Source organism: Hydrogenophaga sp. GW101-3F08 (assembly GCF_059424585.1).
Map to the genome: position 1 here is coordinate 784177 of NZ_JBWKZP010000001.1, position 52397 is coordinate 836573.

Here is a 52397-nt window from a genome sequence, read left to right on the forward strand (position 1 = left end):
ATCGAAAAGACCAAGAACTCGGCCGCCGGCGTGCCGGTGCTGCTGGCCTTCACCTTCTTCATGGGCCTCATGCTCTCGCGCATGCTGGCCGCCGTGCTGGGCTTCAGCAACGGCTCCAGCCTGATCATGACGGCGTTCGGCGGCACGGCCGGCGTGTTCCTGGTCATGGCCAACCTCTCGACCGTGATCAAGCGCGACCTCTCCGGCATGGGCAAGTGGCTGTTTGTCGGCGCACTGGCCATCATGGTGGGCGCCATCATCAACGTCTTCGTGGGCAGCACGGCCGGCATGGCCGCCATCGCCACCCTGGCCATCGTGGTGTTCAGCATGTACCTGCTGTACGACCTCAAGCGCATCGTGGACGGCGGCGAAACCAACTACATCAGTGCCACGCTGGGCCTGTACCTGAGCCTGTTCAACATCTTCCAGAGCCTGCTGGCCCTGCTGGGCATTTTTGGCGGCGAGCGCGACTAAGCTTTCAGCGCTTCCCGGAAAAAGGACCTTCGGGTCCTTTTTCTTTGCCTGTTCGATGCCCGGCACGGTGTGGGGCCAGGGAGCGGGCATCAAGTTCGCGGAGAAAACGCCGAAAGAACCTTCAAACCCCACCCGAACCACCATGCGACACATCGCCCTCACCCTTGGCCTGCTGATCACCGCCAGCCTGCTGGCCGGCTGCGACGCGCTGGGCATCGAAACCGCGACCCAGGTGAACGCCCGCAAGGAAGCCGAAGCCCGGGCCATTGGCAGCGCCTGCCGCTACGCGGTGCGCGGCATCGAAGAGTGTTTTGCCAGCAACCCGAAGGCCGGCAAGGCCGCGGTGTTTGCCGGCTGGAAGGACATGGACCAGTACATGCGCGACAACGCGGTCGTCGGCATGCCGAACACGCCCGGCCCCTCGCGCGCCGAGCCCGAAGTGATCGACGAGATCGAGGCCCCGTCCAACAAGGCGTCCACCCGCTCGCGCAACTCCTGAAACGCCGCTCGGCGTTTCAACCCGCGGGCGTCGTGTCGGCAGAGTCCAGTTCGAACACCGCCATGCTCTCCACGTGCGCGGTGTGCGGGAACATGTTCACCACGCCCGCGGCCAGGCAACGGTAGCCGGCCTGGTGCACCATCAACCCGGCGTCGCGCGCCAGCGTGGCCGGGTTGCAACTCACATAGACGATGCGCCGCGGGGGCGTCCAGCCACCCCGCAGTTCGGGCTGCTGGTGCAGGTCGGCCAGCGCCTTGGCGAGCGCGAATGCGCCTTCGCGCGGCGGATCGACCAGCCACTTGTCGGCCACACCGTCGGCCACCAGCTGGGCCGGCGTCATCTCGAACAGGTTGCGCGCCACGAAGCGGGTAGGCGCCAGCGGGGTGGTTCGCCCGGCCTGGTTGCCGGCCAGGTTTTCGCGTGAACGCGCCACCAGGGTCTCGCTGCCTTCGATACCCAGCACCTCGCCCGCCTGGGTGGCAATGGGCAGGGTGAAATTGCCCAGGCCACAGAACCAGTCGATCACGCGCTCAGGTTTCCGCGCCTCCAGCAGGCGCAGTGCACGCGTCACCAGCACGCGGTTGATGTGTGGGTTGACCTGGGTGAAATCGGTGGGCTTGAACGGCATGGTGATGCCGAAGTCGGGCAGCGCATACGACAACAGCGGCCCCCCCTCGTCCAGCAGCTTCACGGTGTCGGGCCCCTTGGCCTGCAACCACCACTGCACACCGTGTTGCGCGCCAAAAGCGCGCAGCCGGGCCGTATCGTCTTCGGACAGAGGCTCCAGGTGGCGCAGCACCAGCGCCGTGACCTCGTCGCCACAGGCCAGCTCGATCTGCGGACAGGTTTCGCGCGCGTCCATGCCGAAGATCAGCTCGCGCAGCGGCATCATCATCGCGCTCACGTGGGGGGGCAACACCGGGCAGACCTGCATGTCGGCCACGTAGCGACTCTTGCGCTCGTGAAAGCCGATCAGCACCTCGCCCTTCTTGTGCACGAAACGCACCGACAGGCGTGCGCGGTAGCGGTAGCCCCAGGCCGGTCCTTCGATGGGGCGCAGCATCGTCTGCGCCTTCACCTTGCCCAGGTGCCAGAGGTTGTCCTCCAGCACGCGCTGCTTGATGGCCACCTGAGCGCCCTCGTGCAGGTGCTGCATCTTGCAGCCGCCACAGGCGCCGGCGTGCAGCCCGAAATGCGGGCAACCCGGGCGCACGCGCTGCGAGGATTCGCGGTGGATGGCGGTGACGACGCCCGCCTCCCAGTTGTTCTTCTTGCGGTGCACGCTGGTGCTGACCACCTCGAAGGGCAAGGCGCCTTCGATGAAGACGACTTTGCCGTCCGGGCGGCGGGCGATGCCCTGGGCATCGATGTCGAGGGATTCGACCGCCAGCCAGCCCTCGGGCAAGGAGGCGTCGGCGGCGGCGGGCGCGTCGTCGCGCGCGGTGGTGAGCAGGCTGTTTTCGTGGGCAAGAGGTGCGGTCATCCCCCAATTGTCTCAGGACGCGAGACGGGATGCCGCTTCAAGCCCAGGCTTTGAGGTACTCGTCCCAGTGGCTCTCGGTGGGCGCCAGTTGGCCCAGGGTCTCTTTGACGTGGGTGATCTCCTGCTCGTACTCGGCCTCGGTCAGGCCGCCACGCATCTTCTGGAAACGGCAATACACCAGGTAGGTGTTCATCACGTCGGTCTCGCAGTAGCGGCGGATGTCATCGGTCTGCCCGGCGAGGTATTGCGCGTACACCTGCGAGCCATCCATGCCGAGCTTGCCGGGAAAACCGCAGAGCTTGGCCATGGCATCGAGCGGCGCATTGTTCTTCGGGCTGTACATCGCCAGCAGGTCCATCAGGTCCATGTGGCGCATGTGGTAACGACCGATGTAGTTGTTCCACTTGTACTCGCGGTCGTCCTCACCCATGTCCCAGTACTTGCTGGCTTCCACGCCGTGGCGCAGACCGCGGTAGTGCAGCACCGGCAGGTCAAAGCCGCCGCCGTTCCAACTCACCAGCTGGGGCTGGTGCTTTTCAATGGTGTTGAAGAAGGTCTGCACGACCTTGCCTTCGCTCTGGCCATCGCGGTCCACGAAGGAATGGATGCGCAGCCCCTCGGCGTTGCGAAACACCACACTGATCACCAGCACGCGCTGCAGGTGCAGCGGCATGAAGTCGCTCTGCCCTTTCTCCTTGCGCTCCGCCAGCCAGGCCGCGTAAACCTGCTCGTCACTGGCCTCGGCGGATTCGCCGCGCAGCGCACGCAGGCCCGCGATGTCCGGGATGGATTCGATGTCGAAAACCAGAACAGGCCAAGCCATGGAGTTGTCCCCCTAAGCGTTTCGAGGCGCCACCGGAGCGCGAGATCACATCCAGCACACACCGAGGATCCGGCTCCGCCGGTCCAAAGGTGTGGTCCCCCTGGGGGGAAGCCGCGCAGCGGCGCAGGGGGGGTTACCTCTTCGGCAGGAAGCTGAGCGGATCGACCGGCTTGCCCTGGCGCCGCACCTCGAAATGCAGCTTGACGCGGTCCGTGTCACTGCTGCCCATCTCGGCGATCTTCTGACCCTGGCGCACCGACTGGTCTTCGCGCACCAGCAAAGCCTGGTTGTGTGCGTAGGCGGTGAGGTAGGTGTTGTTGTGCTTGAGGATGATCAGGTTGCCATAGCCCCTGAGGCCGGCACCGGCATACACCACGCGGCCGTCGGCGGCGGCCAGCACCGGGTCGCCAATGCGCCCGGCGATCGACACGCCCTTGTTCTTGGCCTCGTCAAAGGTGGCCACGACCGTGCCCTGCGCGGGCCAGACGAAACTCAGTTCGTCGGCGCCCATCGGCGTTTCGGGCGCGGCGGGAGTGGATGGGGTGGGTGTGGGCGTCGGCGTGGCGGTGTTCGTCGTGCCCGCAGGCGACAGCGGGCGCGAAACGACGCCAGAGGGCGTCACGGGCGAGGTGGACGACACCCCAGGCGTGGCGACAACCGCGCCCGGAGCGGCGGTCGTTGGAGCCGCTCCCACGGGAGGTGCCACACGCAACACCTGCCCAACCTCCAGCACGTTCGGATTGGCCAGGTTGTTCCAGGCCTGGACATCGCGCCAGCTCTGGCCACTTTCCAGTGCGATGCGGTACAGCGTGTCGCCTGGCCGAACGGTGAAATAACCGGGTTTGCCGGCGTTTTCAGCCCCGGGCAGGGGCTTGACGTCCGTCGGACGCGTGGCGCCGGAACGGTCCTCCACCGGCGCGGGCTGCATCACGCGACGCGAAGAGCAACCCGCCGTCACCAGCAGGGCCGCCAGCACCGTCAACACCGCGGCGCCTTGCCACGCGGGACGGACCACCTGTGCACCGTGGTCCAGCACCGGTTTCAAACGCTTGTTCATGCAATTTCCCAGCTGTTGCAAGGGTTCTGCCATGAGAGGCAGACCCGGATAAAAACACGTCAACCCTGCGATTGGCAGAGTGAACTTCATGCGACTCCCGATTTTAGTGGCACGAACAGCACGGCTTCCAGCACTGTGCGCACCACGCCGGTGGCTGTCTTGTCAATCACCACCAGATTCTGGCGACCCGACCCGGTGACGGCCGGCGCCACAAGGCGCCCGCCCACCGCCAGCTGATCGATCCAGGCGTCGGGGATGTCGTTCCCGCCTGCGGCGGCGATGATGGCCGCGTAAGGCGCTCCTTTGGCGTACCCGAGCATGCCGTCGCCAAACAAAAGGTGCAGATTGGACAGGCGCATGCCCCGAAGGTTCTCACGCGCCTTGTCGTGCAGGCCCCGCAGCCGCTCGATGCTGTACACCTCGCGCGCCAGATGGCTGAGCACGGCGGCCTGGTAACCACAACCGGTGCCGATTTCCAGCACCCGGCCCAGCTTTTCGCTGCGCCCCTGGCACAGCAGCTCGCTCATGCGAGCCACTACATTGGGTTTGGATATGGTTTGCCCCAGACCAATAGGCAAACTGGTGTCTTCATAGGCCTGATTGGCCAGCGCCGAGTCCACGAACCGGTGCCGCTCGACCGTGCGCATGGCGGCCAGTACCGCCGGGTGGCTCACCCCCTGGGCCTCGAGCTTGCGCACCATCGCCCACCGCACGGCCTGGGAGTCCATGCCGGTGCCGCTGGGCGCCTGTGGCGATGGGCCGGGCGAGCGGGAGGAGACCGCGGATCGGGCACTGGCCGCAGGGGATGTCGCCACGGTACGTGGCACTTTCGCTACCAGGGTCGCTGGCGACGACACCAGCCGCGCCGGAAAGCCGGGACGGGGCTTGGGCGTCGTCGGGCCGGCGGACGTGGCCGGGCCTGGCAGATGGCGTTTCATGCCGACGCTCCGGCCTGCGGGACCTCACCCGCCAGGACGGCCTGCTCGGCCGGCTGCGACAGGTGCACCGCCGTGGGCGCCCAGTACGGCAAACGGTCGTGGTCCGTCAGATCCACCTGCAGCGGCGTGATGGTGGCGTAGCCCTGGGCCGCGGCGTGGAAATCGGTGCCTTCGGTGTCGTCCTTGGCGGGGCCGGCCCCGCCGATCCAGTACATGGTGTCGCCACGCGGGTTGGTCTGTGAAATCACCTGTTCGGCCGCATGGCGCCGACCCAGCCGGGCCACCTTGAAACCCCGGATCTCGTTCGCGGGCCGGTTCGGGATGTTCACGTTGAGCAGCCAGGGCTCGCCGCGCTGGGCCGCTTCGCCCACCGACGGCAGCAGTTGGGCCACCAGCTGGGCGGCCTTCTGGGCGGCCGTGTCCAGGTGGGCCCAGCCCTTTTCGGTCTGCGAGAACGCGATCGCGGGTATGCCGAACAGGTAGCCTTCCATGGCCGCGCCGACCGTGCCCGAGTAGATGGTGTCGTCGCCCATGTTGGCGCCGTTGTTGATGCCCGAGACCACCAGGTCGGGCCGGTAGCCGAGCAGGCCGGTCAGGGCGATGTGCACGCAGTCGGCGGGCGTGCCGTTGATGTAGCGAAAACCGTTGGCCGCCGTGTGCACGTACAGCGGCGAATGCAGCGTCAGGGCGTTGGACTTGGCGCTGTTGTTGTGCTCGGGTGCCACCACCTCCACCTCGGCCAGCCCCTTGAGCGCTTCGTACAGCGCGACGATACCCGGTGCCTGGTAACCATCGTCGTTGGAGATGAGGATTTTCATTGAAGCAATTCTAGGGTGATTGCATGCCCATGACCGGCGGATACCCGGTGGTTTTCCGCGGTCCCCACAGCGACAGCAAAGCGGGCTTACCCGATGGGGCGCGGCCTGCGCGGTGCCTATCATCGTTCGATGACCATTGTCCAACGAGGAGAGACCATGCAAGCCTGGCTGTGCGAGAACCCTGTGGGCGTCGAAGCCCTCACTTGGAAAGAACTGCCCACCCCCGAGCCCAAGGCGGGTGAGGTGCTGATCGAGATCCAGGCCGCCAGCCTGAACTTCCCCGATCTGCTGATCGTGCAGAACAAGTACCAGATGAAGCCCGCCCTGCCCTTCGTGCCCGGCTCGGAATACGCGGGCGTGGTGCGCGCGGTGGGCGAAGGCGTGAAACACCTGCAGGTGGGCCAGAGCGTGGCCTGCCTGAGCGGCACGGGCGGCTTTGGCACCCACACCCTGGCCCCCGCTGTGCTGTGCATGCCGCTGCCGCCCGGGTTTCCGCCGGTGGACGCGGCGGCCTTCATCATGATCTACGCCACCTCGTGGCACGCGCTCATGGACCGCGCCGCGCTCAAGGCCGGCGAAACCGTGCTGGTGCTCGGCGCGGCCGGCGGCGTGGGCACGGCCGCGATCCAGATCGCCAAGGCCGCTGGCGCGCGCGTGATCGCCGCAGCGTCCAACGACGAGAAGTGCGAACTCTGCCGTCGGCTGGGTGCCGACGCCACCATCAACTACAGCGTGCACACGCCACAGGCGGGCCTGCGCGACGAGATCAAGCGCCTCACCGACGGCAAGGGGCCGGATGTGATCTACGACCCGGTGGGTGGTGACTTCGCCGAACCCGCGTTCCGCTCCATCGCCTGGCGCGGGCGCTACCTGGTGGTGGGCTTTGCCAGCGGCCCCATTCCCAGCCTGCCGCTGAACCTGACCCTGCTCAAGGGCGCGAGCATCGTGGGCGTGTTCTGGGGCGACTTCGCTCGCCGCGAACCGCAGGCCAATGCCCAGATGATGATGACCCTGGCCGGCATGTACGCCAAAGGCCAGGTCAAACCGGTGATCGACCAGACCCTGCCCATGAGCGAACTGCCCAGAGCCTATGCCATCATGGGTTCGCGCTCGGTGAAGGGAAAACTGGTGCTGGTGAACTGAACACCCCGCGCAGGACGCCGCAAGGCGTGTACAAACGGGCCATGAACCCACCAGCGCTCACCCAGAAAACCATTCGTGTCGGCCTGATCGGCTGGGGCGGCTCCAGCCAGGTGTTCCATGGCCCGTTGATCATGAGCACGCCCGGGCTCGATCTCGTGGCCGTGGTGAGCAACCGACCCGAGGCCGTTCATGCGGCGCTGGGCCCGGGCATGCCGGTCGAACCGGATGCTCGCGCGATGCTGGCCCGCGACGACATCGACCTCGTGGTCATCCCCACCCCCAACGACAGCCACCACCCCCTGGCCCTGGCCGCGTTGCAGGCCGGACGCGCGGTGGTCGTGGACAAGCCCTTCACCCTGAACGCGGCCCAGGCCGAGGAGCTGATCGCCGAGGCCAGGCAGCGGGGCCTGCTGCTGAGCGTGTTCCACAACCGGCGCTGGGACGGCGACATGCTGACCGCACAAGCGCTGGTCCAAAGTGGCCAACTGGGCCGCATGGTCCACGCCCAGATGCACTTTGACCGCTTCCGACCCCAGGTTCCGGCACGCTGGCGCGATGCGGACGGGCCGGGAGCGGGCCTGTGGATGGACCTGGGGCCTCACCTGCTCGATCAGGCCATGCAGCTGTTTGGGCGGCCGGTGGCGATCGCCGCCGACCTCGTGACCGCGCGCGACGGCGCCCTGGCCACCGACCTGTTCCATGCCCGCCTGCGCTGGGCCAGTGGCTTGCGCGCCGATCTGCATGGCAGTACGCTGTCCGCCCTGCCCGGCCCGCGTTTCGCGCTCCACGGCACCCGAGGCAGCTGGGTGAAGTGGGGCCTGGACCGCCAGGAAGACGCGCTCAAAGCCGGGCAGAAGCCCGACGCCGCGCACCCACAGGCGTGGGGACACGATCCGGCGGTGGGACGGCTGGCCGTGCTGGCGCCAGACGCGCTACCGGATGCCGCACCGATGGAACAGGACTGGCCCACGGCGCCGGGGCGCTATCCGGATTTTTACGCCGGAATCCGCGATGCCTTGCGCGGCCTGGCCCCCAACCCCGTGCCCGCGACCCAGGCGCTGGACGTGATGCGGCTGCTGGATCTGGGCACTCAAAGTGCGGCGGAGCGGCGCGAGTTGCCCGTGCCCGATGCGGCGCTCACGTAGCGCCGAATGGAGAAGCATGAAAAAGGCGCTACAGCCATTGCAGCTGTAGCGCCTTGAATTTTTTGGGGTGGCTGATGGGGCTCGAACCCACGACAACAGGAATCACAAGCTAGGGCAACTTTCAAGCGTTGGCGGTGCCTGCGACTGTTCTCGTGGGAATTTATGATGGGTTTCGGACGCAGCGTCTATGCGGTCTGCTGGATGTTCGTCCCCATGACTTCCAGCCACTCCAACACCCGCCGCGTCAGCTCAAAGCCCTGCCATGGTCGGGCTTTTTTTTCGGGCTGGATACACTGGCCCCATGAAGGTGATTGAGCTGTGGCAATACTCGCACTGGGACGAGGTGCGGCAGAAGCGCATCCGCACCAGATACGTGCTCACAGAGGAAGACGCCAAGGCCCAGCTTGTAGACCCTGAGCGTGTGCCGGGCACGCGCGAGATGCGGTCGGTGCCGGAGTCGCGCGACGAGTGGGATTTGTCCAGCGATTTCCTCAAGGGCTCCGAGCGGCCTTTCTTCGACCCGTCCGACGACATCGACAAGGGTGATGGGGAAGCTACCCCGTGACCCGCCGAGCGAGCATCAAGCCGGCCTGAGCGCGTTTGACGGCGTAAGTAGTGCCTCGATAGTCCGCCCCGGCTTTGCGCGCAGCCTCGGGAACGCTAAGGCCGTCGACGAGGTGTAAACGCACCGCGTCGTTCGTCGGTCCGGGCTTGAGGCTCAGCAGCTCGCACAGGGCCGCGAACTGATCGGGTGTCATGCTCGGCCTGGTGCGTGGCTGTACCGCTGCCCGGCTGCATCTTCGGCCTGCACTTCGCCGATCAGGTCTTCGTAAACCGGGTCGCGCTCGCCGCCTGCTGTACGGTGGCTTTGGTACCAGGAGGCGAGCAACGCGGCGAGGTTGTCTTCTGGGCCGTCCCGGAAAACAGCAATGTCCAGACCACTGGCGGAGCAGATGCGCTCGATTGGGCGCCAGTCGAATGACACCTGCCCGTCTGCATCGCGGGCCAGCTTGAGGTCGGAGAAATGCACGTCTGCCGGGATCACGGCGGCGGCGGGGGATGTGTCTGACATGGGGCGCTCCACGTTTTGAATGACCCAGTCGGACAGCTTCATGCCAGCCCGCTGGGATTGACGCACCCAGCGGGCTTTGGTACCGGCAGGGGCCTTGATGACGATGGTTTCGTCAGGCACGGTAGACGGTCCCGACCAGTGGCGCTGGCGCCTGGTCGCGGTTGGTGGTGTTGTAGGGGACGTGGGTCAAGCTCTGCGCCGAGCAAAACGCGGCGGCGTCTTCGGCCCGGGCGAAATGGGCCAGCACAACCCCGTCTGCAGCAAGGGCCAGATGGACGATGGTCACTGTGTATCTCCTTCGATGCCGGGTACCGCCCGGCCGGTGGTGCGGATCGCACCCCATAGCCCTCGGGTCAGAGGGCTATGGGGTGCGATCAGCGCTCGTTAAAAGCCTCGAATCTCCAGCTATCCACAAGCTTTCCCGTCACCGGGTCAATGGACTCTCCACCGTCAGCGAATTCACCATGCCCCATGTGGCTGTGCAGGCGGCCCGTGGCGTCGTAGTAGCAGACTTGCCCAAGGCGTGCGTCGTAGTCGCGCACTTCTTTTGATGTGATGGCCTTGGTGGCCAGATCGGTGGCGCGCTCTACATAGGCATCGCGCATGACCTTGGTTGCAAAGCCCAACACGCCCCAGGTATTGGCGAAACCGATGCTGGTTTCGGTGGCGTGGCTGTTGACTGCTGCGTAAAACATGATGTTGCTCCTATCAGGATTCCCGGTGCCGCCGGGGCGGTAGACAGTGCGCCTGTCCATGGGTTCTATTATGCACGTCATGACGTGCATATCAATACCGCTCGTCGGAAAAAGAAAAAGCCCGCCGACCCAGTGAAGGGTCGGCGGGCTGGAACGTGGGGCGCTGATTCACCACCCCACGGGAGACAACCGCGAGGGTGTTCAGTCGGCGGGGGTGAAGTCCAGGTAGTAGGACTTGCCCACCTCGAAGGCCTGCAGAGCGGGCTTGTCATTGGCGATGGTGATCTGCACCATGCCGGCCGGCGTTGCATCGCTGAACGCCTTGTTTTCCTCGGCGCGCGAGCCGTCTTTGTTGGAGTAGACGGCGTTCAGATAGACCGTGGTCTGGTCGCCGCTGGGGATCTTGGTGTTGCAGGTGAATTTGGCGCGAACTGTGCTCATGAAAACTCCTTTGATGGGGTGGTGGCTCTTTCTCAATCGCGGTGAGCCGCCGAAACCGGAAACTATTCGGCCGGTGGCGCAGTCAGCGTGACCGCGGCGTCGTACCGGGCGCGACATTCGGCGAGCTGGATGCGGAGTCCGTCGGCGCGCTCAGATTCCCCGACAAGAAATTCCGCGTCCTCTCGGTGAAGCTGGGCTCCGGTGCAACCCAATGGACTGTCGGCACCGCTGGGCACGTCACCACCACCGGCGGCGGGGCGCTGGGGGCGGTTGCGCAGCTGGCCACGCAGATCGGCAACAAGAGCAGCAAGGCGGCGTTTTTCATCGGTGGCTTTCTGGGTGGTGGTGGCGATGGTTTGAGCGTGGGTGCGCTCGCGCGCTCGGTGGCCGGCTTCGGCCAGGCGGGCGACTTCGGCGCGGGTGGTCTCGGCCAGGGCGGTGCTGGCCTGCAGCTGGGCCAGCTTGTTGCGGGCGCTGTCGCGCTGCAGGCTGGTGGCGCAGTTGGCGGCGAGAGCGCTGGCGACGATGGCGGCCCAGATCCAGCCGGGCACGATGCCGGCCAGGGCGGCGATGGCGCGGAGAAGTCCGGCGATCATGGCAGCACCGCCCACAGCAATGCGCTCAGGCACAGCAAGGCCAGGCACCCGCCACCGGCTGCGATGATCAGCGCTTTGACGAACAGCCTGGCGCCAGCGGCCACGAGGCCCCGGTCTTCCTCGGGCTCAACGGCCCAACGGGGCGTCATGCTGCACCTCCGTCCGTCAGCGCCGCCACAATGGCGCTGGCCACCGGCCACTTTCGCGCCTGGTAGGTAGCGAGCTCGTCGGGATTGCTGAGAAAAAACACCTCCACCACCAGCCCGCCCACGCGCACGAAGCCCAGCCGGCCGCGCGCACTCTGGCTCTGGTCGATCCAGCCACCGGCGCCGCGCACGGGGATGCCGAGCACGTGCGCAATTCGCCGCGCGATGGTGCGGGCCAGCTCGCGCTGTGCGGGCAGACTGATCACCTCCACGCCGGTGGCGGCGGGGTTGGTGGCGGCGTTAGTGTGCAGCTCGACGGCGGCGGCTGAGCCAGGCACCAAGGTCATGGCGTAGGGCAGCGGCAGGTTCTGGCGCCAGCCGCCGTCTGTACGCACGGTGTGGCCCGCGGCGCGCAGCTTGCCGGCCACGATGTCGCGCAGCTCGGTCATGAGCGCGTTTTCGGTTTCGCCAGTCTTGGCCACGGCGCCGGGATCTGCTGCGCCGTGGCCGGCGGTGACGGTGTATGTGTAAGTTTTGATCATGGTGCTGGTCATCCTTCTTTGACACGGGTTCGGATCACAAGGGTGGCGAAGCCGGTCAACACCAGCACTTCGGCGAGGGTTGGGCGCTCCAGCCTGGCAAGCGTTCCGCCAGCGTCAGGCGGCACACCCAGGGCGAGCAACACGGGCGCAGCCAGCGAACCGGCGGCACCCAGGCAAAGCAACATCCAGGCGACGGCCTTGAGCGCGTCCACGCAGCACTGCCGTGCGGAGCGACCGGGCAGCAGGATGTCCGTCCGCTCCAGTTTGTTGAGCGCTTCGGCGACGACGACGAGGCCGGCCAGCGCGTGCAGGATCTGCAGGGCGGCGCTCATGCGGTGGGCCCTCCCGATGCGCCGCGCGGTGGCGGCTTGATGCGGTCGATAACCCCGCGCAAGATGGACTGCGCGCCCGCGCCCACAGCGAAGGCGACGCCAAGCAGCAACGCGTCGGGCAGGTTGGCCATGAGCAGTGCCAGCGGCGTGGTGTAGCCCGCCGTCAAACTGCTCGCCAGGGCGACGGCAATACGGCGGGAGGTGGCACGCACGAGGTGCTGCCAGGTGTCGCCCTCGCTGGGCACGCTGTGCAGCAGCACGATGGCGACCAGCGCGCCCGCGAACCCGGCCACGAGCACATCAGGCCTAAGGCCTAGATTGATGCCCCAAGCGGTCAACATCGCGACAGCGGGCGGCGCCGCGGCAAGCGTGGCAGCGGCTGGACTGATGGGCTCTGGCATGCGCTGGGTCCTTGTTTTTTTTGAGGGGGTCAGATTTCGATGGCAACGACGGAATACGACTGCGTGACGGCCTCAATAAGGCCGCCTCGCACGAACACGAAGTTGCCCACGGTGGCAGTGCCGCGGGCGCGCAGGATGCCGCCTCCGGGCAACTCAATGGTGGCGACGCCGTTTTCGATGACGATGACCTCACCCACATGCCGGCGCTCCTGGGGCAGCACGGCGATGAGGTCGGCAAAGGCGTTTGACATGGCGGGTCCTTTGGGCTGGTCAGATGTGGGTTTCGAGATTGATGCGCTGGCGCAGCGTGGGCCGGCGCCATTCGATCGCGCAGCTGCGCACGAGCCCAAGGCGGGTGGTGGGGCCGTCGACATAGCGCACCAGCTTGCCGGGCAAAATGAGCCCGGTTTCCTGCAGCACCGGCAGGCTGAGCGTGACGAGCGCCTGCAGACCGGTGTCTCCAAGCACCGTAGTGCCTCGCTGCCTGGACGCATCAACGTGGACCGCGAGCTGGTCGACAACCATGGGCGCTTCGATGAGGCCGGCGGTGCCGCCTCGGGTCACGTCCCAGATCGTGCTGCGGCCCTCGCCTGAGATGAATACCCGGTTGTAGGCCGGGCGCTTGTGCCAACGGATGTTTTCCAGCGTGACCGGGGCGGCGGGCAGCTCCACGTCTGGCGTGAGGTCGCCCCAGTCCCACGGCGCGGCCGGGTAGCCGGGCAACACGCGCAGAGTGCGCGCGGTGGGGTGCGGCTGCACATACCCGCCCGCCGCGGCTGCGATGGCGCTGACGGCGCTGATGTGCGTGCCCATGTGGCTCCACACGCCGCCGGGCACCAGCCAGTCGGTCAGCCCCCACTCAATGTCCCAGCCAATGCCGACACCGTTGACTGTCAACGCCTCGTTGGCCAGCTGCTGCGCGGTGCGGTCCGCCGCCGCGCTGAAGTATTGCTGCACCACATCGTCGCCATCCAGCTCGCACGCCAGCCCGCGCCCGGCCGCACCCACTCGCGTCCGCGGGAACTTGCGCTGCCGCTCGGGTTCTTCGGCATACAACCGGTAGGGCACACCGTTGATGGTCATTTCCATTTCCACCGGCTCGCCAACTTCCGGAGCCAACAAAGCCAGCGCCGATTTTTCAAGCCCGGCGGACCACGACCAGGTCCATGACTTGTGATCAAGGGAGAGGTCTGCGCTGGAGGCGTTGACTTCAATGTCGCCGGCCACACGGCGCAGGCGGATGCTGTTGAGGGTCATGTAGGTGCTCCGGATGGGGATGACGATGAGTGCCGGAGGGATTTCGGGCACCCCACACACCCGCCCAAAAACCAAATTGATAGCCCCCCCCGCATACGCCGGGCAGGCGAACACGAGGTTGAGGTCCGGCACGTGGGGAGTGATGCCGCCGCCCGGCGGTGGTGGAGGCCAGATCTCTTTGCCTGGCGGCGGTTTGCGCGCTTGCTCCAGCGGCTGGTCAAAGCTGCGGCCGGCGGCGCGGGCTTGCTGGTGCAGCTGCAGGGCCAGGGCCTGCAGGCGGTCGGCGATCTGGTGCACCTGGGCGCCGCCGGTGTGGGTGAGCCGGGCGATCTGGTGGGGCTGGCTGGCCAGGGCCTGCAGGTGGTCGGCGATCTGGTGCACCTGGGCGGCCTGGGTGCGCACGCGCAGCGTGACCTGGTGCACCTGGGCGCGGGCCGTGCCGATGCGGGCGGCCTGCTCGTGCACCTGGTCGGTGTGGGCGCGCACCTGGTTGGTCTGGCCCATGGGCTGGGCGGGCGCGATCTCGCGCGCCTGGGCCTGCTGCATGGGCTGGTCGTGGCCGCCCGGGCGGCGCAGGGCCTGCTGGGTGGGCATGTCGAGCGCGCTCAGGGCCGCGCGCGCGATCTGGTGCCGCTGGGTGCTGCGGGTGCTGACGCGGCGGGGATTCCGGTTCTGGTAGTCCACCAGGCCGGAGCCGAACACGACAGAGCCGAACACCGTGGTGCCGTGCGCCGTGACCGGGTTGGGCTCTGACGGCGCATCTTCGGCGCCGAACACCAGGTCAATGGGCCCGCCGGCGTAGCGCGCGCGGCTGAAGACCAGGTTCAGATCGGCCATGGTCAGGGCGCCGTGATGGTGTGGGTGGCGGTGACTTCGCCGCCGGTGTACATCTGCGCGCTTGGCGGATCCAGGCCGTCCGTGACGATCATCTCGGCGCCACTGCCCGGCGGGCCTGCGGGGCAGTCGTACACGGCAACACCATCGCCGTCCACATACCTGGCCCAGGTGGGCTGGCCGGCCCGGGCGGCGTGGCCGACGGCCGGCACCAGGGTCATCTGGGCGTCTGTGGCGTGCATCTCAAACGACACGGTGGCCAGGGTGATGATGGCAACCGGGGACGCGCCCGGGGCGGTCTCGGGGTTGGGCGCCATAGAGCCGTCCAGCAGCCACAGCGCACCGCCGCCACCGCCATCGATGTCGGCGCGCAGGGCCAGCAGCCAGTTGCGGCGGGTGCGTAGGGCGAGGCTCATGGCGCGGGTGGTGTGGGCACGACGATGTCGGTCACGATGTCACCGTTTTTCAGGCCCAACGGATCAACGGTGGTGGCGTAGTAGGTGCCGGCGGCGATGTGTTGAAACTGATACTCGCCCGTCTCGGCATCGCTCCACAACTCGCGCACAGGCCTGTCGCTTGCCTGAACGTGCAGGACCACCCTGGCGCGCTGGAAAGGGCCGGTGGCGCTGTCTCGGCGGGTGGCGCCGATGGACGTGCTGTACGGGCCAGAGACGCCGGTCTCGTGGACGCTGCTGCGCGCGATCGGCGATGCAACGGCCGCCATCAGTACCACCCCACGCTGAGCTTGATGGCCATCTGCCCGTTCGTACCGCTGGCGCCGACCGACACCGCCAGGAATTTATCGGCGCCCGCATCAACAACCTGCAGGTTCGTGAACGGGGCGTTGGCAAAAACGTAGGCCAGACCTGGCCATTGGCCCCGGATGCACGGGCCTTGGCTCAGGACGTGAAGCAACGGGTGGATGACCGGGTTGGGGTAGTTAACCGAGCTCTGGAAAAGACTGTAGCCAGAGATGTTGGTGCCGCCAGATGGATTCACCACCGACTGGTACTGAGACCCCACCTCGCCAGGGAGCACGCCGCTTGCGGCATAAATGGCATTCCCAGACCCCGGGCTGCCCACCTGGGATGTGCCTGTGGCAAGGCTCCAGGCCGGCGTGGTCGTGTACCCGGTGCTCGTCTGGCCAGACAGCAGCGTGAACCCGGCATCGCCCACGTAGTACGGCACACCATCACCAAAAAAATAGACAACGAAACTGTCGTTCGAGCCAAGCTGGGTGCCGAAGAAAAACGCCCGGCTGTCACCGGCGATGAACCACTTTTTTGCCGTCGCCGAGTTGGCACCTTTCTGCCAGTAAGCCCCGCCAGAGATCTGCGCCGCGCTGGGGAAATCGCCTGTCGTCGTGTCGACGTCAGACGCTGACACGACGCCCCGCACTCGCACGATGGACGCCACCGCCCCATCGTCCAGCACACGCAGCATCTGGGCCAGGGCGTCCACCGCCGATCGCGCGAAGATGGCCTTGTTGGTGCCGGTGTAAGGCTCCGTCCAACCCAGGGGGGCGCGCTTGGCGCTGATGGTGCCGGTGTAGGTGCCATCGGCAACGCCGGCGGCGTCGAAGGTGAAGGTGTTCGTGGCCACGCTCAGCGGCTGGTGGCGGCCGTTGAGCAGGGCCTCGGGGGCACCTTCGATCAAGATCAGCTTGCCGTAGGTTGCGGTGTAGCCATGGCTGGCGGCGGTGGCAGTGGCAACGCCGCTGGCGACATCGATGCTGGTGACGGTCTTGGCGCCGAAGCCGTTGACCAGGCAGGCGCGCATCACCTCCAGCGCGCTGCTGACCACGTTGTTGAGCGTGGGCGCGCCGGTCTCGCTGCTGTCGAAGTAGCTGGGTTGTGAGACGGGGAGTGTCATGGGTCTGTCGCTCAGGCGGGGTTGTCAACATCGGAGCGGAAGGCCACGATGGCGCGGTCGTTGCTAACCGTGGCCGGGCCTTGCAGGATGGCCATCGCTTCCCAGAATGGGGTGGTGCACGCGGCGGTGTTGAAGCGCAGCACGTTGCCAACCGACCAGCCGTCGCCATGGGCCAGGGGGTCGATGGACCAGTAAGGGGCGCCCGGCGCTTCGGTGTTCGGGTTCATCGGCTCGATCGGCGCCGTGGTGCTGACGTTCGTCAACACCTGGCCGACGTGTTCACCGACCACGTTGACCGTGGTTGCACCGGTGCGGATCAGTGCCCAGCGTTCTTCGATCGCGCCGCGGTTCGTGACCACGGGCGGGAAGTCCACATGGTTGAACTGGGCCGTGGGCGCATCGCCGATCAGACTGTCGGACCAATCGCCCGTCCACGTGGTCTGCTCAAAAAAGTTGTGCGCCCGCGCGAATAGGTCGCCTTTCCTCAGCTTGCTGCTGACGAAGGATGTGTCGGCCGGAAAGTCGTGGGTGAGGCCGCTGACGGTGGAGAAATCGAGCCGTCCGCTAATGTCGGCGATGGCGATCTCCAACTCGTCTTCGATGCGGTGAAACACGGTGAGCGGCTGATCGATGCCCGTCAAGTCGGACTCGACGGGGAACACGATGGTGCCCGCATCGAATTCCACCTGGTACAGCGCGCCCGGCACCTTGACGCCGGCCGGCGTGCGCACGTCCACAGCGGCGATGCGCTCGCGTCCGAGGCTGTACACCGTGCCTTTGACCAGTGGGTTGGGTAGCGCCGTGGGCAGCGTGTTGTGCACCAGGCCATGGCCGCCCGGGTGGTACACGGGTACCCTGCCGTCGATGGGCAGGCGCTTGGTGCTGATCCCAAGCAGCGCCTCATCCTTCGGAACGTACTGCTGGAACACGGCGCTGTAGGTGATTTCGTCGGCGCGCACCGCGGTGCCGGCTTCGGCACCAGCGCCCAGGCCCGCCACAGACCATGCCACGATGCCGCGCAGCGCGTCCACTTGGCCCGTGAAATCGCCCGTCAACACGCCAGCGTCGTCGGCCGAGGACGTGAGGTCGGCCGCTTGCTGGAAAAAGTTGCCGGTCTTGATGGGCGCGCTCTCCAGCCGGTACACGCCGCCGAACACATCGAGCGCGCCACGCGCATCGTGTGCGGCGTTGCGCCAAGTGATGGCGTTGGCACCGCCTGCGGGCACGCTGGTGAAATTGATGCGACCGTCGGTGGACGCGCTGCCGGCCGATGTGGCGGCGCCGGTGGTCGGGTTCCAGCCACGGAACAGCGCGCCGTCGCGCGTGAAATGCGCCTGCCCCGCCCAGTCGAAGGCGATGCCGTTGGTGACCAGGGCCAGGCCCTCGGGCGGCACGGTGTCGATGTACCAGGTGGGCTCCACGCTGATGGCGACCGCGGCGCCGCCGCTGGCGGGCTGGTAGCCGATTTCGAGCACGCCATCGAGATCGAGGGCGTAGTCGACCGAGCTGCTCTCGGTCTTGTAGTAGTAGCGAGGTTGGAGTGTGTAGGCCATGTGTGCTTTACCCCATGCTCACCGTCGGCAGCGTCGCCAGGTGCTTGGTTTTGGTGTGGCGCGTGACCGTGATGGCGCTCGCCCCGTTGAGCAGCATCACGCCGGTGCCGTTGTTGATCTGGCCAATGAGCGTGGTGCCCGTGTACACGTCGGTGCCCACGCTGCGGCAGGGGTACACCTTGGCCGTGCTTCCCACCGTGCCGACCACGTTGAAACGCACCGAGCCTGCCAGCGGCGGTGTGCTGAGCGTGTATTGCCCGCCGCCGTCGTTCGTGAATCCGGCTTCTTCGGCCGCCGCTGTGTAGCTGATGTCCACCGGGCCGGTGGGCAGTGTGTCGGGCGAGAACGGCAGCAGGTAGCCGCCACCGTCGACGCGCTCCACCGCGCCCACCTGGGCCGGGCCGGTGACGGTGCCATTGGCCGCCACGGTGGCGGTCTGCACGCCGGTGCCGCCCGCGCCGGTGGGCCAGCTGATCGAGAGCGTGCCGGGCTGCGGCTGCGTGGCCAGCGCGATCTTGGTCCAGGCGCGCGACGGCAGGCCGGTGGCCTGGCGGGCGCTGTCGGCCTCGCCCCACGTGAAGATGATCAGACTGCCCACGTCGGGCAAAGCGCCCAGGGTCAGCAACAACGATCCGGTGACGAAGGTGAGGCTACCGCCGCCGTAGTTGCTGGCGGCGCCGGAGAGCTTGCCGGTACCGTCTTCGACCAGGTCGTACCAGCGCCCTTGCGCCATGTAGCTGACGGTGAGCGTGCCCGGAGCGGGCGGCGGGTCCAGCGGCTGCACCCAGCCCAGGCCCTGGTTGGCCGTGGTGATCTCGATGGCGGCGCTGTGCGCCGTGGCGCCGGTCACGGTAGCCGGTTTGTAGGCCAGGGTGTTGCTGGCGCTTCCGTAGGCGGGCGCGGTGCCGGCCATGGTGAGCGTGCGCAGCTTGGCGTCGACCGTGCCCACCACGGTGGTGCCCTGCAGCAAGTCGCCCGCGGCGTTGGTGGTGAAGGCCGTGGCGCCGTGCGTCATGGTCAGCGTGCCGGGCTCCACCGCGGTGGGCAGCTGCAAGACGGTGCCGGGCGAGAGCGTGAGCGTGACGGCGGGCAGCGTGAGCACGCCCGAGGCGGTGCGCGAGAGCGTGGGCCGCGTGACGAGCGGGTACAGGTCGGTGATTGGGTTGTCCACCGTGCTGGCCGGGATGAGTGGCGAGTAGATGCCGCCCGCCACCGTGACCGACTTGTCCCCCACCGACGCGGGCAGCGCCAGGGGTTTGATGGTGTGGAATTTGACGCCCTGGCTCTGTGCCGTGCTGTGGACCACGGCATAGCTGGTGCCGCTGGGCGTGGATTCCTGGATCGGCGCGCCCAGCACGTCAAACGGCAGGACGGTGCTGAGCGTGCAGTTGCAAAAATTGACTGGGATGACATCGCCACCAACCGGCACATCCATGGTGCTGGTGGTGGTCTTCAGGATCTGCAGGTATTCCTCAGTCCCGTTCGGGTTGCGCACCACGATCGTGTCGCCACCCACGGGGAAGCCGGTGGCGGGGGCGATGTTGTAGAGCTGCAGCAGGTTGGCGCCGGTGAACTGCGTGTCCTGGATGCGGCACGTGAGCTTCGGCCCTTTGACGAGATAGGCCTCGATCGCGGCCTTGGCCTCGGTGCGCGTGTCAAACCATCCAGCGGTCTCGAACAGCAGCAGGTTGACCAGCGGGTCGGCGTAGTTTTCGAGCACGACCACGGACGCGCCGAGCAGCAAGTCGGTGTTGTCGGTGCGCGCGGCGCCGAACAGCTTGCGCAGGCGGAAGCGGCCAGATACGTGATCGTCCGTGCTCGGGTCGGGGAACACGTTGTTGCTCGCGCCGTCCACCACCTCCACCCCGGTGGCCGCGCCGCCGCCTTCCGGCACGTCGGCGTTGACGGACGAGTAGAACAGCCCGATGTCGTCGGATGCGATGGTCATGGGTTACTCGGCGGGGGTGGTGGTTTCGGTGGACGTGGCGGCCGGCTGGCGGCCTGCGGCCACGCCGTTGAGCGTGGCTGTGCTGCCTGCGCTGTAGGCGCCGTTGCTGAAGCCGTAACCGTCTTGCTGGGTGCCGCGCAGGGTGTCGAAGAGGTAGCGCTGTTGACCGTTCGACGTGTCGATGCGGTAGCGTTCCTGGTCAAGCCCTTTGCTGAACATCTTGAAGCCCAGCACGCGGTCGGTGACCTGCAGGCCGCGGTTCCACAGGCTGGTGCGCTCGGCCAGCTCGGCGCGACGCAGATCGACTTCGGCGGCGTGCTGCTGCTGTTGCTGCGCGATCTGCACGAACGATGGGCGCTGCGCGGCCGGTGCGGCCTGGGAGCTGCCACCACCACCATTGATCATTCCAGCGACGATGCCTTTGGCGAAGTCGTTGCCGGACTCCGCTCCGAACTTGATGAGGGCCATGGTGCGCAGGTTCTCCAGCTCCATGGCGGCTTTGTCGAGCTCGTACTGCATCTCCACCAGGGTCTTGGTGGGCGCGGGCGCCACGGCCACCGGCTGCTCGGCGGCGGGCTTGGCGGGGTTGGTCTGGCAGGCGCTCAGGCCGAAGGCGGCCAGGGCCGCGAGCGCGATGGTGATGAGGGTTCGTTTCATTTCGTGGGCTCCTGCAGGGTGGTGGAGAACTGGGTGATTTCTCGGTCGAGATCGGTGGTGCCCCAGGTGGCGGGCTGCTGGTGGTCCGGCTGGGTGGGTGCTGCGGCTGGTGCGCGGGCGCTGCGCCCGGCTGGGCTGGTGGCCACCGAGCGGCTGGGCGCTGCGGCCTGCAGCGGCTGGGCGCTTTTCAGGTCGGCGATGCGGCCCCGAAGATCCACCACGTCGGCCTCCAGCGCGGCCACGCGGTCCAGCAGCTCGGTGGCTGGCTGCGCGGCCACAGCGGGCGTGGCAGGCTGGGTGGCGCGGGTCTTGAATGGATCGTTGATGATGGAAACGAGGCCGATCACCAGCACCAGCAGGCCCACGGGCAGGCCAATCAACCACGGCGATCTGCCCACGCGGTCGGTGAGCCCGGCCCAGGCGGCGGGCACCGAAGCCCATACGCTGGACAGCGCGGCGCGGGCGCTGGAGATCCACCCGCGCACCTTGCCCAGCAGCCTGGAGATCAGTCCGACCGCCACCAGCCACGCACGCGCCCCACCCGCCGCGGGCGCTTCGATATGCGTGGCCGGCGCGATGGCGGCTTTGACCGCGGCCACCGATGCGGCGAACCACGCGCGAACGCGGGCGATCCAGCCGGTCTGGCTTGGCGGTGCGGGCGGCATGGGCACAGGGCCCGCTGGTGCTTCGGTGGTCATGGTGGTGGCCTGGTGGTTGTCTGCGCCTCACCCGACCGTTTCGAGCGGGATGGTGACGACGTAGGGGTTGGGCTCGGTGGACAGCTCTGGGCGGCCGATGGGCTTGGCGCTGAATTTCTTGCCGGGCGCGAAGATGACGCTGTAGACGCGGCCGTCGGCCAGGGTGAGGGTGTAGACCTCGGGTTCGTCGTCCACATCGAGGGCGCTGGCCATGGTGTGCAGGGTGACCAGGGTGGCGCGGGTGAGCCAGCCGGCGCTGTCGCTACCCTGTAGGGTGATGGGGCGCCCGCCGATGTTTTCGGCGGCGTCGATGATGTTGGCGCCGGTGATGCCGCGTTCGGATGCGGTCTCCAGCACGTTCCAGTCGAATTCATCGACCCACACGAGACCGCGCGGGATCTGGACGGCACCGAGGGTGTGGTAATCGCTCATGGGGCGGCCCTGCGTTTGTCGCGCGCGAGGCGGGCCATGAAGGCGTCCATGTTGCTGGCGCTTTCGCGGTCGTCTTCGTCGATCTTGATGGGGTATGGGTCGTCGTTGATGCGCAGGTCGTAGACGACACGGCGGCCCACGGCGGTGGCGCCAGTACCAGACCCACCGCCAAGCGTGGTGATGGCCTGCTCGAACCCGGTGCGCACCGCCGCCCACTTCCTGTCATCCGCAAGGCCTTCGAGACTGGCAAGACCGATGGGCAGGCTGTCGAAAACAGCCTGGTTGGTCTTGAGCGTGTCGACCAGCGCGCGCAGGGCGGGGATGTCTTCTTTGGTGAGCGTGCCTTGCTGGAGCTTGGCCATCATTTCGAAGCGCAGGCTTTCGTCTGACGCGGCCTGTCCGGCCAGCTTTTGGCCGCGCTCGTATTCAGCCTGGGTTTGGCCGCTCGCGTTGCGCGGGTCCTGGCCCGGACGGGCGTACGGGCTGCCCCGACCCGGGTTGTCTTTGTCCGCAGAGCCATCGCCCGGCCTGCTGTAGCGCTTGGCGGTTTCAGCGAGCTGGCGGTTGGCCTCGTCGATCTGACCCTGGCTGACGGTCCCCTGGCCGAAGGCCCGGGCGGTGGCAGCGGCAATGTCTTCGGCGGTCCTGATGATCTGCTGGCCGGCCCCCCCGAAGTCCGACGCGGCACCCTTGGCTGCGCTGCCAATACCGCCAACGGCGCTGGCGGCTTTGTTCGCCGCGCTGACGACGGCTCTGCCGGTTTCATCCGCTTCCACCCTGAACCCACTCATGCCCGCCTGAGCATTCACCCACGCCGGAGCAACGCCGTCACCGGCGGCGATGGCCGCATCAGCGGCGGTCTTCCACGCCTTGGCGAGATCATCCGCAGTGGCCTCGTTGCTGGACTTGATGAGATCAAGATCAGCTTTTGCGGTGTCCGCGATTTGCTTCAGAGCGCTCCTGCTCTGAATGCCCATGCGCTCAAACGCCGCGGCGATGGCATCGGCCTTTTCTTGGGCGGCCTTCGCCGCATCGCCAGCGGCAGACGGCATGCCGCGCAGTGCCTTGTTGATCTGCTCGATTTTTTGCGCAGCGCCCTGCAGGTCGCCGCTGGCAACGAGAGAGCGGTATTCGGACTTCAGCTGATTGATGGCTTTGGCGGCGGCTTCGTCGGCCTCTTTCTTTTCCGTCGTGACCTTGCGGGCAGCGGCAGCTTCACGGCCCACTTTCTCGATCTGCTCGGCCATGGAGGCCATGGCCTTGCTGGAGGCGTCGGCCGCCTTGGTGGACTTTCCAACTTCGGTGGTGAGGCCGGCCCAGCCTTTGCGCGCAATGACGGCGCCATCGGCAACAGCGCCCATGGCGGTGGTGGCCTTGTCGCGCATGGCGTCGGCCACGGCACCGAAGGCGCCCGCGCTTTCGCGCGCATCTTCGGCCGCCTCTTTGAAGCCGGCGGACAGGCCGCCAAACGTCACCCTGGACAAGCCTTCGCGCAGCAGCGCGATGCCGCTCATGACCTTGCTGGCGACCTCGGCGAACACGGTGCCGATGCCGTAGATGGCAGCGAGCACCGCATTCGTCCCGCTGGACATCACTCCGTAGGCGGTCTTGACGATGTTGCCGGCGTTGCTGGCGTACTGGCCGATTTCGTCGAACACCTCTTTGGTGCGATCGGCGAAGCCACGCATGTCGGCGGCCACCTGCGTGAAATCGACTGTGGCCAGGAACTGGCGCACCCACTCGATGCCGGACTTGAAGGACGCGGCGATGGCTTCGCCGAACTTGCCGATGGTGCCGTCGGCGACGGCGCCGCGCAGGGCGGTGGTGAGCCGTACCACGCCCTCCCTGAGCACCGGCAAGACGGGTGTGGTGAGCCCGTTCTTGACGGTCTCCCAAACGCTACCCAAGCCACGCATGGACCCAAGCAGGTTGTTTTCCATGGTGGCGGCCGTTGCGGCGGCGCTGCCGCCTGCGCCATCCAGGGCGGCCTTGAGTTCGTCGAACGCGCCGACGCCCTGGTTGAGCAGCGAGCGCAGGGCTGGGCCAGCTTCGTTGCCAACGGCCAAAATGGCCTTTCCAGCACCAGGGCCAGCAGCGGCCATCTGGTGCAGTGCTTGCTCGAAATCCCCCGTGACGATACCCATGGCCGCCAGCTCTTGGCGGAACTTGCTCGCCGGGTTCAGGAACTGCGACAAGATCGCATTGAGCGCGGTGCCGCCGCGGCTGGCGTCGATGCCACCATCGGCAAACTTGCCCAGCAACGCCACCGTGGTTTCGAGCGACAGGTTGAGGGACTTCGCGGTGGGCGCCGCGTAGCTCAGGCCCTGGGCCAGGCCGAGCACACTGGTGTTCGATGCGTTGGCGCCTTTGGCGAGCACGTCGGCGATGAGGCCAGATTTCTCAGCCTCAAGCCCAAAACCCGCCAGCGCCTTGGTGGTGATCTCGGCGGACTCGGCAAGCTCAATATCACCAGCCTGCGCCAGCGCCAGCACGCCAGGAAGTGCCGCGATGGACTGGTTTACATCCAGGCCAGCCCGGGCCAGGTTGCCCAGCGCCTCGGCGCTTTGTGTGGCGGTGAACTTGGTACTGGCGCCGGCCTCTTCCGCAGCCTGGCGCATGCGCTGCATTTCGTCAGCCGTGGCACCGCTGACGGCCTGCACCTCGGAGAGTTTGGCCTCCAGTTCGGCAGCGCCTTGCACCGCCCCGAAAAACGACTTGATCCCGAAGTAGCCGAGGATGGCAACGCCGGCGGCGGCCACCTTGTTTTGCAGCTTGTCGAACACCCCGGACGCATTGTCCTTGGCGTTGATCAGGATCTGAATGGGCTTGATGGCCACGGGCGGTCTCGGTTTGGTTTTTTGCTCTGGGTGCGACGGATGCGGCCTGGCTGTCTCAGGCGGGCGGCCGGCAAGGCCGCATGCGTCGCACCACCCTGGCCGCTGGGGCCGGGTGGCGGCTTGGGCTCAAGGTCAGGCGACGACGACGGGGCGGCCGTCGCAGTAGATGGCTTCGGCGTTGGCGGGCTTGAGCACTTCGAGGCCGAAGGTCATCTGCACGACGTCGGTGCCTTCGGCAATGAGGGCGAGGTCACCCTCGGGGGCCAGCGTCACCTTGGGCAGGTACCAGTCGCGGTTGCCGCCGGCTGCGTTGCTGGACACAACGCGCAGGGCGCCCTGCAGCTCGGCCACGGCGCCGGACTTGACGGACTCGAAGGCGGCGGCAACCGGGGTGTAGCCGAAGTGCACGTCGCCAGCGACGATGGTGCCGCCTTCCAGGATCTGCACGCGGCCGGTTTCGAGGTCGACGTTGTAGTCGGTGCCGGCGGTGTAGGTGGTGGTTTCGGCGGTGTTCTTCACGGTGACGCCAGTCACGTTGCGCACGCCCAGCGGGTTGGCGCTGGTGGCACCGAGCTGGTATTGGCGGCCCAGGATCACGGCGCGCACCTCGCCGGTGACGGCGACGGCGGTTTGGGTCTTGGCTTCGTAGGTGCCGGAGAGCCAGAGGGCGGCGTTCTGCGGGCTGAAGTTGTCGCAGGTGACGGAGCCGGTGCGGTCGACCTGCACCACCCAGGCGCCGTCTTTCTCGCGCAGGCCGGCTTCGGAGCTGTAGTGCTCGCTCTTCTCGCTGGAGATGCTGATGTTGATGCCGGGGCAGTTGCCGAGGGGGATTTCGCCGGTCAGCTCTTCGTTGGCGTCATACGGGTCAAAGTAGACGCGGCCGCGGGGGATGAGGTACTGGTTTTGGACGTGCTGGATGGCCATGGTGGGGTGCTCCGGTGGTGGTGTTCAGGGTTGGCCGGGGTAGAGGGCCTGGGTGGTGAAGGCGAGGGTCAGGCCGATGAGGCCTTCTTCGCTGTCGAAGTCGGGGTCGGTGATCTGCGCCAGGCGCATGGGCTCCCAGCTGCGCCCGCCGTGTTCGCCGGGGAACCAGTTGTGCAGCTGCTCGATGACGGCGCCCATGGCCGCCTCCAGCGCCGCAGCAGCGCCCGAGCCGCGCTTGACGACGAGGGTGATGGCAAGGCTGGGCTCTACCCGGGCGGCGGTGGTGTGGACACCGACGACGCGCGCCGAACTGAAGCCGATGGCGGCACGGGGAACAGCCTGGCGGGCGCCCTCTTCCGCCGCGGTGAACAGCGCCCAGCCGGCGACGGCGGGGAGCAGCTGCAGGCGGGCTTTGATGGGGTCGAGTAAGGCGATCATGGTCAGGCCTTGGGGTAGACGTTGACCACGAGCCAGCCGGTTTCGTCTGGCTGCACACCACCGGTGACGGTGTGGGCCACGCCGTTGACCAGCAGCTCGCCGCCCTCCACGAGCCCAGGGGCCCGCGAGGCGATGAAGCTGAGCACCATGGTGGAGGCATCGACCACACGGGTGCCGAACGGGTCGGACGCTGCGCGGTCGAGGATGGCGCCGAAGGGCTCGCCGCCGTTGTGCACGACTTCGACGTTGGCATGTGCACGCTCGACCGCACCATTGATGCGAGAGAGGCGGTCGGTAGCAAGCAACATGGCGGCGTTTAGGCGACGGTTCCGGGGATGCCAGCAAGGCGGACGTAGCCTGTGGCGTCGGCGCTGCCGGCAGCCACAAAGGCGGTGGCACCACCGGCGGTGACGTCGCCCGTGGCGGGCGTACCCACCACAGTGAACGCCGATACAGAGGCGTCCCACATGAGGGGCAGGCCCAGCGTCCATGCAGAGCCGGTGGCCTTGGGCACTTCAAACACGCCATCCAGCGTGGCGTTGTAGGGCTCGCCAATGGCGGCGCCGTGGTTGGCAATGCCGATGTGGGCGCCGATGATGACCACCTGGCCAGAGTCGACAGCAGCAGCTGCCGACGGCACTTCGATGACGTTGCCCGGTTGCACAAAATTCTTCATGGTTTTCTCCAATGGGGGTGTTGTCGACGGCAGGCCAGCGGATGCGCCGGCCTGCCTCAGTGGCCTTAGGCCGTGCCGTTGGCTTTCTGGAAGCCTTTCCAGTCGATGACCTTGGCGGCGAAGTCCAGCGTGGCGCGGACCTTGACGCCGTCGATGTCTTCGCTGGCGAAGGTTTCAGTGCGCACGCCTTCGGAGCCGTCGACGTAGGCGTATTCGACGGTGTCGATCTGGCCGTTGCGGGCCGCCATGTACCAGGCGGTGGTGCTGACTTCATCGAGCAGTGGTTCTACGATGGGCTCCACAGCGGTGCGGCCACCAGATCGGAACTCGTTCACGTCGGAAACTTTGGCCGGCACGTAGTTGTTGCTGGTGAAGGCGTAGGCGTCTTGCTCCAGATCGGACGGCACGATCAGGTACGCGGGCGCCAGGTTCAGGGCGGTCTTGCCGTCCAGATCCTTTTGTTTGCGCATCTGCTTGCGCAGCACCTTCATGTTGTCGAGCGAGAACAGGCTGGCGGATGCCAGCAGGTTGCCGTGCGTGGCGTGGAACAGCGCGGTGCCGTCTTGCATGACCGGGTTGCCGGTGATCTGGTCGTACACCAGGCGGTTTTCCAGGCGGCGGGCCGACTCGCCAAAGCGGGACAGCAGGCGGTCAAACGAGCCAAGATCGTCGTTGACGAACATCTGGCGCGTGAGGCCGATGGCGCGGCCGTAGCTGAAGGCGCGGTAGCCGGTTGCGTCTTCGCTGATGGTGCCGTAGGTGTATTCACCGGCTTCATTCAGTTTCTTCAGCTCAGGGGCGCCGCCCACCGCCAGCACGTTGGCGATGCGGAAGTCGGGCAGGTTGGAGGCCTGGCGCGCCCACAGCTGGAAGGTGCTGGGCGCCAGCTCGTAGGCAGCGCGCAGACGGCGGGCACCAACGCCACCCAGCAGCGATGGAAAGTCGCCCGTGGTGTGGTAGCCGCCCGCACGCACCGCGAAGGCGCGGGACGCGATCTCGTTGCGCGACAGGCCACGGGTGGAGACGCCCAGGCCTTCAAGAGCCTCGCGCGCCAGCTCCACCAGCGACATGCCACGATACTGCCGACCAAGGTCGGTCAGCTGAGCACGCGGGTCCATGCGGCTCATGATTGCCTCTTCCATGCCGCGCATGCGGGTGTCGTGCTCGTCGCGCACGGTCTGCACGCTGACCGTGCTGCCGCCCCGGCGCTGCTGGTCTTGCGCGTCCATCCGGTCGAGGATGGCGGCGCGGGCCTGGTCAATGGTGGCGTTCTGGCTCAAGAGGCCATGGGCCAGATCGGTGGCACCGTGCCGCTGGCACATGGCCAGGATGTCGGCGGCGCGGTTGCCGTCGGCGGCGGGCGCTGCGGGTGCTGCGGCGCCAGGCGCGCCAGCACCGGGTGCGGCGCGGTTGGCGGCGGTGTCGCCAGCGGATGCGGCGGGATTTTGGGTGTCGGCGGTGCCGCCGTCGCCCTGCGTGATTGCTTGGGGCATGCGTTGCTCCTGAGTTGCAGATGAATGGGCGGCTGCCCGGACGAATTCGCACGGCAGACCGCCCGGCTGGGCGCCCTGCTGTTGCGAGGCTTGGGGTGCGGACCGCGTGCCTGCGCCGGCATCGGCGGGAACGGTCACGAATGAGATTTCTTGCGGTGTCCAGCGGACAGCGCGGTACAGGTCAACCACCCCACCGTCGGTGCGCTGGGCGCCAGGGGTGATGGCGTATTGCTGAACGCTGTAGCCGAAGCTGATGGCGCGGATGACGCCGGAGCGAATGTCGGCCACGATGCCGGCTTTTTCGGGTTGCTGGCTCAGGCGGATGGTGGCGCGCCCTTCGCCGTTGGCGATCCAGCCGCGCTCAGCAATGCCGAGAATGGCGTTGACACCGCCATACACGCGGTGGCCGTCGAGCACCTGAACTGTTCCAGCGTCGAAGCGCGCCATGTCCACCGCATCGGTGGTGACATCCAGCGCTTCGTCGTATGGCTTGCCTTCCCAGTAGTCGAAGCGGCGCACGGTGGCGCCCTGCGTCCAGACCACCTCGACGGTGTTTTCGGCTTCGTTGAAGGTGGAAGGAACCAGGGTGGCAGCACGCACCTGCACGGGCAGGTCTCGCACGTCACGCTGGTGGCTGGTGGTGTTGGGTGCTGCGGCTTGAGGCATGACCGCAGTGTTCCGGTTTGTCTGTCGCAAATCCCGGAAAAACTGCGACTATTTGGAGCCGTCTTTTTCGGTGCCCAAGGCGGCCAACAGATCAAGCGGGTTTTGTGCCCCCAGCAGCGCGGCCAGCAATGGCAGCGTGCCGTCGGCATTGAGGCGTTGCAGGTCGGTCTTGAGTTCGGAGAACACCAGCTCCGGGTCATACCCGCGCTGGCGGATTTTTTCGCTGATGGATGACAGCCCACCCTTGATTTCCGAAAGGTCTGCAGCCACGTCTTGCAGCGGGTTGACGCTGGCCCACTTGGGCGTGGTCCAGTCGGGATACACGCCCTGCGGGGCAGGCATGCCGGCCAGGTCCATGAGCGACAGCCAGCGCGCAGCAATGCGCTCGCAGAATATGGGGACCAACAGCGTCCACTGATCACGCTCCACGTCGCGCTTGTATTGGTTGGTGCGCACGCGCGAGCTGCTGAAGTTGACCTCGCTCATGTCGCCGGTCATGAACTCGTAGGGCACACCAACGCCTGATGCAACGTTCTTTTTTTTGTCCTTGACGTAGTCCACGTAACCCGGCGCTGATGTTGGCTGAATGAAGGTTGGGTTGCGCAGGCCTGGAGGCAGGCCAACGATGCCGCCGCCAGCCAGCTCACCCAGGTCCAGCATGGCGGGCGCAGCGCCCTCCGGCTGGCCGGCCGGGACTTTCGGCACCGTGACGCCATCAAGCAACGATTCATCCCATTCGCCAATGGCGCCCATGCGGGTTTCTAGGTTCTTGCGGGCCTGCTCGGCGTCTTCGTAAACCTGCAGGTCGCGCACGGTTGGAATGACTGGCGCGAGCGCCGAAATGCCTGCCTGCTGCCCAGGGCGCGCCGGGTTGAACAGGTGAATGATTTCATCGGCCGGTACGCGCTGGCTTTCGCGCAGGGTGGCGCGCAAACCCATGTCGCCAGGGTGGCGGTCGAACAGCCAGTAGGCGACCCGCTCCCCCCTGTGGTTGTATTCAATGCCCGCAATCACTTCGTTGGAGCCGCGCACTTCGTTGCGCTCCATGTCGAGCCAGTCGATTTCAAGAAGCTGGATCTGAAGCGGCACCACAGTGGGGCCAACGCGCCGCTCTCGCAGGCGGGCCAACACTTCACCATCAACTTTCATGGTGCCCCAGGCTTTGCCCTGCAGACCATAGATGTCGAGCAAGCCGTCATAGTCGGCATGCACACCCCAGCTTTTCCAGCGACTGGCCACAAGACCGTCCTTGTCGTTGACCCAGCGCGGGACAATGCCGGTGCCAACGGTGCACGACACCATCACGTTGACAGCCTGCGCGATGTACGGCACGTTGCTGACCAGCGCACGAGCGCGGTGGCGCAGCTCCCGCGCGTCGGCCATGTGGTCGGCCCGGGCACTGGCGCCGGCTCGGCGCGGGCGCCAGCCGTCTGTTCTGCTGGCGCCTTCATAGGCACGGCTCAGCATGCCCCGGGCGCTGGCTCGTCGCAGGCCTGCGCGCGGGCTGACCCATCCAATGGTGCGGTCCAGCCAGGTTGGAGCGGATTTTCTTAGTTGCTTGCTGAGCATGACGGTTAGCCCCCGCGCAGAGTGGTGAAGGTTGCACGGGCCACAACGGCACGACGCCGTGTGCCAGGCGGCGCCATCTGCGACTCCAGATCACGCCGCGCTTCCTTCATCTCATCGAGACTTCGATAGGTGACGGAGGCGCCTTTGGCGTCGGTGATGGTCCGCTCACCCGAGTGGATGGCGGCGTTGAGTTGCGCAAGGCGCTGCTGTTGTTCGGGCGTGCTCATTCCCGCACGCTACCGGTTGGCGTGTCGCAATTCCCGGAAAAACTGCGACTACTTTCCGGCTTGCTTCAGATGGCGGTACACGGTGGCGCGGTGAATGTCGAGCCGCCTGGCCACCTCGGTGGCGTTGCGGCCATTGAACAACCGAAGCACCTCGGCAGCGATGTCCCTGCTTGACCGCTTCTGGATGTATACCTCTTCCCCAGCGAACTCGGCGCGCACGGCGGTTTGAGCCTTTTGCACGCGAGCGCGATCGCCAGCAAGCTGCGGAAACTCGGAAATCAGGTACTCAAAGATCCGGTCGACAAAATCAGGATTTTCTGCCAACAGGGCTTTCAGGTCTTTTGGTTGGTTGTTGGCCATGGGTCTACCAGTTGCGGGCGAGGGGTTTTCTGGGTGCTGCCGGACGAGAGGCTGCCTGGTGAGCGTGCGGACCAGGCAGTTCAATCTGCGCAGGCGGCTGAGCGGTATTGACGACAGGCGTTTGAACGACCGAAAACAGGTCCACGGGCGGCTGGACAGAAGCCTCAAGCCGAGCCCATTTCTCTTCTTTGTACTTGTGCATGCCCAGGCCGTAGGCCGCGTGCAGGGCATAGTTTCGGTTGTCCAGCTGCTCGTTGCGAGGGCGGCGCTTGATCCAGCGGTAGGCGTCGCGCCCGTTGACCTTCGCCAGCACGCGCTGCTCGGCGGTGAGCTGTTCGTAGAACTCGCGCGGCAGCTCGTCGCTGAAATGCACGTAGCCCGGGCCCGGGTTGAGGATGGATAGCTGGCCGAGCAGCAGGTCTTTGGCGGCATCGACGCCGACGCGCCACAGCTTGATGCCGTGAGGCAGTTTCCTCCCGCGCCAGTTGACCTCTTGCAGGCTACTTGGGCCGAGGATGTTCACGGACTCATTGCCGTCGCCCTTGATGGCGCGCAGCTGGGGCAGCACGTGTTGGGCTTTGGCCACCCAGTTGTAGACGGCCTGGGTCTGGTCACCAGAATCGATGCTGATCGCGCTAAGCCCCAGAGATCCGCCATGCCACTCTTGCCGGTACCGGCGTTGCAGCTGCAAGGTGACGGCATCCCACTCTTCATCCACAGCGGGGTTTCCTTCGATCTCGACAACGTCGACCACCCAAGACTCCATGCCCCTGCCCCAGGCGTACACGGTGATTTCCCACCGGTTGCGCTGCACGTCAACGCCGGCGGTCAACTCCAGCCCGCCCGTGGGCACGGTGCACAGCTTGTAGGGTTCGGCGCGGGCCTGCAGGGCGTGTTCGTCGGTGCGCTCGCCGGCCAGCTCCCAGGTTTCACCGAGGGTCTCATTGACGAACAGCTGCATGGGGCCGGTGTCGCCAGCCTCTAGAGACTTCAGGGCCTTCTCGAATTCGTCAACGATGTCGGACCACGCGCGCTGCGGGCTGTAGGCCGTCCACACGTGCACGCCCAGCGTGCGCGGTGGGGTGCATGGCATGCCAGCGTTGTCTCGCCAGATGCGGTCTGGCCCGTAGCGCTTGCCGGTGCGCTCGCACACCCAGGCGCCACCCACCGGAACACCGGCTGGCATGTAGTCGGCCTGGGTGATGGGTTCACGACAGTGCGGGCAGACGTGGTGCACGGTGCCAGGCTGGCCGCGCGTCCACTTGAAACCGTGGGCCACCTTTTTTCCGCCCCACATCAGCGGATGCTCAACACCGCAGTGGATGCAGTCGATGTGAAACCGCACCAGCCCTTCGGACTCGTTCACGGCGTCTTCGATGTGGCACAGGCCTTTGAGCAGCGGCGTGGAACCACAGATCAGCTTCGGGTACGGCGCGCCCTCCAGCCGGCCGCGAGCGAGGCCGCGGGGCGGGCCTGATTTCTCGATGGTTCGGTCGAACTTGCTGATCTCGTCAAGAATCGCATCGTCCAGCGTGATGCGGCGGTAGGCACGCGAGGCCTTGCCGCCCAGTAGGTGCAGCGCGCTGTCTCGGAACGGCTTGTACTTGATGGTGTCTTCGTGGGCCTTCCCCAGCTTGCGGGCCTTGTTGATGGCCTGCACACCGTTCACCGGATCAAGGATCGGATCGATCTCGCTCTTGACGTAGCTGTCCCGGTCGTCGTCGGTGGGCTGCCAGAGCGCCTGCTTGCGACGGCGGTGCGCGATGTTGTAGCAAATCTTGGCGGTGACCATCTTGGTGTAGCCAACGCGCTTGGCCTTCATCACGTCGAGCTCTTCAATGCGGTCGTCGCTCATGAAGTCCAGGATGCCAACCTGAAACAGCCAGGCGATCCAGGCGCCCTTCTGGTGGCTGCTCTCACCCGCCAGCTTGAAGTGCTCTTGGGCCCAGTCGCCCAGGCGCTGCGGTGGCTCGGCCCGCAGGCTCTCCAGCCCGATGCGCACCGCGGCTTTGATGGCCGCAGCCGTCTCCGCATGAACGAGCGGGTGCAGGGTGGTCATACGGGAAGGCCCTCGCTGTAGGGCTCGTCTTCATCGCCATCCCCATCGTCCGCGTCCATCATCGCGTCCACGCTATCGGACACCAGCCGCGCCGTGGATCGGATCCACTCATTGCGCGCAGAGGTGATCACCTGCAACACGGCGGTCTTGGCTTCGTCAGGCAGGTCCGGGCATGCCTTGCGCATCGTGCCCTCAAGCTGATCGAACCGACCCACCACCGCGCTGGCAGCCTGGCCCAGCACATCGGCCAGCAACCCCACCGGGGCGTATTCTTTCCGAGCCACGGCGTTCTTGATGGCCTGCCCCTCCCGCTGCTCGCGAGCAAGGGCGGCCCGCTCTTGCACCAGGTCGAGCCCCATCGAATCGCCCATGCGCCCCGCAGCCTGGTCACGCAGCCGCTCGCAGTACGACAGGATCAGGTTGTGGGCTGTGTCACCACGGGCCAGCACGCCGTCTGCCATGAGCTGGCTCACGCGCGCCTCAGACACGCCGATCACCTCCGCGAACTCGGCCTGAGAAATCACCTGATCCAACATGGGCACGACCTTCACTTAACCCCCTTAGGAGCATCGCGAAACAGTCCACGAGCGGGGCGCGAATTACCCGCAGTGGCACCTCCCCGGGAGGACCCGTGACGTTTCAGGCTGGCCATCGACTGCCGGGCTGGCGACAGCCGAACACTGTGGGCCACGGCTGTGGTGGCGATCACGCTGCCGCCCCTTCCGCCACCCGGTGGGCACGGGCTGATGGCCGAAGACCCAACGATTGACGAACCTGCGCTGCCCGCTCTGCGTTGGCCTTGAGCTGCTCCGGTGTGAGCGGTGCGGCTTCTGGCATTGGCGACCTGGGCACCGAGTGCGACGGTGTGAGCGTTGCACCTGGTTCGTCGGTCCATCGGGCTTCACGCAGCCAGCGCGCAGGCTTGGGGATGAACTGGCCTTCGTTGCGTGACCACTCGGGGGTGTGAGCCCATGCACGCAACGATTGCCCGATGCGCTTGCGAAGCGATTCATCGGGGGCCAGCTTGTCCCACTCCTGCCTCGCCTGCACCTTGCCGACCTTGCGAGGGTAAGCGGCAAAGAACGCTTCGAAGCCGTCAGGGGTGGTTGAGTTCTCCACACCCGTGTGAGCGCCCCCCGCTTCGGCGGGGGGTAGGGGGGTTATTCCTATGGAGGTTCTTCCGGTTATATAGGGATGTCGTGGATTGCACCCTTTCGTGTCGTGGATTGCACCCTTTTGATGCTGCGGATTGCACCCTTTTTCGGGCTTAAAGGGTGCAATATCTGCACCCTTTACGGAGTTATCCACAGGCCCGGGCGCTGGAATAAAGGGTGCAATATCTGCACCCTTTAGCCAGTCGGGGTTGATGCGGTACTCAGCACACCGCCCACGCCCTCCCCCACTGCGCACCTTGAGCAGCCAGCCACTGCCCAGCATCCTGGCAAGGTGCAGCTGCACCGCGCGCACAGACTGGCGGCTCTTGTGGGCCATGAGCTCCACGCTAGGGAAGATGTGCGATCCGTCGTCGTGCGCGTTGTCGGCCAGCGCCAGCGCCAGGGCGAACTCGCCCGCGGCACCCGGGTAGCGCTCAAACACCGCAGCCATGCAACGTGAACTCATACGCCCGCCGCCTCCCTGATGCGGAAGCGCAGGCGCTTCGCCAGATAGTCCTCGGCACCCGACTGCTGGGCGATGCGCTCCATGCTCAGGCGCGGTGTGTAGTTGCCCGGCTGGGTGAAGATCACCACGGGCTTGATCTCTTTGCCTGTGCGCGCCCAAATGCCCGCAGCCAGGCCCTGGCGCCGGCCCGCCGCTGACGTGGAGCCCTTGCCTCGGCTGATGATGAACTCAGCCCCATTCATCAGGCGCACCTGGCGGCGCGATCGGATGTTGCTGAACTCGGTGATGTCTTTGCGCCGCTTGGCCGATCGGTCGGTGATGTTGGCGCTGTAGCCCTGCTCTCCGAACGCCTGCAGGTACGACAGCAGCTTGACCAGGAAGCCCGCCTTGAAGTTGCCGCGCCCGTCGTCGCTGCCCGGGTAGGGCTCCGCCGGCAGCGCCGTCTGGTAGCCCGACGGCAAGATGCCCGAGCGCCGCATCACGGACTCACTCTTCTTGAGCGCGCGCCGCCCACCGAACTCCTGCGCCTGCAGCACCTGCTGGGGGTCGACGCCCACCTTGCCGCCCTTGCTCGGCAGGTTGCGCGCATCCACCGTGGGCAGGATGCGAACCGAAAGATCGTCGGGTGTGGCCGCCACGAACTTCGGCGACCGCGCAATGAACGGCGTTGGGCGATCAAACACGCCCGTCAGCTCGCGCACCATCGCCTTGCGAATGTGGTGCCCCGTGTCGTTCAGCGCCTTCACCTGCGCCGCCTTCAGATCCTTGCCGCCCAGCCGCGCCAGCTCTTTCTGCACAGCCTCCAGCCCAGTCATCTTGAGATCAAGGCGCATGTCAGTAGTCCACCTTCGGCGCCGGGCGCATGCGGCCGCGCAGCGTGGCCATGGCGTGGTTGATCGAAGCGATGGCTTCTTGCGCGCAGTGCTCGGCGCGGCGCATCTGGTTGCGCGTGACCTGCTCATTGCCCGCCAGCACCGCGTCAGCGAACGAGCGAATCAGGTCTGAATAGGCCATGGCCAGCTGCATGTGGGCCTCTTGCGGATCGCCGCCCGCGGCGTCTGGCGTGGCGCGGGTGCAGGTGTAGCCCAGGGCGTGAGCCATGGCGTGCATGGCGTGGTGTTGGCCGCCGAGCAGTTGCGCGTCCACCAGCTCCTGCGGCTTCATGTGGTGCGTGGTGTTGTTCGGGTTGGCTTTGTGGGTGAGCGTGCCGAAGGGCACCCCCATGCGCGCGGCCAGCCCGGACACACCGCCCGGCGCTCCGTGCACCAGGCGGTAGACCGCATCGTCCATGGACATGGGGCCGGGCCTGTCGGGCGCCGACTCACCGGCGACGTGGGCAAGATGGGGCGGGATGGAAATACTTATGCCCATGACATCAACTCGCAAACGAATGAAAGACCCCGCCACCGGCCCGGCGGCCACGTGTGGCCAGGGAGGAAACCTGCGTACACACCGATCCAGCCATGCGCAGCACGGCCAGCGCGGCAGCGGGGAAGAAAAGGGCGGGCCCACCCAGGCCGATACAGTGACGGTGCTCACTTCCACCACCAGCCGACAAGGGCAGACCCATGAAAACAAAACCACCACCCAGCCCACGACGGGCCACGGCAGGCGAACGGCTGGACGCCATGGAATACCTGCTGGGGCAAGCCCTGCTGGCGCTCGAAGCCGACAGCGCAGCCCAGCGCGACAAAGCGGCCCGGCTCGAAGCCGCCATCAACCGGCTGGCGCCCGACGCACTGGCGCCGCCCGGCGAAGAGGAGCAGGGAGAAATACCGTTCACCCTCGACTCCCTGGGCGCCTGGGTGCAGACTTGCCTGCAGCGCGCCCGCGAGCACCAGGCGATGACAGCCAGGCAGATGGTGGCAATCGGCGAACTGACGGATCGCGTGCTGGCGCTGGGCTCAACGCTGGCGCCGGAACCACCTTTGCCCATTGGGCCAGCTGCTCGGCTTGCGCTGGCGACAGCGAAGCGCCGGCCTGCTGCAGGCTGAGCAGCGCCTCGTATTCGCGGTGCGCCGAGACAATATGCCCGCGCGCCACACGCGGTAGCACCGAGCGCGCTTTCGCGAGCGCAACCAGGTTGCACCCATTGAAGCCAGCGCACAGCGCTTCGGCCAGCGGCGAGCTACACATGCGCACCCCCAAGCTCAGCCGCGGGCACCACAGCCACGCCGCCGCCAGACACCGTGTAGGCATGCCCCTGCCGGTCATCAAGCCGGCGCGTCGGGCTGATGCAGCCGGTTTTGAGGTTGTGCGCCAGCGCCCGATCAACCGTGCGCAGGCCCACCCCCAGGCGCTGCGCCAGCTCGCAGCGCGTCAGCGGCTCAGGAGCGCTCGCGGCCAAGGCCTGGTGCAAACGCAGCGTGACCGGCGCGGGCGAAAATGCAATTTCCACCCCACAACCCCGCTCGGAAGGGACACCCATGAACGACGAAGAAGCGCGGTCGCGCATCGACGCACTGGAGGGCAAGGTACTGGCGGCGCAGGTGGCCATACGTGCGCTCATTGCCTGCCACCCCAACCCGGAAAAAGCGATAGAAACAGTGTGCGAGCACCTCGACCGATTCGCAGGAATTGCGCTTGCGGGAACTTGGCCAGACGCCATGACCAACGAGCTAGCCTCCGCACAAATCGCGCTTCTTCCGAACGACGACGAACTGAATCGCGCTCGGCGCTGAGCCTGGCCATCACTTCTTCGGGCGGCAGGCCGCGGCGTAGCTCAGCCATGTACGGCCTCCTGCTCAGCAACAAACGGGGCGGGCCGATCCAGCCCAGTACGATGAGCGCTCTCACACAACCCACCGAACAGGAAGGACCGGCCCATGAACACAGAAGTGCGACTGAAAAAGCTGGAACAACTCGCGCGCCTTACGCTGGCCAGGGTCAACGCGCAAGAACTGGCGATAGGCGCCCTGATCAGCTCGCACCAAGATCCCGCCAAAGCCGTGGCCGAGTTGCGCAGAGCCGCAGAGGCCGGCTTGGTCCAGCACCTGAACGACGAAATGGTCACCGACGAAACGCGGGATCTGGTCCAGCAGTGCATCGCCGATCTCATCTGGATTGCCCAGCAGAAAATGCCGCCCGCAGGTTGAACCGACCCATGCGGCGGTCATCCAGCGAAACCCCGGTCGGGTTGACCCCCTCACGGGCGCGATGGTCTGCCATGGCCTTGCGCCGCGCCGCTCGCTCCGACGGCTTCACGGAAGGTTTACGCACTCGCCACCTCCTGCTCGGTGGTGGGCTCGGGGTGGGGGGCGTCGTTGGCGGCGAGATCAGGCCAGATCATCCCGCACCGGTCAGGCCATCGCTCGCGGCGCGAGAAACGATCAGGTGCCCGACGCTCAATTTCTGCCGCCAGCTCGATAAGTCGGCCCTCTGGGATTCCGTGCGTAAGCCAGCCCTGCACGCTGGGCGGACGCACCTTTGCCATTCGCGAAACGGCCGCACAGCCGCCCAGAATTTTGATGATCTCCTGATTGGTCAGATTGCTCATGTACCAACATTATTAGGCACACCTAACATCTTGTCAACAGGCATGACTTACCCCTTTATTGATAGGCTTGCCTAATGTTCGAAACATTGAAGTCACGCATGGAGCACGGCATGACCCGGCGACCAGGCGCACGAAAGTCCGAGTTGGCAACAGCTTGCGGAGTCAGCAAGCCATCCGTGACCGCGTGGTTCAGCGGCGAAACGAAGGCACTGAAAGGCGACACCCTCGTCAAGGCGGCCGCGTTCTTCGGCGTTCACGCACGGTGGCTCGGCGGAGAGGGTGGCCCTATTGAACTTGAGAATCCGTATTCACGCGAGCCGCTCAAAGCATGTGAGCCCGATCAACCGGTCAGCATCAGCCGAGCCAGGGCGCGATCGCTGCTCGAATCCTTGAGCGAGGATGAACTACCAGACATCATCAAGTACATGGAGTGGACAAGGGCGCGAAGGGGCCGCAACACATCGACCCCCCCAGCACAAGCCAACGGCAGGTGAGGCGAGAACCAGGCCGGGTAATCTGGCTGCAGGAGTATCGTGACCGTCGGCTTCGCAGCGACTGAGACAGGGGAGAAAGTGGACCAAAACCATCACATGGACCGAAACCAAAGCCACGGCATCGGGTTCGGCGCGACCGCACTCACTTGTCTGGCACCAGAAGCTTTATACCGTTGGAAAAAACCAGCGCCTCAGGCTCAAAACGTGTGGTGAATTCGCCCTCTTCCAGGCGCCACACAGCGCGATGCTCGGCAATGAACTCGTTGTAGTCACGCTCCCCGACCCACTGCACACCACCGTGCGGCGCGATGCTCTCGGTGATTCGAAAGGCCACAGTTCCAACCTGCTGGCCAAAGAGGTCAACGAACTGCAACTCACCAGAAACGCCGCTGATGGCATGATTTGAATTGTTGGTGACACCCACCAAAAAACGCTGAATCGATCTGAAACGCCCTGCAGCAGCATTTGCCTCAACTCCGTCTTTTCCCACGAGCACAACAGTCACTGCATCGCGGATGGCCTTCTTCATTTCATCGCGTTGTTGCGCCCACTGATCTTTGAGAGCCTTTTCCGCGGCCTCTTTCTTCTTTTCATCCTCGCGCTGGGCGGCTTCATCTGCCATGCGCCTGCGCTCGCTCTCGATTGCTTGAGCGACGGTAGTTCCGAACGGGACATCTACCACACCCCCCGTAAGTGCGGACGACATCTTGACCCGGACGACATACGAAGCAAACAGCCCGCGCTGCTCTTCGGTGAGTTTTGCTGTTACGGGGGCAAGCTCTTTTTCCCAGGTCGACATGTCGGACGGGATCACCGTGTCAATCCCCTTCGAACACCCAACCAAAGCAAAAAGAATACACGCCAGAACGGCAGACCGAAAATCACGCATACCGACCCCCACTTGTGTTGCTTGTCATCGCACTTTATCACCACGCGTGAAAAATAAGTTAGGCACACCTATTGACACCGATGTTAGGCCCACCTAATATAGGCCCCACGCCCACCCCGGGCGACGGAGGCCCAGATGCAAACACCCAAGCCCGGTGCGGCCAGCACCACACTCGCAGCCGAGAGCAGCTCACTGAACCGCGTCGGGCGGCTCAACACCAGTGAGCACCTTGTAGGCAACCCAGGCGGCATAGGCGTTGCGGCCGCTGGCGTCGAGCTTCTTCCCCTTGGCTTTGCACCACTCGGGGAAATCGTGCGGGTCAAGGTCAACGCAGACCACACGCATGCCTTTTGCCTCAAAAGCTTTGCGGCCGGTTTCGGCTGCAGCGAGCCACTCATCGTAGGTCCGATGGAGTTTGTGACCATCCTCAAACATGGCGCGCAAGCGGGCGAAGTTCTCCCGCTTGAACCAAACCATGCCAGTGGCTTGAACAACTTGAGCCATGCCGAATCTCCTGAAGTTTGTGGCTCTGCCACTGTAGCCCAGCAAGGCGGTGCCGCATGAACACCGCAGCCACCCACCCCATCCCCAGCGACATCCCCGTCGCCACCACCACGCCACCCGCCATCGGCCAGCACTGGCCCGAAGCCAACGGCATCTACGCCGGGCCAGTGGCCTACCCCGACGGCCGCATCGTCGGTCTGGCCTGGGCCAACGACATCGTCGACCTCGCGCCGCAGCCCTGGGGCGAATACGGCCAGAACGTCGACGGCGCCCGCAGCCACCACGACGGCCGCGCCAACACCCTGGCCATGGCCGCCGCCGGCTGTTCGATCGCACAGCAAGTCCTGCGCGCCGACGGCAACGCATGGATTCCGAGCCAGATGGAGGCGCTGCAGCTCTACACCGCGCTGGACAAAAAGCATCGACCAAAAGGTTGGATCTGGACCAGTACGCAGGGCTCCGGCGACTACGCCTTCGTCCAGGGCTTCGAGTTCGGCGGCTCGGACTGGAGCTTCAAGGGCGTCGACTACCGGGTTCGGGCCGTCCGCGGATTCGTCCTTCATCACTTCACCACTTCAGCCCTTGAAGTGGACCCCAACACCTCCGAAGGAGGTGTTCGCGCAGATTTTTTGGCGCCGGCGAGCGCAATTCAACAGCGTGAGGTAGCGGCATGAACACCCACCCCACCCCCACCCAGTCCGTGCCCGGCATGGTGGCTGTGGAGCTGACCGGCCAAGCCGCCGAAGACACGCTGGTGACCGACTTCGGCGCGCTGACGCTGGTGCCCACGGAAGAAGACGAGTTCAGCAAGCGGCTGCGCCGCGCGGGGTTTTCTGTCGGGCAAAGCCAGCGCAGCGCCGAGCGGTCGGACGCTGACGGCCAGCAAGGCGGTGCCGCATGAGCGCCACCAAGCCCACCACCACGCTGGGCCACGCCCCATGGCCCGCCCGGCCACGCAAGACGCCGCACCGCTACTCGCCCATCAACCCGGCGGACCTGAGCCTGTGCGACGACGCGCTGCCCGCCGCCAGGTCAACCACCGGCAGCAAGTACGCCACGCTGTTCGCCGAAGCGCTCAAGACCGGCCGCGCCATCAAGACGCCGGGAGGCGCCGCGTCCAGCATCTCCACCATAGCCAGAAGCTGGATGCAGCGCCAGGGGATCACCACGCACGCCGCCAGGTCGGTCGGCAACTACGGAGACGGCCACGGCCGCGTGTGGCTTCTACCCATCAACCAAACGACCGACGACCACAGCGCCACGACTGCGGGCAAGGGCGGGCGCGGGAAGAAAGGCGGTGCCGCATGAAGCAACCCCACACCCTGCAGGCCCTGCTGATCAACTGGCTCGCCGCCACCGCGTTCGTCGCGGTGTTCCTCGGCATCGCTCACCAGCTGGACAGCGACACCGAGGCCGCCCGCACCCTGGACGCGCTGGACGCCCAGGCCCTGGCCGCCGAGCACCGCCTGCAGCGCGCGGCGCGGGCGCTCTGCGCTTCCGAACTCGGACACGGCGCCCGGGCCCTATGGACACCCGAGGGGCACCTGGTCTGCCGCCGCGCGCCAGCCAACACCACCACCGTGGCCGCCACCGAAGGAACCCAGCCATGAGCAGCAGCACCACCCCGCCGCGCCACTTTCGGCCGCAGACCGCCCGCCAGCGCCTGGACGTGCTCAACAGCATCGACCAGATCGAACAGCACTACAACGCCCGCTGCATCTCCGAAGACGCCGCCAGCCACCCAGCACCACAACCCGGGCTGAGCGAGGGCACGCGCAGCGCCCGGGCCATCTCCGAAGGCCTGCGCAGCGGCTCCATCCGCCTGCAGCCCGAACCGAGCACCGGGGCCGACACCAACACCCTGGCTGGCGACCCGTATTTGCTGCGAAGCGGCGCCGGCCATCGACATGCCACGCAGGCCGCCACACCCACCACCATGCCCACGCTGCGCGCCGTGAGCGGCGCCCAGGCGGTGCACCCCGGGGCCTGGCCAGCGCGGCGCGCCACGCCGCCCAGCGCACAGGCGCTGCGCAGCACCCCCGAGCCCTCAGACGGCGCCCAGCGCCTCGCCGCAGCACTGGTGGCCGCCATCTACATCGGCACGCTGCTCGCCGTCATCACCATCGTCTACCTCGCCCGCCAGGGCCAGGCCTGACGCAACCGAGGGCCACCCCATGCAAGTCGCCGGCATGCTTTTCCTGCAGCGCACCCGCCCCCTGGTCACACGCAGCGCGAGCAACGAATTCCAGTTGCAGCTGTTCGCGGTGGATCGCATCGGCGTCCATCAAACCGAGGCCTGGGTGCTGCACTGGGCCGGCCCAGCGGCAGAGGCCTTTTGGGGCGAGGAAAAAAACCGCCTGGTGCCCGGCGCCGCCATCCAGGTGCAGGCAGACCGCCCACGCAGCCACGTCACCCGCGGCTGCGCCCCAGACATCCACGCCCGCGCCACCGCCATCGAGGTGGTGGCCGCGCCGGAACCGCGCCGCGACACGTCTGCTGCCGCTGCGCACTGATTCACCCACACCACCCACCGAAAAGCGCCACCACAATGACCACCACCCAACGCACCATCACCATCCGCGGCACCCAGGCCTGGGTCGACATGCCGTCGCCGCGCGTGGGCCGCGCGCTCAGCGCCGAAGACAGCGCCGCGCTGCACGCAGTGACTGCCCTGGCCTCGGCCGGCATCAAAGTGCACTACGACGCCAACCCCCTGGCCACCCTCGCCCAGGATCTGCTGCACCCCGAGCAATACGGCTGGAGCGTGGACGCGGCCGTGCGCGAAGCGGCGCGGCTGGCCCAGGGCCTGGCCGCACAGGAAGGCGGGGCGGCAGCATGAGCTGGATGCTCACCATCACCGGCTACGAACACCGCCTGGCCAGCGGTGCCGCGCTGCTCAACGAGATCAACATCATCGACATTGCCGAGGCGTTGCCGAAGATCAACCGCTACACCGGCCACACCACCCACCCCTACAGCGTGGCCGAACACAGCCTGCTGGTGGCCGACCTCGCGCGCATGGCCGGCGCCACACCCATCGTGCAGCTGGCCACCCTGCTACACGACGCCCACGAGCCCTACACCGGAGACACCGCCAGCCCAGTGAAGCTCGTGCTGGGCCACGCGTGGGAGGTGTTCGAGCACGCCCAGGCCGTGAGCGTGCAGCGCGCGCTGGGTGTGTATACCGCGTCCATCGCCCACCGCGCCAGCATCCGCCGCTGGGACCTCGTGGCCCTGGCCACCGAGCGGCGCGACCTGACGTGCTGGCGCTCCGGCCAGCACAGCGACTGGGCCGTGATCGACAACCCGGCCAACCCCATCAAACCCAGCGAGGCGCACCGGCTCAACACCGACGAGCGCGCGGCGATGACGTGGACCGACTGGCGCGACCTTTTCACGCAAGAGTATTTGAGCCTGCGCGCCCTGGTGGACCGGGATGCAGCGGCGGCCATGGGCGTTGGTGTTGGCGTGGGGGCAGCATGAGCACCAAAGACCACCCCAAGCCCAAGGCCGCAGCCGGGCGGCACGACATCGCCAAGGTCACCCACAGCACCCCCAAGGGCCGCAACAGCACCCTGAGCCGCGGCCGAATCGCCATCGAAGCCACGCTCGCCCAGCTGCCGCGCGGGAAAACGATGCCCGTGGCCGAAGTTGCAGACCGCGTGCAACTGGCCGAACGCACGGTGTCGATCCGCCTGCGCCAGATGCGCCACGACGGCCTCGCCGTCAACGACATGAGCAACGGCACCATTGCGCAATGGCGCCTCACAGCCCAAGGCCGCCGCGCGTTGATCGGCGAAGAACCCGCCGAGCCCGAGACCGAAACACCAGAAGTCAAAACCCCGCCCAACGTGGCCAGCCCGCGCACCTGGCACAGCGGCAGCCAGGCCACCGCCCCCATCGGATCGCTCAACCCGTGGGCCGGTGTGCCCGTGCGAGAGGGCTCGCTGGTGGCGTTTTCGCTGCCGAGCAAGGGCATCAAGGCCTAACCCATCAACCCACCACCAGAAAAAGGAATCCCCATGGAAACCCTCGAAACCACCGCCCCCACCGCAACCATCACCCCGCCCGAGCCCGGCCAGCCCTGGCCCGAACAAGGCGGCATCTACGGCGGCATCCTGCCCGCCATCGGCGACCAGCCGGCCATGCACATGGTGTTCTCGGTCGATGAGGCCGAAGCCCTGGAATGGGGCGAATACGGCACGCTGATCGACGGCGCCGCCAGTCGCTACAACGGCAAGGCCAACACGGCCGCCCTGCTGGCCAGCATCACCGCCGGCAAAACCCACCCAGCCGCCACCTGGGCCACCAACCACGTCAGCGCCGAAGGCCACCAGGACTTCCACCTGCCCAGCCAGGCCGAGCTGTTCATGGCCAGCCTGCACGCCCCTGACGTGTTCAACAAGCGCGGCTGGTATTGGTCCAGCACGCAGGACTCCGGCATCAGCGCCTTCGTCCAGGACTTCGAGTACGGCCTCTCGGACTGGTTCAGCAAGGACAACGACTACCGGGTTCGGGCCGTCCGCTGGATTCACGTCAACCCTTAAGCCCTTCACCCCTTCGGCGGCGCAGCCGCCTTCGCGCGATTTTTTTTGGAGCAACCACATGAAGCAACAACCCCAACGCACCCTGCCGACATTCGGCGAAGTGGTGCCCGGTGAAGGTGGCCGCCTGGGCGCCATCATGCGCGGCGCCGTGGTCGACGGCGTGCGTCAAGCGGATTACGCCGTCATCGTGCCGGACCTGCCCGGCGTGGATCTGGAGTGGGGCAAGCGCGGCCAGGAAGTGCCAGGCGCAACCAGCCTCACCGATGGCCTGGCCAACACCGCCGCCATGCTGGCGACCAAGTGCAAGCCCGCCCTGCACATTGCCAAGCTGAAGACCCCCGAAGGGCACACCGACCTGTACCTGCCCGCCCGCGCCGAACTGTGGGCCCTGCGCGCCAACGTACCCGAGCTGTTTGAGAAGCGTTGGCACTGGTCGAGCACGCAGGACTCCGGCTACTACGCCTTCGTCCAGGTCTTCGAGGACGGCTTCTCGCACTGGCTCAGCAAGGACAACGACTGCCGGGTTCGGGCCGTCCGCCGGATTCCCCTTTACCACGTCAACCCTTGACCCCTTCAACGGCGCGCAGCGCCGTCCGCGCGAAAAATTGACATGAGCCTCGCCCAAGACCTTGAGATTTACAAAGCCGCCGACGCGCTGCTCACGCTCGCGCTGAAAGTGCAGGCCCAGGTGCCACGCTCTTACCGCGTGGCGGTGGGTCAGCGCATCAGCAATGAGTGCGCCGACCTGCTGCTGGCCGTTGCCAAGGCCAACGCGGCCCGGGGCGAGAGCCGCGAGCACCACATCGGCCGCATGCTGGAGCACGCCGAGGCGGCCACGGTGCTGCTGCGCGCGGCGCACAACCTGCGCATCGTGTCCACAGGCATGTGGGCATCTTCCATCGAACTCACCGACAGCGTGGCCAAACAGGCCCACGGCTGGCTCAAGGCCACCACACGCAGCGCGGCGCCACAAGCGCAGAGCCAAAGCGCGGCGGTGGGTTCGGATCTGTTTTCCGCAGCGCCTGCTGCATGACGGTCAAGGCCATCATGACCGAGCGCGTATTGAATCCGGTCGAGCCGCTGGGCGCGGGCACCCCGCTCACGCCCACCGCCATGCGTACCACGGAAACCGGCGCCCAGCAGGGCGTGCTCTGGTCCGACGCAGTTTCCCCGCTGATCGGCGCAAGCCTTCGGCCGGGCGACGTAGATAGCACGACACAACGCAGAACTCCGGCAACAACGCCTTCGTCCAGGACTTCGAGAACGGCAACTCGAACTGGAACAACAAGGACAACGACTACCGGGTTCGGGCCGTCCGCGGATTCAACCCCCGGCCACCATGACGACGGTGGCCACCCATTCACCATGGCCGACCTGGTGCACGCCTGGCTGGACTGCCGCCGCAGCAAGCGGCAAAGCGCCAGCGCCTTGGAGTTCGAGCGCAACGTGGAACACAACCTGTGCCTGCTGCGCCACGAACTCATCAGCCAGAGCTACGCCCCAGGCCGGTCCATCTGTTTCGTCGTCACCCGCCCCAAGGCCCGGGAAGTGTGGGCCGCCCAGTTCCGCGACCGCGTGGTGCACCACCTGCTCTACAACCACATCGCACCCCGGTTTGAAGCCTCATTCGTGGCCGGCACCGCCGCCTGCATCAAGGGCCGGGGCACGCTCTACGCCGCCCAGCGCCTGGAGGCTGACGTGCGCAGCGTCACCCAGAACTGGAAACACCCGGCGCACTACCTCAAATGCGATCTGGCCAACTTCTTCGTCAGCATCCACAAGCCCACCCTGCTGCAGCGCCTGAACGCCCGGGTGCATGAACCCTTCTGGCGCTGGCTCACCGCCACCGTTCTCATGCACGACCCGCGCACCGACTTCGAACTGCGCGGCGACCCCACCCTGGTGCAGCGCGTACCACCCCACAAACGCCTGCTGAACGCGCCGGAGCACACCGGCCTGCCCATCGGCAACCTCAGCAGCCAGTTTTTTGCCAACGTGCTGCTCGACAGCCTGGACCAACACGTGAAACACCACCTGCAGCACGCCGGCGGGCGCCACTACGGCCGCTACGTCGACGACTTCTACCTACTCCACCCATCACCCCAGCGCCTGAACGAAGCGATGGCCAGCACCACCCACCACCTGGAAACAAAAGTGCACTGCCGCCTGAACCCCAGCAAGACCGTGCTGCAGCCCATCGCACGCGGCATCGACTACGTGGGCCACGTCATCAAACCCTGGCGCCGCACCACCCGCCCGCGCACCCTGCGCACCGCCCTGCAGCGCCTGGCCACCATGCCCGCCGATGACATCTTTGCAGCCGGCAACAGCTACCTCGGACTGGTGCGCCAGGCCAGCCACAGCCACCACGACCAGGCGCTGATTGCGCGCTTGCTGCTCGACCGCGGGCACGCCGTGTCCGGCGACCTCACCAAGATTTATCGGAGTGCAACAGCATGAAAGAGCGCCTCATTCTTATGAGCGCGCCGATGGTGGTCGCATCAATCGGCGGATCGAAGACTCAAACGCGGAGGGTTGTCAAAGACCAGGAAGCCATCAACTTCATGGCCGGCGATCAGGACGATCCGGATAACGAAGGACTCGGCTTGCGATGGGGACAACTTCGAGACGACAACGGCCACCTCTCAAAACCTCAATGGCTTGCCTATTGTGCCGACTACCCAGAAGAGGGTGCGATCGGTCTGGGGACAGCCTACGGCCAGCCCGGCGACTTGCTGGTTGTCCGCGAAACCGTCTATGCATGGGGCCGGTGGGAAACGCGCTTCAACGCCAAGAAGGGCCGCGACGAGTGGCGCTTTGTCGATATGACCCTGGAGAGTGGCCGCACCTATTGCTATGCCGAAACCAGCGCCAACCCAGGCCCAAAGGGACTGAAGCGGTCCGGCGGCGTGGCGCCCGCATGGTGGAAGCGTCCCGCCATCTTTATGCCGCGCGCCGCCAGCCGCATCATCTTGGAAGTGACAGACGTGCGCATCGAGCGCCTGCAGGACATCAGTGCGGCCGACTGCATCAGCGAAGGTATCGGGTTCGAGGTCCGGTACGGTGGCCACTGCCTTCCGGACGGCTCGCACTTTCACTGCACAGACCCGCGCGAGAGCTATTGGAGCCTATGGGAGGCGCTCAACGGACCAGGAAGCGTCGAGGCGAATCCGTGGGTGTGGGTGATCGGCTTCCAAAGGACCACATCATGACCCGAAAAACCACCCGCTACGCCAGAACCCGCGCCAAGCAACCGCAGCGCCGCGACGGCATCGCCGTAGCCCGCATGCACAACACCCGGCTCACCCAGCCCGAGATCGAGCGCATCCTGGCGCCCTGCCGCCGCGCCGTCCAAGCATTCCGCACCGGCCGCGGCACATACGACCAGTGGGTCGTGCTCTGCACCGCCGGCCACATGGCCGAGGCCATCGAAGACGGCGGAGTGATCCGAGGCCAGCGCGAGATCATCGCCGACGCCAACACCGCGCTGGACGCCATCGGCGCGCGCGCAGGCCGCAGCGCGAGCACCTGGTGCACCACCACACTGCACGGCCACGAGATCACCGCCCTGGCCGACCTCGTGGCCGCCCACAGCCGCCAGGTGCACGAGCTCACGTACAGCGAATACACCCGCGCCGCAAACAAAGCCGTGGCCCGCGTGTCCACCATGGGCGGGAAAGTTTTTCGAATCGAAGCGAGCGCGCCAGCATGACGACAACAGAAAGACCACCCATGACCACCGCTGAGACCAAGGCGGCCGGCATCACAGCGGAACAGTACGGTGCCGCGATACCGGAATGCTGCGAGTACCAGGGACTGCAAGCGCACATGGACGGCCTGATGCTGTGCTGGCGGCTGACGGCAGCAATCGAGGCGGGGCGGCCGATGGATTGCGGAGGCTGCGATATGGCAACACGGAAGCCGGCCAACGCAGAGTTGAAGGGCGCCGCGCAATGACGTTTGTGGAAACCTCCGCCGCTTATTCGGCGTCCGCTTCGAACGCCGGGTTAGCCGTTGCCTTGCCCCGGACGGTTGTGGCCGACCCGCCGTGGTGGCCGAGCCTGCACAAGAACACGAAGGGGCGCATGGAAGGCCCGTACCGCGCCGGCCCGCAGCGCTACTACCGGCTGATGGAAGTGGCCGACATCGAGGCGATGGCGCCGGAGACGCACGCGAAAGCGCACCTATGGCTGTGGGTGCTGAACCAGCACGTTGATTGGGGCTACCGCGTGGCGCGGGCCTGGGGTTTCGAGCCGCAGCAAATGCTGACATGGGCAAAGCCGGCGCTTGGCACCGGGCAGTTTCAGTGCAACAGCGAGAGCGTGCTGATTTGCCGCAAGGGCGGGCCGACTGGCAACGCCTTCGGCAAGACCGGCGGGACGTGGTTCGAGTGGCCACGCCGCCGGCACAGCGAGAAGCCGGAAGGGTTTTACGACCTGGTGGAGCGGGTGTCACCGGGGCCGTACTTGGAAATGTTCGCCCGCAGGAGCCGGCCGGGCTGGACGGCGATGGGCGACCAACTGGACGCTGACGCGCCGATTCTGGCGACGGCTAACGCCAGCTTCAGCCGAGGCCCGTCAGGGCCGTCGGCTGGAAGCGATAGTTAGAAGTCACTGGTATTTTCCATTTTGGAAACACCCATGAAAACGTATAGAGACTGGCCACTTCTTGATTCAATGCCGGCAGGTTGGGTACGCGACAACACCGGAAGCCCGCTTGCTGGATATGTTTTCATCACAAACGGGAAAAGCGTCATTGCTGGCCAGAAAAGGGCGCTGCTACTTGTTCGGGAGCGACAGTCTTCGCTGTTTTTTTCAGAAGCGCCGACACCTACTTTGTGCCGGGCTGCCGAACCGAAAACTACGAAGCCGAAAGTAAAACAGACGGAACAAGAAGCTAGCGAAACGGCGCGCACAGTTAATGATCTTGCCAGGGCAAGGCTAAAACAGAAATTGCTTGCAGACATTCTCGTTGACCTAACGATTTGTGAAATAGAGGGATGGAGTAAGCGCGAGTACATCATGTCTTTACAGGATTTGATCAACGGAATAGAGATCGGCGATGCACTTGTGACTTCTAACACAAATTCTGGAACGCACACCGTCGGATAGCACCGGAGGCCAGACCATGACCACCCGCCCCGACCTCACCGACGAAGAGATAGACGAGATCTGCGCCGGCTTGACGCAGAACCACGCCAAGTGCCGCTATCTGCGCGGCCTGGGCCTGCGCGTCGAGCGGCGGCCCAACGGCAGGCCGCTGGTGGCGCGGGTCGAATGGGAGCGGCGCCTGGTCACCAGCCAAGGCGCACCAACAGCTGGCGCCGGCAACGCGCCAAAATGGAAGGTCGCGGCCTGATCTGAGCTGCGCAAAGGAGAACGCCCATGGCTCGAACCCGAGACCGCAGCAGCGCGGAAGGCTTGCTGCCGCGCATGGAATCGCGGCCGTGGTCTGACGGCAATACCATCACCTACCGCTACCACCCCATCGGCGGCAAGCCGATGAACTTGGGCACCGACAAAATGGCCGCGCTGCGCCGCGTGCTGGACATGAACGGCCAGAGCGACAACTACGGCACCCTGAGCTGGGTGTGGGGTGAGTTCCAGAGCGCCACGCGGTGGACGAAGCTGGCCGAAACCACCCGCACCGACTACAACAGCGCCTGGAAACAGATCGAGCCCGTGCTGGGGCACCTGGCCATGAGCAGCATCGACTCGCCCACGGTGGCCCGCTACGTCCACATCGAGCGCGCCAAAGCACCCAGGCGCGCCGACATTGAAAAGTCCTTGCTCTCGCGCCTGTTCGGCCACGGTATCAAGCTGGGCGTGTGTACCGTAAACGCAACAATCGGTGTAGAGCCGCATGGCAGCGAGCCGCGCACCGAGGTGCCCGACGTGGACGCGCTGGCCAAGTTCCTCACCTGGCTGCAGAAACAGACTGTGCAGCGCCAGATCATCGGGATGATGGCCGAGTACGCCAGCCTGGCCGGCAACCGCCGCGTGGAGTTTCTGGATCTGTCCTGGCCACAGATCGACGAAGCGGCCAAGGTGGTGCGCACCAAGCGGGCCAAACAGCGCGGCAAGAAGCGCGGCGAGGTGATCGAGCTTGTGGCCATCACGCCGGCGCTGCAGGCCCTGATCGACCGGCTCAAGGCTGTGCGAGCCACCCGCGGGGTGGATTGCCTATACGTGTTCCCGACGCGAGGAAACAACGCCTACACCGACCGAGGGTTCAAGACGTTGTGGCAGCGCTGCGTACTCAAGGCGATCAAGGACAAGGTCATCACCGCCGAGCAGCGCTTCACCTTCCACGACCTTCGCGCCCACTACACCACCGTGCACAAGGCCCAGCACGGCGAGCTGCCCGATCTGCACGCCAACAAGGCCACGACGGCACGGGTCTACGACCGAACAAAGCTGGTCAACCGGAAGGCTTTGGGCTGACGAATATTCCCACCGTGGGAATTTTCAGGGCCTCAGAAACGACAAAGCCCGATCGAAACCGGGCTAAGTACTTGATTCATATGGGGTGGCTGATGGGGCTCGAACCCACGACAACAGGAATCACAATCCTGGACTCTACCAACTGAGCTACAGCCACCGCAAGCCTTGCATTATAGCGCGAAGAACCCGCCCCACCGGAGCGGGAACGGGCCGATTTCAAACTCAGCGCGCAGCGGCCGGCGCAGCGGCGGGTTCCGGCACCAGCATGCGCACCTTGAAGCGCTCCTTGAGCGCCTCGTAATAGGCCTGGCTCTCGGCCGATGCCCACCACTGGCTGTACTGCTGAACCTCCTGCGCCAGAACCGGTGCGTCCCGCGTCTCGCGGGGCAACACCTTCTCAACCTTCACCACGGCGTATCCCTGATCGCCCAGGTCCACGCCGACCCAGGCCGGCAGCGCACGCGGATCGGCGCTGAGCGCGGCATTGAGCACCGGCTGGGCCAGCCCCTGCGCCTTGTCGCGCGACACCGTGAGTGCCGCGGCCAGGCCCGTGGCTTCACCACCGGCTTTCCAGGCATCGAGCTGCTTCATGCCTTCGCTCTTGGCCAGTTCGGCCGAACGCTGGGCCACCAGCAGGGCACGCACCCGGTCACGCACTTCGGCCAACGGCTGGGTCCGTGCGGCGGTGTATTGCACGACCCGTGCCGAGGCCAGTTGGCCCGACGCGGTTTCGACGGCCTCGGTGTTGCGCTTTTTCTCGATCGAGTCCGGGGCAAAAATGGCGCCGAGCAGGCGTTCGTTGGCCAACACACCCGCATCGGGCCGGGGTTGACGGGTCAGCCCCTTGGCGGTGCGCAGCGTCAGCTTGAAACGGTCGGCGGCGGGCTTCAGGCTATCGGCCTGTTCGTACACCATGTTGCTGAAGGCTTCGGCGGTTTCAGCGAACTGCTTCTGTGCTTGCTCTTTCTTCAGGCTGGCCTCGATCTCGGCGCGCATCTCGTCAAAGCTGCGCTGCTTGGGCGCCTTGATGTCGGTGAGCTGGATGATGTGGAAACCGAACTCGGTTTCCACCAGATCGGAAATGCCGCCCTTGGCGAGCGAGAACACCGCGTCTTCAAAAGGCTTGACCATGGCCCCACGGGCGAAGAAGTCCAGATCGCCCCCATTGGCGGCCGAGCCGGGGTCCTGCGAATTGGCTTTCGCCACCGCCGCAAAGGTCTGGGGTGCCTGGCGCACCTGGACCAACAAGGCCGCCGCGCGTTCACGCACCTTGTCCTTGTCGGCCGCCGACGCACCCGC

At 66.2% G+C, this 52397-nt stretch carries 72 protein-coding genes and 1 tRNA gene (2 of these 73 only partly in view); 29 read left to right on the forward strand and 44 right to left on the reverse strand.

All coding sequences use genetic code 11. The annotated features are described in order from the left end of the window. Positions 1–474: the 3' portion of a Bax inhibitor-1/YccA family protein gene (locus AC07YZ_RS03905; protein ID WP_226492641.1), read on the forward strand. The gene continues 222 nt to the left of window position 1, outside the view; only the last 474 of its 696 coding nucleotides appear in the window; the start codon falls outside the window, past its left edge; it ends in the stop codon at positions 472–474. Positions 475–616: 142 nt separating this feature from the next. Beyond that, positions 617–973 carry a hypothetical protein gene (locus AC07YZ_RS03910; protein ID WP_494793761.1) on the forward strand — a complete coding sequence of 119 codons (357 nt, stop codon included), beginning with the start codon at positions 617–619 and terminating at the stop codon, positions 971–973. Positions 974–989: 16 nt separating this feature from the next. Here the strand turns inward: AC07YZ_RS03910 and rlmD are convergent, their stop codons facing one another. The 5 genes from rlmD to surE all read right to left on the reverse strand — a co-directional run bounded on the left by rlmD (position 990) and on the right by surE (position 6092). Beyond that, positions 990–2456: a 23S rRNA (uracil(1939)-C(5))-methyltransferase RlmD gene (rlmD, locus tag AC07YZ_RS03915; RefSeq protein ID WP_226492639.1), complete on the reverse strand. Its 1467-nt coding sequence runs from the start codon at positions 2454–2456 to the stop codon at positions 990–992. Between the two features lie 37 nt (positions 2457–2493). Continuing rightward, positions 2494–3279: a 3'-5' exonuclease gene (locus AC07YZ_RS03920; protein WP_494793762.1), complete on the reverse strand. Its 786-nt coding sequence runs from the start codon at positions 3277–3279 to the stop codon at positions 2494–2496. 133 nt (positions 3280–3412) lie between these two features. Next, the gene (locus AC07YZ_RS03925; RefSeq protein WP_494793763.1) at positions 3413–4336 is read right to left on the reverse strand and encodes a peptidoglycan DD-metalloendopeptidase family protein; all 924 of its coding nucleotides are present in this window, start codon (positions 4334–4336) and stop codon (positions 3413–3415) included. 86 nt (positions 4337–4422) lie between these two features. Further along, positions 4423–5274 (reverse strand): protein-L-isoaspartate(D-aspartate) O-methyltransferase, encoded by an 852-nt coding sequence (locus tag AC07YZ_RS03930; RefSeq protein WP_494793764.1) that lies wholly within the window; start codon positions 5272–5274, stop codon positions 4423–4425. Beyond that, entirely contained in the window at positions 5271–6092 is an 822-nt protein-coding gene (gene surE, locus AC07YZ_RS03935) for a 5'/3'-nucleotidase SurE (RefSeq protein WP_226492636.1), read from the reverse strand. The genes AC07YZ_RS03930 and surE overlap by 4 nt, the downstream gene beginning before the upstream one ends. A gap of 156 nt (positions 6093–6248) precedes the next feature. Between surE and AC07YZ_RS03940 the strand changes: the two genes are divergently transcribed. The 3 genes from AC07YZ_RS03940 (at position 6249) to AC07YZ_RS03950 (ending at position 8945) form a co-directional block, all read left to right on the forward strand. Continuing rightward, positions 6249–7235, forward strand: coding sequence for an NADPH:quinone oxidoreductase family protein (locus AC07YZ_RS03940; protein ID WP_494793765.1), 987 nt, complete (start codon positions 6249–6251; stop codon positions 7233–7235). A 41-nt stretch (positions 7236–7276) separates the two neighbouring features. Beyond that, positions 7277–8380 carry an oxidoreductase gene (locus tag AC07YZ_RS03945; RefSeq protein WP_494793766.1) on the forward strand — a complete coding sequence of 368 codons (1104 nt, stop codon included), beginning with the start codon at positions 7277–7279 and terminating at the stop codon, positions 8378–8380. Between the two features lie 301 nt (positions 8381–8681). Then, the gene (locus tag AC07YZ_RS03950) at positions 8682–8945 is read left to right on the forward strand and encodes a hypothetical protein (protein WP_494793767.1); all 264 of its coding nucleotides are present in this window, start codon (positions 8682–8684) and stop codon (positions 8943–8945) included. Positions 8946–9134: 189 nt separating this feature from the next. On the opposite strand, the gene AC07YZ_RS03955 is transcribed toward AC07YZ_RS03950, so the two are convergent. From AC07YZ_RS03955 to AC07YZ_RS04115, 33 genes are all read right to left on the reverse strand, one after another. Continuing rightward, on the reverse strand, positions 9135–9572 hold the full coding sequence (locus AC07YZ_RS03955; protein WP_494793768.1) for a hypothetical protein: 438 nt from the start codon (positions 9570–9572) through the stop codon (positions 9135–9137). Then, positions 9565–9738, reverse strand: a complete 174-nt coding sequence (locus AC07YZ_RS03960; protein ID WP_494793769.1) for a hypothetical protein — start codon at positions 9736–9738, stop codon at positions 9565–9567. Before AC07YZ_RS03960 ends, AC07YZ_RS03955 begins: the two co-directional genes overlap by 8 nt. Positions 9739–9826: 88 nt before the next feature. Next, positions 9827–10147, reverse strand: a complete 321-nt coding sequence (locus AC07YZ_RS03965) for a hypothetical protein (protein ID WP_494793770.1) — start codon at positions 10145–10147, stop codon at positions 9827–9829. A 201-nt stretch (positions 10148–10348) separates the two neighbouring features. Next, complete coding sequence (locus AC07YZ_RS03970; RefSeq protein ID WP_494793771.1) at positions 10349–10588, reverse strand: hypothetical protein; 240 nt, start codon at positions 10586–10588, stop codon at positions 10349–10351. A gap of 62 nt (positions 10589–10650) precedes the next feature. Continuing rightward, on the reverse strand, positions 10651–11184 hold the full coding sequence (locus tag AC07YZ_RS03975; protein WP_494793772.1) for a hypothetical protein: 534 nt from the start codon (positions 11182–11184) through the stop codon (positions 10651–10653). Then, positions 11181–11333 (reverse strand): hypothetical protein, encoded by a 153-nt coding sequence (locus AC07YZ_RS03980; RefSeq protein WP_494793773.1) that lies wholly within the window; start codon positions 11331–11333, stop codon positions 11181–11183. Before AC07YZ_RS03980 ends, AC07YZ_RS03975 begins: the two co-directional genes overlap by 4 nt. Next, on the reverse strand, positions 11330–11872 hold the full coding sequence (locus tag AC07YZ_RS03985; protein WP_494793774.1) for an N-acetylmuramoyl-L-alanine amidase: 543 nt from the start codon (positions 11870–11872) through the stop codon (positions 11330–11332). Before AC07YZ_RS03985 ends, AC07YZ_RS03980 begins: the two co-directional genes overlap by 4 nt. 8 nt (positions 11873–11880) lie before the next feature. Next, positions 11881–12204 carry a hypothetical protein gene (locus AC07YZ_RS03990; protein ID WP_494793775.1) on the reverse strand — a complete coding sequence of 108 codons (324 nt, stop codon included), beginning with the start codon at positions 12202–12204 and terminating at the stop codon, positions 11881–11883. After that, positions 12201–12545 carry a hypothetical protein gene (locus AC07YZ_RS03995; RefSeq protein ID WP_494793776.1) on the reverse strand — a complete coding sequence of 115 codons (345 nt, stop codon included), beginning with the start codon at positions 12543–12545 and terminating at the stop codon, positions 12201–12203. Before AC07YZ_RS03995 ends, AC07YZ_RS03990 begins: the two co-directional genes overlap by 4 nt. 89 nt (positions 12546–12634) lie before the next feature. Next, the gene (locus AC07YZ_RS04000; protein WP_494793777.1) at positions 12635–12856 is read right to left on the reverse strand and encodes a hypothetical protein; all 222 of its coding nucleotides are present in this window, start codon (positions 12854–12856) and stop codon (positions 12635–12637) included. Positions 12857–12875: 19 nt separating this feature from the next. After that, positions 12876–14699, reverse strand: coding sequence for a hypothetical protein (locus AC07YZ_RS04005; protein WP_494793778.1), 1824 nt, complete (start codon positions 14697–14699; stop codon positions 12876–12878). Positions 14700–14701: 2 nt separating this feature from the next. Then, the gene (locus AC07YZ_RS04010) at positions 14702–15112 is read right to left on the reverse strand and encodes a hypothetical protein (RefSeq protein WP_494793779.1); all 411 of its coding nucleotides are present in this window, start codon (positions 15110–15112) and stop codon (positions 14702–14704) included. Further along, positions 15109–15420, reverse strand: a complete 312-nt coding sequence (locus AC07YZ_RS04015) for a hypothetical protein (protein ID WP_494793780.1) — start codon at positions 15418–15420, stop codon at positions 15109–15111. Before AC07YZ_RS04015 ends, AC07YZ_RS04010 begins: the two co-directional genes overlap by 4 nt. Continuing rightward, positions 15420–16568 (reverse strand): hypothetical protein, encoded by a 1149-nt coding sequence (locus AC07YZ_RS04020; protein ID WP_494793781.1) that lies wholly within the window; start codon positions 16566–16568, stop codon positions 15420–15422. The genes AC07YZ_RS04015 and AC07YZ_RS04020 overlap by 1 nt, the downstream gene beginning before the upstream one ends. Positions 16569–16579: 11 nt before the next feature. Next, positions 16580–18121 (reverse strand): hypothetical protein, encoded by a 1542-nt coding sequence (locus tag AC07YZ_RS04025; protein WP_494793782.1) that lies wholly within the window; start codon positions 18119–18121, stop codon positions 16580–16582. 7 nt (positions 18122–18128) lie between these two features. Further along, positions 18129–20069, reverse strand: coding sequence for a hypothetical protein (locus AC07YZ_RS04030; protein ID WP_494793783.1), 1941 nt, complete (start codon positions 20067–20069; stop codon positions 18129–18131). A gap of 3 nt (positions 20070–20072) precedes the next feature. Continuing rightward, the gene (locus AC07YZ_RS04035; RefSeq protein ID WP_494793784.1) at positions 20073–20726 is read right to left on the reverse strand and encodes a hypothetical protein; all 654 of its coding nucleotides are present in this window, start codon (positions 20724–20726) and stop codon (positions 20073–20075) included. Then, on the reverse strand, positions 20723–21424 hold the full coding sequence (locus tag AC07YZ_RS04040) for a hypothetical protein (protein ID WP_494793785.1): 702 nt from the start codon (positions 21422–21424) through the stop codon (positions 20723–20725). Before AC07YZ_RS04040 ends, AC07YZ_RS04035 begins: the two co-directional genes overlap by 4 nt. A 27-nt stretch (positions 21425–21451) precedes the next feature. Then, positions 21452–21856 (reverse strand): hypothetical protein, encoded by a 405-nt coding sequence (locus AC07YZ_RS04045; RefSeq protein WP_494793786.1) that lies wholly within the window; start codon positions 21854–21856, stop codon positions 21452–21454. Beyond that, positions 21853–24693 (reverse strand): phage tail tape measure protein, encoded by a 2841-nt coding sequence (locus AC07YZ_RS04050; protein ID WP_494793787.1) that lies wholly within the window; start codon positions 24691–24693, stop codon positions 21853–21855. The genes AC07YZ_RS04045 and AC07YZ_RS04050 overlap by 4 nt, the downstream gene beginning before the upstream one ends. Before the next feature lie 132 nt (positions 24694–24825). Next, positions 24826–25617 carry a phage tail tube protein gene (locus AC07YZ_RS04055; RefSeq protein ID WP_494793788.1) on the reverse strand — a complete coding sequence of 264 codons (792 nt, stop codon included), beginning with the start codon at positions 25615–25617 and terminating at the stop codon, positions 24826–24828. A 24-nt stretch (positions 25618–25641) separates the two neighbouring features. After that, complete coding sequence (locus tag AC07YZ_RS04060; RefSeq protein ID WP_494793789.1) at positions 25642–26055, reverse strand: hypothetical protein; 414 nt, start codon at positions 26053–26055, stop codon at positions 25642–25644. Between the two features lie 2 nt (positions 26056–26057). Further along, on the reverse strand, positions 26058–26363 hold the full coding sequence (locus tag AC07YZ_RS04065) for a head-tail joining protein (protein ID WP_494793790.1): 306 nt from the start codon (positions 26361–26363) through the stop codon (positions 26058–26060). 8 nt (positions 26364–26371) lie between these two features. Then, a complete protein-coding gene (locus AC07YZ_RS04070; protein ID WP_210825272.1) occupies positions 26372–26731 on the reverse strand; it encodes a DUF2190 family protein in 360 nt (119 codons plus the stop codon). 65 nt (positions 26732–26796) lie between these two features. Further along, positions 26797–28890, reverse strand: a complete 2094-nt coding sequence (locus tag AC07YZ_RS04075) for a prohead protease/major capsid protein fusion protein (protein WP_494793791.1) — start codon at positions 28888–28890, stop codon at positions 26797–26799. A gap of 48 nt (positions 28891–28938) precedes the next feature. Next, entirely contained in the window at positions 28939–30459 is a 1521-nt protein-coding gene (locus AC07YZ_RS04080; protein WP_494793792.1) for a phage portal protein, read from the reverse strand. A gap of 5 nt (positions 30460–30464) precedes the next feature. Then, a complete protein-coding gene (locus tag AC07YZ_RS04085) occupies positions 30465–30686 on the reverse strand; it encodes a phage head-tail joining protein (protein ID WP_210822290.1) in 222 nt (73 codons plus the stop codon). 48 nt (positions 30687–30734) lie between these two features. Then, positions 30735–31046: a helix-turn-helix domain-containing protein gene (locus AC07YZ_RS04090; RefSeq protein ID WP_494793793.1), complete on the reverse strand. Its 312-nt coding sequence runs from the start codon at positions 31044–31046 to the stop codon at positions 30735–30737. A 4-nt stretch (positions 31047–31050) separates the two neighbouring features. Continuing rightward, on the reverse strand, positions 31051–33105 hold the full coding sequence (locus tag AC07YZ_RS04095) for a phage terminase large subunit family protein (RefSeq protein WP_494793794.1): 2055 nt from the start codon (positions 33103–33105) through the stop codon (positions 31051–31053). Beyond that, positions 33102–33656, reverse strand: coding sequence for a hypothetical protein (locus AC07YZ_RS04100; protein WP_494793795.1), 555 nt, complete (start codon positions 33654–33656; stop codon positions 33102–33104). The genes AC07YZ_RS04095 and AC07YZ_RS04100 overlap by 4 nt, the downstream gene beginning before the upstream one ends. A 154-nt stretch (positions 33657–33810) precedes the next feature. Next, complete coding sequence (locus AC07YZ_RS04105; RefSeq protein ID WP_494793796.1) at positions 33811–34710, reverse strand: LvrA C-terminal domain-related protein; 900 nt, start codon at positions 34708–34710, stop codon at positions 33811–33813. Positions 34711–34721: 11 nt separating this feature from the next. Beyond that, on the reverse strand, positions 34722–35558 hold the full coding sequence (locus tag AC07YZ_RS04110) for a hypothetical protein (RefSeq protein WP_494793797.1): 837 nt from the start codon (positions 35556–35558) through the stop codon (positions 34722–34724). A 1-nt stretch (position 35559) separates the two neighbouring features. Continuing rightward, positions 35560–36021: a phage regulatory CII family protein gene (locus AC07YZ_RS04115; RefSeq protein WP_494793798.1), complete on the reverse strand. Its 462-nt coding sequence runs from the start codon at positions 36019–36021 to the stop codon at positions 35560–35562. Positions 36022–36353: 332 nt separating this feature from the next. Here AC07YZ_RS04115 and AC07YZ_RS04120 point away from each other — a divergent pair, with 332 nt between their 5' ends. Continuing rightward, a complete protein-coding gene (locus tag AC07YZ_RS04120; protein ID WP_494793799.1) occupies positions 36354–36719 on the forward strand; it encodes a hypothetical protein in 366 nt (121 codons plus the stop codon). Positions 36720–36853: 134 nt separating this feature from the next. On the opposite strand, the gene AC07YZ_RS04125 is transcribed toward AC07YZ_RS04120, so the two are convergent. Then, a complete protein-coding gene (locus tag AC07YZ_RS04125; RefSeq protein WP_494793800.1) occupies positions 36854–37123 on the reverse strand; it encodes a hypothetical protein in 270 nt (89 codons plus the stop codon). A gap of 28 nt (positions 37124–37151) precedes the next feature. On the opposite strand from AC07YZ_RS04125, the gene AC07YZ_RS04130 reads away from it, so the two are divergent. Next, positions 37152–37406, forward strand: a complete 255-nt coding sequence (locus AC07YZ_RS04130) for a hypothetical protein (protein WP_494793801.1) — start codon at positions 37152–37154, stop codon at positions 37404–37406. 144 nt (positions 37407–37550) lie between these two features. Next, positions 37551–37820 carry a hypothetical protein gene (locus AC07YZ_RS04135; RefSeq protein WP_494793802.1) on the forward strand — a complete coding sequence of 90 codons (270 nt, stop codon included), beginning with the start codon at positions 37551–37553 and terminating at the stop codon, positions 37818–37820. A gap of 116 nt (positions 37821–37936) precedes the next feature. Here AC07YZ_RS04135 and AC07YZ_RS04140 read toward each other — a convergent pair whose 3' ends face one another. Continuing rightward, entirely contained in the window at positions 37937–38221 is a 285-nt protein-coding gene (locus AC07YZ_RS04140; RefSeq protein WP_494793803.1) for a hypothetical protein, read from the reverse strand. A gap of 74 nt (positions 38222–38295) precedes the next feature. On the opposite strand from AC07YZ_RS04140, the gene AC07YZ_RS04145 reads away from it, so the two are divergent. Beyond that, a complete protein-coding gene (locus AC07YZ_RS04145) occupies positions 38296–38715 on the forward strand; it encodes a helix-turn-helix domain-containing protein (protein WP_494793804.1) in 420 nt (139 codons plus the stop codon). A 142-nt stretch (positions 38716–38857) separates the two neighbouring features. Here the strand turns inward: AC07YZ_RS04145 and AC07YZ_RS04150 are convergent, their stop codons facing one another. Both AC07YZ_RS04150 and AC07YZ_RS04155 read right to left on the reverse strand, forming a co-directional pair. After that, positions 38858–39604, reverse strand: a complete 747-nt coding sequence (locus AC07YZ_RS04150) for a hypothetical protein (protein WP_494793805.1) — start codon at positions 39602–39604, stop codon at positions 38858–38860. Positions 39605–39793: 189 nt separating this feature from the next. Further along, positions 39794–40108, reverse strand: a complete 315-nt coding sequence (locus AC07YZ_RS04155; protein ID WP_494793806.1) for a hypothetical protein — start codon at positions 40106–40108, stop codon at positions 39794–39796. A 56-nt stretch (positions 40109–40164) separates the two neighbouring features. Between AC07YZ_RS04155 and AC07YZ_RS04160 the strand changes: the two genes are divergently transcribed. The 20 genes from AC07YZ_RS04160 (at position 40165) to AC07YZ_RS04255 (ending at position 51098) form a co-directional block, all read left to right on the forward strand. Then, complete coding sequence (locus tag AC07YZ_RS04160; protein ID WP_494793807.1) at positions 40165–40782, forward strand: Lcl C-terminal domain-containing protein; 618 nt, start codon at positions 40165–40167, stop codon at positions 40780–40782. Continuing rightward, complete coding sequence (locus AC07YZ_RS04165) at positions 40779–41009, forward strand: PIN domain-containing protein (RefSeq protein WP_494793808.1); 231 nt, start codon at positions 40779–40781, stop codon at positions 41007–41009. Before AC07YZ_RS04160 ends, AC07YZ_RS04165 begins: the two co-directional genes overlap by 4 nt. After that, positions 41006–41416, forward strand: coding sequence for a hypothetical protein (locus AC07YZ_RS04170; RefSeq protein ID WP_494793809.1), 411 nt, complete (start codon positions 41006–41008; stop codon positions 41414–41416). Before AC07YZ_RS04165 ends, AC07YZ_RS04170 begins: the two co-directional genes overlap by 4 nt. Further along, positions 41413–41718: a hypothetical protein gene (locus tag AC07YZ_RS04175; protein WP_494793810.1), complete on the forward strand. Its 306-nt coding sequence runs from the start codon at positions 41413–41415 to the stop codon at positions 41716–41718. Before AC07YZ_RS04170 ends, AC07YZ_RS04175 begins: the two co-directional genes overlap by 4 nt. After that, the gene (locus AC07YZ_RS04180) at positions 41715–42263 is read left to right on the forward strand and encodes a hypothetical protein (protein ID WP_494793811.1); all 549 of its coding nucleotides are present in this window, start codon (positions 41715–41717) and stop codon (positions 42261–42263) included. Before AC07YZ_RS04175 ends, AC07YZ_RS04180 begins: the two co-directional genes overlap by 4 nt. A 19-nt stretch (positions 42264–42282) precedes the next feature. Further along, positions 42283–42621 (forward strand): hypothetical protein, encoded by a 339-nt coding sequence (locus tag AC07YZ_RS04185; RefSeq protein WP_494793812.1) that lies wholly within the window; start codon positions 42283–42285, stop codon positions 42619–42621. Positions 42622–42656: 35 nt separating this feature from the next. Continuing rightward, positions 42657–42947 (forward strand): hypothetical protein, encoded by a 291-nt coding sequence (locus AC07YZ_RS04190; RefSeq protein WP_494793813.1) that lies wholly within the window; start codon positions 42657–42659, stop codon positions 42945–42947. After that, a complete protein-coding gene (locus AC07YZ_RS04195) occupies positions 42944–43591 on the forward strand; it encodes an HD domain-containing protein (RefSeq protein ID WP_494793814.1) in 648 nt (215 codons plus the stop codon). The genes AC07YZ_RS04190 and AC07YZ_RS04195 overlap by 4 nt, the downstream gene beginning before the upstream one ends. Next, positions 43588–44097 carry a hypothetical protein gene (locus tag AC07YZ_RS04200; RefSeq protein ID WP_494793815.1) on the forward strand — a complete coding sequence of 170 codons (510 nt, stop codon included), beginning with the start codon at positions 43588–43590 and terminating at the stop codon, positions 44095–44097. Before AC07YZ_RS04195 ends, AC07YZ_RS04200 begins: the two co-directional genes overlap by 4 nt. Before the next feature lie 33 nt (positions 44098–44130). Beyond that, a complete protein-coding gene (locus AC07YZ_RS04205) occupies positions 44131–44655 on the forward strand; it encodes an Lcl C-terminal domain-containing protein (RefSeq protein WP_494793816.1) in 525 nt (174 codons plus the stop codon). 58 nt (positions 44656–44713) lie between these two features. Next, the gene (locus tag AC07YZ_RS04210) at positions 44714–45223 is read left to right on the forward strand and encodes an Lcl C-terminal domain-containing protein (protein WP_494793817.1); all 510 of its coding nucleotides are present in this window, start codon (positions 44714–44716) and stop codon (positions 45221–45223) included. Positions 45224–45265: 42 nt separating this feature from the next. Further along, on the forward strand, positions 45266–45688 hold the full coding sequence (locus AC07YZ_RS04215; protein WP_494793818.1) for a four helix bundle protein: 423 nt from the start codon (positions 45266–45268) through the stop codon (positions 45686–45688). 332 nt (positions 45689–46020) lie between these two features. Then, complete coding sequence (locus AC07YZ_RS04220; RefSeq protein WP_494793819.1) at positions 46021–47115, forward strand: RNA-directed DNA polymerase; 1095 nt, start codon at positions 46021–46023, stop codon at positions 47113–47115. Beyond that, positions 47112–47867, forward strand: coding sequence for a hypothetical protein (locus AC07YZ_RS04225; protein ID WP_494793820.1), 756 nt, complete (start codon positions 47112–47114; stop codon positions 47865–47867). The genes AC07YZ_RS04220 and AC07YZ_RS04225 overlap by 4 nt, the downstream gene beginning before the upstream one ends. Next, the gene (locus AC07YZ_RS04230) at positions 47864–48367 is read left to right on the forward strand and encodes a hypothetical protein (RefSeq protein WP_494793821.1); all 504 of its coding nucleotides are present in this window, start codon (positions 47864–47866) and stop codon (positions 48365–48367) included. Before AC07YZ_RS04225 ends, AC07YZ_RS04230 begins: the two co-directional genes overlap by 4 nt. Before the next feature lie 20 nt (positions 48368–48387). Further along, positions 48388–48612, forward strand: a complete 225-nt coding sequence (locus tag AC07YZ_RS04235) for a hypothetical protein (RefSeq protein WP_494793822.1) — start codon at positions 48388–48390, stop codon at positions 48610–48612. Further along, entirely contained in the window at positions 48609–49262 is a 654-nt protein-coding gene (locus tag AC07YZ_RS04240) for an MT-A70 family methyltransferase (RefSeq protein WP_494793823.1), read from the forward strand. The genes AC07YZ_RS04235 and AC07YZ_RS04240 overlap by 4 nt, the downstream gene beginning before the upstream one ends. 33 nt (positions 49263–49295) lie before the next feature. Further along, positions 49296–49766: a hypothetical protein gene (locus AC07YZ_RS04245; protein WP_494793824.1), complete on the forward strand. Its 471-nt coding sequence runs from the start codon at positions 49296–49298 to the stop codon at positions 49764–49766. Positions 49767–49782: 16 nt separating this feature from the next. Continuing rightward, positions 49783–50013, forward strand: coding sequence for a DUF4224 domain-containing protein (locus tag AC07YZ_RS04250; protein ID WP_494793825.1), 231 nt, complete (start codon positions 49783–49785; stop codon positions 50011–50013). A 26-nt stretch (positions 50014–50039) separates the two neighbouring features. Then, positions 50040–51098 carry a tyrosine-type recombinase/integrase gene (locus AC07YZ_RS04255; RefSeq protein ID WP_494793826.1) on the forward strand — a complete coding sequence of 353 codons (1059 nt, stop codon included), beginning with the start codon at positions 50040–50042 and terminating at the stop codon, positions 51096–51098. Between the two features lie 81 nt (positions 51099–51179). Here AC07YZ_RS04255 and AC07YZ_RS04260 read toward each other — a convergent pair. Together AC07YZ_RS04260 and AC07YZ_RS04265 are read right to left on the reverse strand one after the other, a co-directional pair. Further along, a tRNA-His gene (locus AC07YZ_RS04260) sits at positions 51180–51255 on the reverse strand. 65 nt (positions 51256–51320) lie between these two features. Then, positions 51321–52397, reverse strand: partial view of a SurA N-terminal domain-containing protein gene (locus tag AC07YZ_RS04265; RefSeq protein WP_494793827.1) — the 3' portion only. Its footprint extends 843 nt past the window's final position; only the last 1077 of its 1920 coding nucleotides appear in the window; its start codon lies beyond the right edge, outside the window; it ends in the stop codon at positions 51321–51323.

Bases quoted from the DNA above. Each gene is read 5' to 3' on its own strand.
- AC07YZ_RS03910 (WP_494793761.1), top strand. From the start codon at position 617: ATGCGACACATCGCCCTCACCCTTGGCCTGCTGATCACCGCCAGCCTG.
- rlmD (WP_226492639.1), bottom strand. From the start codon at position 2,456: ATGACCGCACCTCTTGCCCACGAAAACAGCCTGCTCACCACCGCGCGC.
- AC07YZ_RS03920 (WP_494793762.1), bottom strand. From the start codon at position 3,279: ATGGCTTGGCCTGTTCTGGTTTTCGACATCGAATCCATCCCGGACATC.
- AC07YZ_RS03925 (WP_494793763.1), bottom strand. From the start codon at position 4,336: ATGAACAAGCGTTTGAAACCGGTGCTGGACCACGGTGCACAGGTGGTC.
- AC07YZ_RS03930 (WP_494793764.1), bottom strand. From the start codon at position 5,274: ATGAAACGCCATCTGCCAGGCCCGGCCACGTCCGCCGGCCCGACGACG.
- surE (WP_226492636.1), bottom strand. From the start codon at position 6,092: ATGAAAATCCTCATCTCCAACGACGATGGTTACCAGGCACCGGGTATC.
- AC07YZ_RS03940 (WP_494793765.1), top strand. From the start codon at position 6,249: ATGCAAGCCTGGCTGTGCGAGAACCCTGTGGGCGTCGAAGCCCTCACT.
- AC07YZ_RS03945 (WP_494793766.1), top strand. From the start codon at position 7,277: ATGAACCCACCAGCGCTCACCCAGAAAACCATTCGTGTCGGCCTGATC.
- AC07YZ_RS03950 (WP_494793767.1), top strand. From the start codon at position 8,682: ATGAAGGTGATTGAGCTGTGGCAATACTCGCACTGGGACGAGGTGCGG.
- AC07YZ_RS03965 (WP_494793770.1), bottom strand. From the start codon at position 10,147: ATGTTTTACGCAGCAGTCAACAGCCACGCCACCGAAACCAGCATCGGT.
- AC07YZ_RS03970 (WP_494793771.1), bottom strand. From the start codon at position 10,588: ATGAGCACAGTTCGCGCCAAATTCACCTGCAACACCAAGATCCCCAGC.
- AC07YZ_RS03975 (WP_494793772.1), bottom strand. From the start codon at position 11,184: ATGATCGCCGGACTTCTCCGCGCCATCGCCGCCCTGGCCGGCATCGTG.
- AC07YZ_RS03980 (WP_494793773.1), bottom strand. From the start codon at position 11,333: ATGACGCCCCGTTGGGCCGTTGAGCCCGAGGAAGACCGGGGCCTCGTG.
- AC07YZ_RS03985 (WP_494793774.1), bottom strand. From the start codon at position 11,872: ATGATCAAAACTTACACATACACCGTCACCGCCGGCCACGGCGCAGCA.
- AC07YZ_RS03990 (WP_494793775.1), bottom strand. From the start codon at position 12,204: ATGAGCGCCGCCCTGCAGATCCTGCACGCGCTGGCCGGCCTCGTCGTC.
- AC07YZ_RS03995 (WP_494793776.1), bottom strand. From the start codon at position 12,545: ATGTTGACCGCTTGGGGCATCAATCTAGGCCTTAGGCCTGATGTGCTC.
- AC07YZ_RS04000 (WP_494793777.1), bottom strand. From the start codon at position 12,856: ATGTCAAACGCCTTTGCCGACCTCATCGCCGTGCTGCCCCAGGAGCGC.
- AC07YZ_RS04005 (WP_494793778.1), bottom strand. From the start codon at position 14,699: ATGGCCGATCTGAACCTGGTCTTCAGCCGCGCGCGCTACGCCGGCGGG.
- AC07YZ_RS04010 (WP_494793779.1), bottom strand. From the start codon at position 15,112: ATGAGCCTCGCCCTACGCACCCGCCGCAACTGGCTGCTGGCCCTGCGC.
- AC07YZ_RS04015 (WP_494793780.1), bottom strand. From the start codon at position 15,420: ATGGCGGCCGTTGCATCGCCGATCGCGCGCAGCAGCGTCCACGAGACC.
- AC07YZ_RS04020 (WP_494793781.1), bottom strand. From the start codon at position 16,568: ATGACACTCCCCGTCTCACAACCCAGCTACTTCGACAGCAGCGAGACC.
- AC07YZ_RS04025 (WP_494793782.1), bottom strand. From the start codon at position 18,121: ATGGCCTACACACTCCAACCTCGCTACTACTACAAGACCGAGAGCAGC.
- AC07YZ_RS04030 (WP_494793783.1), bottom strand. From the start codon at position 20,069: ATGACCATCGCATCCGACGACATCGGGCTGTTCTACTCGTCCGTCAAC.
- AC07YZ_RS04035 (WP_494793784.1), bottom strand. From the start codon at position 20,726: ATGAAACGAACCCTCATCACCATCGCGCTCGCGGCCCTGGCCGCCTTC.
- AC07YZ_RS04040 (WP_494793785.1), bottom strand. From the start codon at position 21,424: ATGACCACCGAAGCACCAGCGGGCCCTGTGCCCATGCCGCCCGCACCG.
- AC07YZ_RS04045 (WP_494793786.1), bottom strand. From the start codon at position 21,856: ATGAGCGATTACCACACCCTCGGTGCCGTCCAGATCCCGCGCGGTCTC.
- AC07YZ_RS04055 (WP_494793788.1), bottom strand. From the start codon at position 25,617: ATGGCCATCCAGCACGTCCAAAACCAGTACCTCATCCCCCGCGGCCGC.
- AC07YZ_RS04060 (WP_494793789.1), bottom strand. From the start codon at position 26,055: ATGATCGCCTTACTCGACCCCATCAAAGCCCGCCTGCAGCTGCTCCCC.
- AC07YZ_RS04065 (WP_494793790.1), bottom strand. From the start codon at position 26,363: ATGTTGCTTGCTACCGACCGCCTCTCTCGCATCAATGGTGCGGTCGAG.
- AC07YZ_RS04070 (WP_210825272.1), bottom strand. From the start codon at position 26,731: ATGAAGAATTTTGTGCAACCGGGCAACGTCATCGAAGTGCCGTCGGCA.
- AC07YZ_RS04075 (WP_494793791.1), bottom strand. From the start codon at position 28,890: ATGCCTCAAGCCGCAGCACCCAACACCACCAGCCACCAGCGTGACGTG.
- AC07YZ_RS04080 (WP_494793792.1), bottom strand. From the start codon at position 30,459: ATGCTCAGCAAGCAACTAAGAAAATCCGCTCCAACCTGGCTGGACCGC.
- AC07YZ_RS04085 (WP_210822290.1), bottom strand. From the start codon at position 30,686: ATGAGCACGCCCGAACAACAGCAGCGCCTTGCGCAACTCAACGCCGCC.
- AC07YZ_RS04090 (WP_494793793.1), bottom strand. From the start codon at position 31,046: ATGGCCAACAACCAACCAAAAGACCTGAAAGCCCTGTTGGCAGAAAAT.
- AC07YZ_RS04095 (WP_494793794.1), bottom strand. From the start codon at position 33,105: ATGACCACCCTGCACCCGCTCGTTCATGCGGAGACGGCTGCGGCCATC.
- AC07YZ_RS04105 (WP_494793796.1), bottom strand. From the start codon at position 34,710: ATGGCTGCGGTGTTTGAGCGCTACCCGGGTGCCGCGGGCGAGTTCGCC.
- AC07YZ_RS04110 (WP_494793797.1), bottom strand. From the start codon at position 35,558: ATGCGCCTTGATCTCAAGATGACTGGGCTGGAGGCTGTGCAGAAAGAG.
- AC07YZ_RS04115 (WP_494793798.1), bottom strand. From the start codon at position 36,021: ATGTCCATGGACGATGCGGTCTACCGCCTGGTGCACGGAGCGCCGGGC.
- AC07YZ_RS04120 (WP_494793799.1), top strand. From the start codon at position 36,354: ATGGAATACCTGCTGGGGCAAGCCCTGCTGGCGCTCGAAGCCGACAGC.
- AC07YZ_RS04130 (WP_494793801.1), top strand. From the start codon at position 37,152: ATGAACGACGAAGAAGCGCGGTCGCGCATCGACGCACTGGAGGGCAAG.
- AC07YZ_RS04135 (WP_494793802.1), top strand. From the start codon at position 37,551: ATGAACACAGAAGTGCGACTGAAAAAGCTGGAACAACTCGCGCGCCTT.
- AC07YZ_RS04140 (WP_494793803.1), bottom strand. From the start codon at position 38,221: ATGAGCAATCTGACCAATCAGGAGATCATCAAAATTCTGGGCGGCTGT.
- AC07YZ_RS04145 (WP_494793804.1), top strand. From the start codon at position 38,296: ATGTTCGAAACATTGAAGTCACGCATGGAGCACGGCATGACCCGGCGA.
- AC07YZ_RS04150 (WP_494793805.1), bottom strand. From the start codon at position 39,604: ATGCGTGATTTTCGGTCTGCCGTTCTGGCGTGTATTCTTTTTGCTTTG.
- AC07YZ_RS04155 (WP_494793806.1), bottom strand. From the start codon at position 40,108: ATGGCTCAAGTTGTTCAAGCCACTGGCATGGTTTGGTTCAAGCGGGAG.
- AC07YZ_RS04160 (WP_494793807.1), top strand. From the start codon at position 40,165: ATGAACACCGCAGCCACCCACCCCATCCCCAGCGACATCCCCGTCGCC.
- AC07YZ_RS04165 (WP_494793808.1), top strand. From the start codon at position 40,779: ATGAACACCCACCCCACCCCCACCCAGTCCGTGCCCGGCATGGTGGCT.
- AC07YZ_RS04170 (WP_494793809.1), top strand. From the start codon at position 41,006: ATGAGCGCCACCAAGCCCACCACCACGCTGGGCCACGCCCCATGGCCC.
- AC07YZ_RS04175 (WP_494793810.1), top strand. From the start codon at position 41,413: ATGAAGCAACCCCACACCCTGCAGGCCCTGCTGATCAACTGGCTCGCC.
- AC07YZ_RS04180 (WP_494793811.1), top strand. From the start codon at position 41,715: ATGAGCAGCAGCACCACCCCGCCGCGCCACTTTCGGCCGCAGACCGCC.
- AC07YZ_RS04185 (WP_494793812.1), top strand. From the start codon at position 42,283: ATGCAAGTCGCCGGCATGCTTTTCCTGCAGCGCACCCGCCCCCTGGTC.
- AC07YZ_RS04190 (WP_494793813.1), top strand. From the start codon at position 42,657: ATGACCACCACCCAACGCACCATCACCATCCGCGGCACCCAGGCCTGG.
- AC07YZ_RS04195 (WP_494793814.1), top strand. From the start codon at position 42,944: ATGAGCTGGATGCTCACCATCACCGGCTACGAACACCGCCTGGCCAGC.
- AC07YZ_RS04200 (WP_494793815.1), top strand. From the start codon at position 43,588: ATGAGCACCAAAGACCACCCCAAGCCCAAGGCCGCAGCCGGGCGGCAC.
- AC07YZ_RS04205 (WP_494793816.1), top strand. From the start codon at position 44,131: ATGGAAACCCTCGAAACCACCGCCCCCACCGCAACCATCACCCCGCCC.
- AC07YZ_RS04210 (WP_494793817.1), top strand. From the start codon at position 44,714: ATGAAGCAACAACCCCAACGCACCCTGCCGACATTCGGCGAAGTGGTG.
- AC07YZ_RS04215 (WP_494793818.1), top strand. From the start codon at position 45,266: ATGAGCCTCGCCCAAGACCTTGAGATTTACAAAGCCGCCGACGCGCTG.
- AC07YZ_RS04220 (WP_494793819.1), top strand. From the start codon at position 46,021: ATGGCCGACCTGGTGCACGCCTGGCTGGACTGCCGCCGCAGCAAGCGG.
- AC07YZ_RS04225 (WP_494793820.1), top strand. From the start codon at position 47,112: ATGAAAGAGCGCCTCATTCTTATGAGCGCGCCGATGGTGGTCGCATCA.
- AC07YZ_RS04230 (WP_494793821.1), top strand. From the start codon at position 47,864: ATGACCCGAAAAACCACCCGCTACGCCAGAACCCGCGCCAAGCAACCG.
- AC07YZ_RS04235 (WP_494793822.1), top strand. From the start codon at position 48,388: ATGACCACCGCTGAGACCAAGGCGGCCGGCATCACAGCGGAACAGTAC.
- AC07YZ_RS04240 (WP_494793823.1), top strand. From the start codon at position 48,609: ATGACGTTTGTGGAAACCTCCGCCGCTTATTCGGCGTCCGCTTCGAAC.
- AC07YZ_RS04245 (WP_494793824.1), top strand. From the start codon at position 49,296: ATGAAAACGTATAGAGACTGGCCACTTCTTGATTCAATGCCGGCAGGT.
- AC07YZ_RS04250 (WP_494793825.1), top strand. From the start codon at position 49,783: ATGACCACCCGCCCCGACCTCACCGACGAAGAGATAGACGAGATCTGC.
- AC07YZ_RS04255 (WP_494793826.1), top strand. From the start codon at position 50,040: ATGGCTCGAACCCGAGACCGCAGCAGCGCGGAAGGCTTGCTGCCGCGC.